Here is a 40,870-nt window from a genome sequence, read left to right as displayed (position 1 = left end):
CCGGCCGTTGTGGTTTTCGAACACGCTTTTCACGGACGAACCCTTCTGACGATGAGCCTTACCAGCAAAGTAAAGCCATACAAATTCGGTTTTGGTCCGTTTGCTTCCGAAGTTTACAGGCTCCCCTATCCATACTCTTACCGTCAAAACATTTCCGAACAGATACAAAATCTTGAGGAGTTCTTCAACAGTCATATTGCTGCGGAAAACGTTGCCTGCGTGGTACTGGAGCTTGTATTGGGAGAAGGTGGATTTGTTGTAGCGCCCAGAGAATATGTGGATGCGCTTGCCGGGATTTGTCGAAAAAACAATATTCTGCTCATCATTGATGAGATACAAACGGGGTTCTGCCGCACCGGCAAAATGTTTGCGTGCGAACATTACGGCGTTGAACCGGATTTGATCGTCCTGGCAAAATCAATGGCCGGTGGGCTGCCGCTGAGTTCGGTAACCGGCCGAAGCGAAATCATGGACAGCGCGCAGATTGGGGGTCTTGGTGGAACCTTCTCGGGAAATCCCGTGAGCTGCGCGGCTGCATTGGCTGCGATTCAGTTCATGGAAAAAGAAGTTCTACCGGAACGCGCAAACAAAATCGGAGAAGTTGTTCGCAAGAGATTTGAGCAATTATATGAGCGACACTCCGCCATTGGAGAGGTTCGAGGCCTCGGCGCGATGATGGCTCTCGAAATTGTCAAAGACCGGAAGACGAAAGAACCTGACAAAGAGAAGGTTCAAGAAGTAACGACTCGCTGTTATCAAAACGGTTTGATTCTTTTATCGGCAGGAACGCACGGAAATTGTCTGCGCACCCTCATGCCGCTCGTCATCACAGATGAACAACTAGATGAAGGATTGGATGTGATCGATCATGCTTTTTAGAAAAAGCTTACCTCCATTCTGGGCCGGTGATTTGTAAAGGGCCTTCCTTTTACAAAACACTCGGCGCAAAAATGCGCCACTAACCTGAATGGAGAAAGATCATGAACGAAAAAGAAGTCCTTTTAGAATCCCAGAAATGGTTAAACATCATTTCGAATGGAAACCTCTCCGATAAAGAGAAAGAACAGATCATCAGCGAAACCATCGAGAATTTTTCCTTCTACTACAATCGTGGCTATCTGGATTACCGGAAATCTGTCATTGAGATGCGCGAACAGCCGGCGCTGGAGTGGATGGGGCAAGGTTGCCACTTTGAAGACATCATGGGGCGCAAGTTCATCGATTGTCTTGGTGGTTATGGAATTTACAGCGCGGGCATACGGCATCCGAAAATCCTGAAAGCTGTGGCTGATCAGCTGCAACGGATGCCCCTGTCCAGTCAGGAATTGCTGGATCCTTTGCGCGGAGCGCTGGCTAAATTGCTTGGAGAAGTTGCTCCGGGCGATCTGCAGTACTGCTTTTTCATCAACAATGGAACAGATGCGGTAGAAGGGGCGTTAAAACTCGCTCGCGTGGCAACCCAGCGCACGAACTTCATCAGCTCTCTGCGCGGATTTCACGGCAAGAGCTGCGGAGCCCTGAGCTTGATGGGCAAATGGGAGTATCGCGAGCCGTTCCTACCTTTGCTGCCTGGAATTCATTTCGTGGAATTCGGCGATGCCGAGGCAGTAGAAGATGAATTGTATAAGGCAGATCAGACAGGCAAAGGAATTGCCGCTGTTATTATGGAACCGATCCAGGGGGAGGCAGGCGCGATCGTCCCTCCCGATGATTTTTGGCCGCGCATCCGAAAAGCGTGCGATGAATACGGTGCTCTTTTGATTGCGGATGAAGTGCAAACAGGAATGGGGCGCACGGGAAAAATGTTCGGCGTCGAGCACTGGGATACGGTTCCGGACATTCTGTGCATGGGGAAAGCTCTTGGTGGCGGTGTGATGCCGTTGAGCGCTTTCATTTCAAAACCAAAAATCTGGCAGGTGCTGGAGGATAATCCCTTCATTCATACCTCCACGTTTGGAGGAAATCCACTTGCATGCGCAGCAGGCATCGCGGCTGTGAATGTCACGCTCGAAGAAGACTTGCCCGGCCAGGCACACCGCAAAGGAAAGTACTTGCTTGGCGAGCTGATCGCTTTGCAGGTGCGATACGATCGACTCATCACACAGGCGAGTGGAAGGGGATTACTGCTCGGCATGGAATTCCCGAACACCGAAATCGGCTACAAGGTTGTTTCCGGCCTGTTTAAACGGAACGTCCTGGTGGCGGGGACGCTCACAAACTCAAGAGTCGTTCGCTTTGAACCCGCGTTGAACATTGGCGAACCACTGATGGACGAGATTCTGGACCGTTTGGAAGAAACGTTAAAGGAAATCGACCGCACTGTAGACAAGATTGAGCCTGAAGAAGATTGATGTAGCGCGAACGTCTCGTCTGCGACTGTGCATACGGGACATCCACGCTACATTGCTATGAGAGTTCTGATACTTGGCGCCGCGGGCGCGATGGCTTCCGTTGTAATCCGTGATCTCCTGGAGTTTGTTCCTGATGTTCGCATCACCGCAGCGGATCTGAAGGAACCGAATTTTCAGAACGGCCGCATCAGAACAACTACAATTGATGTGCGCGACATCACTTCTACTAACCAATTAGTAGCCGGTCATGATGTGGTGCTCAATTGCGTCAATTACTACTTCAACGTTCCCATCATGCAGGCTTCGCTTCAGGCGCACGTGCCCTATTCCGATCTGGGTGGCCTGTATCACGGCTCGCTGAAACAGTTTGGCCTGGACGATTCCTTTCGGAGAGAACGAGTGACGGCAGTTCTCGGCATGGGTTCCACTCCCGGTATCACCAATGTTATGGCTGGAGTCCTTGCAGGAAAATGGGACGAAATCCATGAATTGCACGTGCGTATCGGCTGTTTCGACGCCTCGGCCGCCGGCCCTTTACCGGTACCTTATGCCCTGGATACTGTGCTGGATGAGTTTGCACTCGAACCGATGGTGTTTACAGCCGGCAAGGCTGTTGCCGTTCCTCCTATGAGTGGGGAGGAGACCATCCATTTTCCCGCTCCAGTGGGAAAAATGCAGGCGATTTACACGCTCCATTCGGAAGTCGCCATGTTCCCGCGTTCGTTTCCTTCGCTTCGCGAAGCCAGCTTTAAAGTTGCTTTCCCCGAAGATTTCACCAACAAGATCCGTTTCCTGGTAGAACTTGGATTTGCATCGCGCGAGAAAATTCTGCGCGATGTGTCACCACGGGAATTGTTGATCGCGTTAACTGCAAAACAACCGGCGCCTGATGCTGAGCCAAAAGATTGTGATGTGATTCGTGTCCATGCTAAGGGCCTAAAAAATGGCAAGCCTGTGACAGGAATGGCGGAATCGATTATCCTGCCGCATCCCGAATGGAAAATCGCAGCCGGCTCACTGGATACAGGAGTTCCTTTGTCGATTGTCGGTCAGATGCTGGCAAAGCGTGAAATCAACGCACCCGGAGTATTGTGTCCGGAAATCGCTGTACCGGCGGATAGATTTCTAAGCGAGCTTGCCCGCCGCGGGATTAATGTTCGATTCGAAATGCGTTGACTCTTCAATTCCCTCGTGACATCATAAGCCACAAGCGGACTTCTACAGGAGGAAACATGCTGCATTCTCGGCTCATCACGGTCGGTCGTGCAATTCTGTTTTTGCTCATCTTTGTTGCTCTAGTGCTCAATGCGCCGCGAAACGAATCCGGGGAAGGAGAAAGGAAAAAAGTCTGGAGCGGCAAATCTTATAAAGCGCAGACAGTCGTTGCCGCTATGCCTTCAGCTGCCGCAGCGCCCGGCTTTGATTCAGAACGGGTTTGGAGTGGCGAAGACGATTGGGAGCCCGCTGTGGCTGCTGATCCAAGCTCCAATTTCGTTTATCAATTGACGACGCGATATTCCGGTCCGGCAGCTTGCAATGGCTGCCCATTTCCGGTGATTGTTTTCCGGAGCTCGAGCAATAATGGTGTGAGCTGGGGTGCGGACAAATTTCTTGCGATAACAAAGAAAGCGCAGAATGATCCTCAAATTGAAGTCGCCACTGATGGAGCTATTTTTGTCCTCTGGTTGGACGCCTTCAATCCCGGCGTTAAGTTTACGAAATCCACAAATCGTGGAGCAAACTGGTCCACTCCTTTCGCGTTCACAGGAAAAAACAAAAAGCCGAACTGGTCCGACCGGCCGATCCTGGCAATCTCCCGCGATGGCCGGGATGTATACGCGGCGTTCAATTCCAGCGACAGCTATGTCGCAAGCTCTCATAATTTTGGCCAGACATGGTCTGCGAATGTCAAGACAAGCAGTGACACGCGTTACTGGTTTCACAGCGCCGGCGCGGTGGCTCCGAACGGCACGGTATATTTTGCGACAGCCGATTACAGCCAGGATTATACAGGCGACACGCATATCGGCATTTTGCGATCCACGAATGGTGGCGCCTCTTGGACACATGTCCAGGTTGATACTTCGCGCGAAATGCCGGACTGCTCCTGGGCAGACGGCTGTTATTTTGGTTTTCTCGGACCATCGGCAGGCATTGCGGTGGATAGCACCGGACGAGTCGTGCTCGCCTACAACGCAGGAAACAGTGTGGGCGGCGCGCAGCGAATGTACACACGCTATTCTACGGATGACGGAAATACATGGGGCGCAAGACAGGAAGTCTCTGATCCCGGCGCATCCGTCAACAATGGATTCCCCGCGCTTTCAGCAGGCAACTCAGCGGGAGATTTTCGGTTGATCTGGCAAGATGACCGAAACGGCGCAACCACATCCTGGAATTCGTGGTATCGCAGAAGCACTAACGGCGGCGCTACATGGAGCTCGGCAATCCGCTTGTCGGACCTCGCCACCGGTGCTCCGTATAAGACCGCCAACGGATACAAATTTCCATACGGAGACTATCTGGAAATCGCTGTGGATGCTGCCGGCCGCAATCACTTCGTCTGGGGCGAGGGAGACAGCTACACAGGTCCCGGCGGTACCTGGTATACCAGAGGCCAGTAATCAAAGTAGCGCAGGCGTCTCGCCTGCAAGTTAAATGAGTTCTATTTGTGCACGATGTCCCGCCGCACCCGCGAGCTTTTTATCTCGCGTAATCAGTTGTGTCTCCAGCAACTCCGCAAGCACAACGTACGCTGCATCATAGGCAGTCATGTTGGATCGCAGTTCCCAAATGCGGTCCAAAAACAAATCATGAGGATAGCGTCGAATCGGAATGTCTAAAAAATCTGACAGCGCTTCACGAGCGCGATCGGAAGACATATCCCTGGAACCTACGTAACGGCGAAGTACCTGCACAACCTCCAGATCCAAAAGGTGAGGCGCATGCAAAGTCTCCCTTTGACTGAACAGACGCTTTTGAATTTCTATCGAAGAGGGTGTGGAGAGCAGCAATTCCAGAATCACAGAAGCATCAACGACCACCATCACCGGTCCCGTTCACGGCGAACGGCTTCGGCCGGAGAAACGCCGGGCTGGACCGGCCTTCTTTCATTCAAGCGTTCTTTCAACTCATCATAAGTCGGGTAATCCGTAAGTCGTCTGAGTTCCAGTAGTAAATAGTCCGAAAGTGACATGCCCGATAAAGCTGCGCGTGCTTTTAGCTTGCGATGCAGCGTTTCCGGTACATTTCGTAGCTGAACCATTCTTGACATGCATTTAGCATACGAAACATGTGCAAAACATGCAACCAAGCGAAAAAGTGATTTTCGGACGTAGGCGAGACGCCTGCGCTACTTTGTTAACGTGAACCATTTTGAACGGGACGTCAGTGTCTTTTGCTTTTCTTCCTTACCACCAAGAGCCTTCCACCGGCGGACGGTGCGAAACAAAATGGGTGGCCATCTGCCTTCCTTTAACGGCAACCACTCGATCGCTTGCCGAGGGCCTTGGAGCCTTGTATCCGTTCCTCGGGAGTCCAGCAACGGCGCTGGAACAAAAACGAGTTGATGATCCTTGATCAGCATATGCATCTGTCCCAATCGGTTGATCAAAAGCGTACTCAGTCGCGCCTGAATTGCGCTCGACGCAAAGTAGGGCACTATCTGCGGGAAAAGCGATGGAAGCAATCCCCGTGAAACCACCGGTGGAACCAGAAAATCGTTTCGAGACAACATTTCATGGAGAATCGATTCATTCGGTTTTTCCTTTATTTGACTGAGCTGAGCACCGAATTCAAATGCCCAGCGATCATATTTCGCAATCGGCCAGCAATCAAAAGCCGGAATATATAACTGCTTTTGTTCGGATGTTTGTTTGATCATCGGAACCAGAAGACTCATCACTTTCGACAGATCGTCATATTTTTTCTTTTCAAAGAGCGCATAGGGCTCGACTCGCCAGAAGGGCAACCATGCTTTCGGCCCCCGGTGATGTTTCGGCCACCAGGGTAAATTCTCCGGAGGCAACGTCGCATAAGGCACAACTCGAAGTCCCCCTTCATCCACTTCCAGAACTCGCGTGCAGTTGTCGCAGATTTGATAGATGCCTTTCTTGAGTTTTACGTCCCAGCCGCAGTTCGGGCATCGAAAAGGAATCACCTGAATATTGCACGTCCTTACGGAGTGCAGATCCAGCTTTTTCCATCCCCCACGGGTGAGGTTGCTCACCTCCAGCGAGGTCGGTGTCCCCGCGATGGTTCCAAATTGACCATCGATCAAAAACCACTCATTGCCTTGTGGAGTTTGAGCATTCAAAAAATAATAGGGACGGTAAACCCACCAGCGGTGCGATTCGATTGCCTTCCCCTGAAAACAGATCGGCTGAATTTCCGATTCAAATATTTTCCTCTGGCTCGTCCACTGCCGCGTGAGTTTCTCGATCTCTTTGGTGATGGCGCCGGTCGCGAGAAATGTACCCTTCCATTTCTCTGAAGAAAGTGGTTTCAACCGCTGTTTCGAGATTTGCAATCCTTTGTCCCGAAAATTCCATTCCTCAGTGTAGCCAGGCAAGATTTCTTCTGATAAGAAAAAGAGGGATTGAAAAACTTTATGCTCTCCTGTGATTCGTCCCAACACATGAAAACTCAAGAGACTGCAAATCAGCTGATACGGAACATAGACCGGGAAAGACTTTAACAGCCGGAACAGATGAATTCGTTCCCGCTTGATTTCATAGATATCCGTATCGGTAAACCCTGCCCCCAGGTCAAAATAGATCTCCGGATCGTAATCGCCCTTGCCCGGTCTCATGTTTCCTCTGCGGCGGCTCGCCTCGCGCATCGCATCGTACATCGCGACCACTTCAATCAGATCCGCTTCTTTGTGGATGGTCGTTTCTGCAACCAGATAATCGGGCTCTCCTTCCGGATTAGGCCAGGACAGAACAGAGCCGCAGTAGGTGCACTGATTCAATGTTTGCAGCAGATCCCATTGGGATACGCCACCACAATGCGGGCACGAAATCTCCACCTGCGGCTGGTCGCTTTCCTGTTTCGGCTTTGGTTTCATCTTCACAGCTGCAGACCGAAACCAAATAAAGCATGCAGGGCAATATTCGGAGCGCTGACTTTCATTTCGTTGATTGTAAAGTGCGCGCGCGCTGCGGTGAACTTTCCTTCTGCGCTGAGAAACAATCTTTCGGAAATAGGAAACTTTTTTTGCACGGATGCTTGAAACGCAGGTCCCGTCAAATTGTAACCGGGCTCAAAGAAGTTCTCACGGAATCGTATTTCCGGATGCGCCAGAACTGCGCCTGCACCCACGCGAATAATGAAATCGTCAATTCGCCGGGCGTAATTCAAAAGGATAAGATTGTAGCCATGCGAAATCGAAAAGGCCTGGACCTCGCCTTCCGGGTTCTTCAGATAGATCTTCTGATGAATCAACTCAACATCCCAAGTGGCTGAACCAACCCGGACCGAATAGTAAAGTGGCCGTTCAAAGGACCTCGTTTCATAATCGGCGTCGGTGGCGAGAGCATCTATTTTTAGCTCCGTTGAAAAATTATGAACGAAGCCGACACTTCCTTCGACGTGCCATCCGGCAATTGCAACACTGCAATTCATGAACAGAACAAAAAGTAACGTGCTCTGTCGAATCATCTAGCTATACTATACGATGATGTTCATTCGTGTCCGTACCATATTTTATCTGCTCTGTTGTGTGCTCCCCTCTGCAGGCATCGCGGCTTCGCAATCCGATGTCGTCTTGATTACGATCGACACTCTGCGGGCGGACCGCGTGGGTTGCTACGGATATACCAAAGCAGAAACGCCGGCAATGGACCGGCTGGCCAAAGAAGGAATCCTTTTCAAAAATGCGATCTCCCATGTGCCTTTGACGCGCCCCTCGCACACAAGCATGTTTACCGGCCTCTATCCGTTTGAGCACAACGTTCACGATAACGTTGCGCCCTCTCTCGATCCTAAAATTCCGGTACTGGCGGAACTCCTTCGGAACAACGGGTATGCCACGGGAGCATTTGTCGCTTCCTTTGTTGTGAATTCGCAATCCGGATTGCAGCGCGGGTTCGATCTCTTCGCCGATAAGTTTGATGCGCAAAAACAGCCAGGACAATTCGCGCTCAATCTTGAGAAAACGGGCAGTGAGATTTACGACGAATTTGCCGATTGGCAATCCGGCGTAAAATCAAAACCCTACTTCGCATGGATTCATCTCTACGATCCGCACTTCCCTTACGAGCCACCGGATCCTTATGCAAACCGTTTCTCCGGACGACCGTACGATGGCGAAGTGGCTTATTCCGATTCGATCGTCGGTAAGATACTCAAACTGCTTCGCCCGAATACGTTGCTGATTGTGACATCAGATCACGGAGAAAGCCTGGGAGACCACGGTGAAAATGCGCACTCCTTTTTTATTTACGATTCGACGCTGCACGTTCCACTCTTGATTCGATGGCCCGGTAAGTTGCCGGCAGCGAAACAGATAGAATTCCAGACCAGACTCGTTGATCTTTTTCCAACCATTCTCGATCTCCTCAACATTCCAGCGCCGAAAAAAATCTCGGGGACTTCTTTAAAACCGTGGCTCTCCACAAACGCTACACCAGAGCCGGATCTTTATTCTTATTGTGAAACATTCACGCCCTGGCTGCATTTTGGCTGGAGCCGCCTTCTTGGAATCCGGTCGTCGAAATGGAAATACATCGAAGCGCCCCGTCCGGAGTTATACGACCTTCAGCGGGATCCTTCCGAAGCGCGTAATCTTTACAGCAAAGATGCAACTCCAGTCCGCGACCTCCGAAAACGCCTTCACGATTCCGGAGCCCTCAAACCGGCACAGTCGACCGGATCGATGCAAGATCTCGATCCGGAAACGCTGGAAAAACTGGCAAGTCTCGGATATGCCGGCGTTCCAACCACGCAACAGGCTCCGGCGGGTAAAATTGAGGACCCGAAAGAAAAGATCGCCGATTTCCGACTGTTCAATCAGCTCATCCGCGAAGGAATCGAGGCCTTTCAAGCAGAACGTTACAGCATTGCTGCAGAAAAGTTCGAGACGCTTCGGAAACGAAACATTCCGAGCTTTGAAGTTCACTACTATCTGGGCCGGTCTTATCTACGATTAAAATCGTACGACAAAGCTCGTACGGAACTGGAACTGGCGCTGCGGAAGCTCCCCCACTTCCTGACAGCTTACAAGGACTTGTCTGAAGCATGGGAAGCGCAAGGGAAAGTACAGGAAGCAGAAAAGGCATTACTGGCAGGGCTGACAGTATCCCCGAATAGTCCTTTACTGGTTCAGCCCCTTGCTTGGTTTTATCAGAAACAAAAGAACTATCCCGCAGCGGAAAAAATCCTACTTCAGGAGCTGAAGGAACACCCGGACGATCTCGAATCGCGATTCCGGCTGGGTGCCATCTACAGGAACACTGGCCGCACGGATGCTGCCATGCAGCAGTTTCTTGAGATTGTTGCGAGGGATCCACAGGATTCAGAAGCGCATAATCAGCTCGGAATGCTCTATGGAGCCACAAACAGACTCAATGACTCGATCAAAGAATTTCAAAAGGCTGCAGGGCTCGCGCCTGGAAATGAGGCGTATCTCCGAAATCTGGAGCTGGCAAAATCAAAAATGAGCGCAACAGGCCTACTGCGTTTTCAAATGATTCAAACGAAAACAAAAGCAGTCGCGGATGTAATTTACAAAAAGCTTCAAAAAGGAGAAAAATGGGAAGTTCTGGCGCAAAACTATTCCATTCATCCTTCCGCGCGCTCCCAACAACCGGTTCTGGAATTGAGTCCCTCTGAAATTGACCCGGCAATCGCCAAAACTCTGTCTGTTTTGAAGGCGGGACAGTTTAGCGCCCCCATCCAAACTCCCGGAGGTTTTTTTCTTCTCTTGCGCGTTTCTTGAGCAAAGTAGCGCGGACGTCTCGTCTGTGTCGCGAGAACGTCTCGTCCACTTACTTTTGCAGGCGGGACGCCCGCACTACTTTGTTGATGACTTCGTTGCCGTCACGAAATGTGCTGGTATCGCAAAAGTGACGCGGCCCTCGGCTGTAACGTAAGTGCGGAGAACATGCTCAGCTTCTTGCAAAGTGCGACCAATTTCATCTTCGGTCAGGAACACTCCCATCACTGGTAGCCATCCCCTGAGGTCGGCTTCAACCATCACTCGAATGCCGGGAAACTGGGCTGTGCCCTGATGAGTTGTGATATTCAGTGAAGTAGCGCCAGCATCCTTAAACAGCGCTGCAAGATTTTGCCGATCTCCAAGAACGAATGGAGCACGTAAGGCATCAGCCGCCCGCGTGCCAGCGCACCGTTCAAGAAGCGTCACCACGGCGGCATACGCTGGTATATTGTCGAGCGCGTCCCAAACCACGACGACCAAACGGCCTCCCGGAACGAGCACGCGGAGCATTTCCTGGATTGCCTGGGGGCGGTCCATGAAAAACATCAACCCAAATTGGCTGACCACTACTTCGAAAGACTGATCCGGGAAGGGCATCGATTCGGCCGCACCTTGCCGCCAGTCGACCGCAGGCGCAAGATCTTTGGCCACCGCCAACATTCCAGGTGTGGGATCCAGCCCGGCGACGTATCCGGCTGGTCCTGTTCGCGATGCGACTTCCCGCGCTAACACTCCCGTGCCGCATGCTACGTCCAACACTCGTTGACCAGGTTGGATTTGCGCCATGTTTACGACCATCGGCGCCCATTGACCAAAGAGGGCTGGGACCATTAGGGTCTCATACGCTTTCGCGCCATCGATTTGAGCTTGCAACGTAGGTTCACTCATAACAACCTCACAAGAATCATATGCGCGATTTAATCGCGTCCATTGCCTCAGCCGATGTCTGTACGGGGATAATCTCAAAATCTACAAGATCTGTCCAGTTGCTTATCCATTGATCCAGAAGCTTCTCATCTTCCGTTTTCATGAGTTGAAAACATCGAGTGAAATGAAAATCTACCCAACTAGAAACATACTCCAGCCCCTGGGGCATCAGTCGGCCCTGATCCTTCGCCCGACGGTAAACGTCGATGGCGCCTGGTGTTTTAAATCGTTCGATAATCATGTAGAGCAAACGTTTCTTTCTCTCCTTGATAACTATCGATGAGTATATAATAAGTGCCCGCGCAGAGAGTATGAGCAAGGAACAAAAAAAGGACCTTTTAAAGTTTCTGAAACCATTTGACAAGGACATTCAAGAAATCTCCTTGTGGCTACGCGAATTTGTTTGGGATCTGTATCCCCATGCAAATGAACTTATCTATGACAATTACAACGCTCTTGCATTTGGATGGTCGCCGACGGACAGGGTTGGACACACATTTTGTTCCGTTGCTGTTGGTAGAAGCAGCAACAATGTTCATTTTGGTTTTTACTGGGGCTCAGAAATTGCTGATCCCGACAAACTACTGTTGGGACAGGGCAATCAGTACCGGTACATCCTGGTCAAAAACCAAAAGGATTTCCCAAAGACATACATCAAGAAACTCATAAAAGAGGCATACAGCAATTCACTAGCAAAAGTGAAAGACAAAAGTCAGTTGATGCAGGGCGCAACAATTACAAAGTCCATTTCACCCGTGAAGAGAAAGTCAAAAAAGAGCAGGTAGCGCTGCAGCGGTCAAAAATCGATCTTACGAACGCGGATACCCCGTTTTTTCATTTGTCGATCCACAGCATCACGGATGTCTTCCCGCAAATTTTTGGCGTGATGCATTTTGATGAGATCACCCGCGGAGAGTGTAGGAATCTTATCCATAATGTATTGCGGTGGAGTTTTGGGATTTGTCAGTATCCCCTGACGAATCGCATCCGTACCCATCCACTCTTTGTGTTGAATAATCGTCAAAATCGTGGGAATTGCGGACATTGGATTCTTCGCAAGGAATGCAAGCTCCGGTTCGGTTAATCGAGGATTGCGCAAAAGGAATTCCTGGATCTTTGGATTCGTATCTTGCATCAGCACGCGCCGCTCTGCAAGATTCGCCCTCATCGCAAGCATCGATTTTTCGGTAACTGTCATGGCGCGGATCTGTTCCGCAACGGTTTTTGCAAGCTCCCGTTTTTCCTCTGAAGATTCGGCCGGCTCCTGCGACGGCGGCGGTGCTTCTGCCTTTTCCGTCTTTTCCATTATGATCGCGCGGGACTCATCCCCTTCATTGACAATTTTCAGTGGTTTGATTCGCCGCGACCGGAGGCTGCCGGTTGCCGTCGCCCGAAAGACCGCGTCTTTTGGAATTCTCGACTCTGGAATCAGAAACTCTCCTTCCTGATCTGTTTGCTGCAGAAAATTCTCAAATTCCTCCTCGCTGGAAAACTCGAGAATATACTCCTGCTGTTTTTCCCCTCGCAAAACCTTCATATTTTCACCGCAGAGACTGTGATCATAACCTGCGCCGCTCTTAATCGGAAGTCCTAAAACATAGAAAAGTGCGCCAATCTACAAGCTTTTACACGGTAACCTGTTTTGGGTCTTTAATGAGGCTAATCTAGGGGACTTTATACGCTTACTTTCTGAGGCTTGAACTTTTTCCGCTGTCCCCATGTGACACACCAGCAATATTGTTGCAAGGAGGTTGTCATGAAGAAGAAACGGTTTCAGGCATTGGCGTTAGTTCTCATGTTTGCGTTTTCGTTTCAGGTTTTTGCAGCCCTAGCCCCGGAATTGTCACGGAAGCTATTGACGAGTGCAAATCCGGTAGATCAATTTGCGCTGGTGATTGCCGCGTTTGGCCAGCAGATAACGGATTTTACAAGAATTTCGGGTATCCGTCTAACTCCGCAGCAAATCACAGCATTACAAACGACGGCTACGGATGTAAAGAGGCGCCTTCCTGATGCGAAACGTGCAGTGGAACAAGCGCTAGCAGCGATCGCGGGAGAAAGTGTCGATTCAGCCGCATTCGACTCTGCAATCGATCCAGGACCTTTTTTCAACCCTTCGATTGCGCGACTCGGCGGAGAAAACGCTGTGTTGAAGAATTTTCTCGCGCAAATCTCTCAACTGGAAAAGGAGATTGATAACACAGTCGCTAATTTGTCCGGAACGCCGGGTGCCACTCCCAGAAGCACGGTTCAGCAGTGCAATGCGATTCTTGTCAATGCAACACTTGGCTCAGCGTCCGGTTGCACGATTTGCGTCGCTAATGCCCAAAAGGCTTTCGCTGCTCTTAACTGCGGATCGGCCCGGTAAACAGCATCTCACACACAGGGGGGAAGTATTCGGGATCATGAGCCAAGTGAGTAACATTACCTGGAACACTTGAAGATTCGGCCGGGCCTTCTGGAATGTTAAAGAAAACTAACTGATGATGCTGCCAATTTGCAACAATTCGGTTCGTCCCGTTTGCCGAATCGTAGCATTATCAATATTCACGGCGCACAGAGTACCGCACATCGTGCAAACTGAGGATTCATAATCCTCACTGTCTTTACGCATCTGCCTGGCTTTGTCTCCATACAGAGCCAACCTGTACATCCCTTCCCAATCCAAAAGTTTTCTAGCACGTGACATTTCAAAATTGCGTTCCCGAGCGCCATTCACTCCTTTCGAAATGTCTCCACAGGATGCCGCAATCTTAAAGGCTATGATTCCGTCCCGAACATCCTCTATTGTTGGCAAACGCAGGTGTTCCGCCGGAGTCACATAGCAGAGCATGTCCGCACCGGAAGCCGACGCAACCGCGCCTCCAATAGCTCCGACGATGTGGTCATAGCCTGCGCCAATATCGATGGGAAGCGGACCCAAAACATAGAAAGGCGCACCGCTACAAAGCTTCTTTTCAATCCTCATGTTTTCCGCAATTTGATCGAGTGGAACATGTCCAGGACCCTCAATCATAGCCTGCACACCCGCTTGATGCGCTCGCCTCTGCAACTGTCCGATGATGATGAGTTCTTGTAGTTGAGGCCGATCGGTTGCATCTTCGATCGCTCCCGGACGAAGACCGTCCCCCAGACTCAGCGTCATGTCGTACTTCAGGCATATTTCCAGCAACCGGTCAAACTGTTCATAAAGCGGATTCTCCTGTTGATTAAATCGAATCCAATGCGCATGAATCGATCCACCGCGGCTCACAATTCCTTCGACACGCGGGCAATCTTCCAGACGCGAAACGGATTCGCGCGTGACGCCACAATGCACGGTGATGTAATCTACGCCCTGCTGACCCTGCTTTTCGATTTCTGCGAACAGCTCATCGGGGGTCCACTTGATGATGCTGGCACCGCGTGCCACTGCATAAATAGGAACCGTACCCAACATCAGTGGAGAGTTTTGAATCATTTGAATTCGCATCTCATCCAGATGATCACCGGTGCTTAAGTCCATCACCGCGTCAGCCAGAGTATCCACCACAACTTGCAGCTTCTTGAGCTCCTCCGCATCATCCTGATGATCGGATGAGTGACCGATGTTCGCATTCACTTTCGTCTTCAAGCCTTTGCCAATACCGCGCGGACGGAAATGATGGTTGATGTTTTTAGGGATTACGATCGTTCCGGCCGACACACCATCACGAACGAATTCCGGCTGCAGGCCTTCATCCTCGGCCACCATTCTCATTTCATCGGTAATGATTCCTTCTTTTGCTTTTGTCAGTTGCGTTGGCATACTAACCTCCAATTGCGTACATGGCGCGCGCCGGCTGTTCAAAATCCGGATCGTTGATTTTGTGCCCCGCCCATTTATGATAAACCGCATTTCGAATGAGATCTTTGATTTCGTTATCCGGAACTCCACGACGTAATGGCCCTAAAAGATCCGTTTCCTGTAGAGCAAAAAGACAATTCCGGAACTTTCCATCAGCAGTGAGTCTGATGCGGGAGCAATCAGCGCAAAAAGGTTTCGTCACAGAGGGAATCACACCGAATTCTCCGGAACGATCGGAATACTCGAAAAGCATTGCCGGCGCTGGTTTGGAATGAGATTGGTGTACAACAGATTTCTCCTGCTTAACACGCTCCAGAATTTCAGCTTCGGTCAAAACATTTTCGCGTTTCCAGTTATGATCTCCATCCAGCGGCATGAATTCGATAAAACGGATCTGCAGTTTTTGTTCCGCGCCCCATTCTAGAAAGTCCAGGATTTCATCATCATTGAAACCACGAATCGGAACGCAATTCACTTTTATCGGATCGAAGCCGGCAGCTTTTGCTTCTGCTATCCCCTCCATAACGCGATGGAAAGAGTTGCTTCTCGTAATTTTTTCGAAGCGATCCGGCCTGAGTGAGTCTAGACTGACGTTCAACCGTTGAATCCCTGCGGCTTTTAATGCTCGCGCGTATTCCTTGAGATAGAAACCGTTGGTGGTGATTGAAATTTCCTGGATCCCTTCAATTTTATTGAGTCTCTCGGCCAGCAGAGGCAGATCCCGTCTGACAAGGGGCTCGCCACCGGTCAAACGCAGTTTCGTGACGCCTTCTCGTGCAAAAAGAGTGACCAGATGCTCCAGCTCTTCAAAAGTGAGAATTTGCGGTTTGGGAAGCCACTGAACTTCAGCAGGCATGCAATAGACGCACCGGTAATTACATCGATCCGTCACACTGATTCGTAAATCAGTCGCCTGTCTACCGAACTTGTCTATCAACATGATTCAATCAAATTTTTTGAACAGAAGCTTGCAAAGATCGCGAAGACTTAATATTCTTTATCCTTTGCGTCCTTCGCGTCCTTCTGTTCAAAATTCCTAAGTTCGTTCGTCCAACCAGGCCATTTGGATTGCTTCCAGAATCCCTTCATTGGATGCTTTTGGATCACCTTCGAAATCCTGAAGTTCCACTACCATTCGGTGCAAGTCGGTGAACCGTAACGTGAGTGGATCCAGATCCGGATATTTCTCCGCTAGTTGGATCGCTATTTCTTCAGAATCCTGCCAACCTATCTTCATTATTCATAACCGCCAAGACGCCAGGGCGCCAAGATCTTAAGTATATGTTATTTATGAGATGTCTTTTCCGCTTCCTCTTCTAATTCGTCCAGAGTCTTATCGCGCAGGGCATTAGCGATGGTTGTATCCATGATGCCCTGAGCCAGACGCAGCGTGGCTTGATCCAGCTGTTCAATTCTCTGGCGAATCAACGAATGATCGGACGACTTGTACGCCTCTTCCAACTCCGTTTTGGCTTTCAATGCATCCTCTTTTTCCTGCAAACTCAAGAATTCATCCGCCCGCCTCATCGCCTTGTTTGTGGCGCGGAGGACGAAATCCGCGTCATTTCGGGCATCGATGACCATTCGCGCCGCAAAATCGGACTCGGCTGATTCCAGCGAATCCAGCAGCATTTTCTCCACTTCCTCATCTGTAAGGCCATAGGTTGGCTTTACCTCGATCGATTGCAGTTTGCCCGTTCGCATGTCACGAGCGGAGACATTGAGAATGCCGTTTGCATCGATCATGAACATCACTTCAATCCGGGGCAAACCGGCAGGCATCGGGTCGATCCCTTTTAGCTCAAATCGCGCCAGGCTGCGATTATCCTTTGCAAGTTCCCGGTCTCCTTGCAACACATGGACATCGATGGCCGTTTGTCCATCCACAAATGTTGTGAAATATTCTGTTGCGGAAGTCGGAATGGTTGAATTTCGCTCGATCAGTTTTGCCATTCCTCCGCCGTAGGTTTCTATGCCCAGAGAGAGTGGAGTTACATCAAGCAACAACATTTCCTGGCTCGAAGTTCCGGCAAGGATATCCGCTTGAACTGCGGCACCAAGAGCCACCACCTCATCCGGATTAAGCTCGCAACGCGGAACGCGTTCGAATAATTTCTGAACGCTTCTCCGTACGACTGGCATCCGAGTGCTACCACCGACAAGAACGACTTCGTTGATTTCAGAAGGCTCAAGCCCCGCGTCCGCCATTGCCTTTTTGCAGGGACGCAGCGTGCGCTCAATGATATCGCTAATAAGCATTTCGAAATCTATGCGGGTCAGGGCAAATTCGAATGTTTGTTCACCTTTTTCACCCACAGGAATCCGGATAACGGTTTCTTCTTTATCTGAAAGTTCCACTTTTGCGCGTTCGGCCGCATCGCGAATCGTTTGGATCAAGTTGGTGTCCATTTCCTCCCGCCATCCGAATTTCCGGATCATATCGATCAGGAATTCTGAGAGCCGGTAATCAATGTCGTCTCCGCCCAGATGAGTGTCTCCGTTGGTCGCGAGAACCTGGAAAACGCCATCCTTCACTTTGAGAATGGAAATATCAAACGTGCCTCCCCCAAAATCGTAGATGGCAATCATACCTTCCGTGATCTTGTCCAGACCGTACGCGAGTGCGGCTGCAGTGGGCTCATTCAAGATCCGAAGAATCTCTAAACCGGCAAGTTTTCCAGCATCCTTTGTGGCCTGTCGTTGAGCATCATTAAAATAGGCGGGCACTGTGACAACTGCCTGCACTACGCTTCGTTTTAACTCTTTCTCGGCCAGAAACTTCAGCTCCTTCAGTATCATCGCGGAAATTTCGGGTGGCGTGTACTCCCGATTGTTGACCCGGATTTTGACGATTTCCTTGCCATGACCGCTGACTTCATATGGCAAAAGATGAAGCTCCTGTTGCAAATCATCAATCCCTTTTCCCATCAACCGTTTGACGGAATAAACGGTCCGCCGGGATTCAGTGAGCAGAAAACGTTTGGCTGCAGCGCCCACAAAAAGATTTTCCGGCTGAAATGACACAACAGACGGAACAAGTCCATTGCCATTCGGGCCCGGTATGATCACCGGCGCCCCTTCCTTTATATAAGCGACTAAGCTATTAGTAGTGCCCAGATCAATTCCTATTGCCAGCGGCCGGTCCGCTGCCGCCGAGCCAATTCCAATTTCAATCCCCATAAGAACTCCTTTAACAAAGTAGCGCGGGCCTCTGGCCGGCGACTCGCAGGCAGGACGCCCGCGCTACTTGAATCATTCAATCTCTCCCTAAAGTGTTATCAATTTGCCGTAAGAAGGACTGGATATAAGAACGATGGGACAGGATCTCCTTCATTTGTTCAATCAATTCCCTACCCGGTTTCTCATCATAGCGATCGAACTTTTCCTTCAGTTGCGCTTCCAGTTCGAGAACTTTGTCGCGCAATTCAGCCTCCGCATTTTGCACGGCTTTCAATGCGTCAGCAGGTGGATTTCCATCCGCTTCCCGGATGATATCCAGGTGGTCGTGCATTTCGAAGAACAGATCCGCCATTTCTGCCGGCACACTTGCCGACTTCTCTTCGATCGAACCCAATTCACGTTCCACAGCATACTTCGCGCGAGAAACAGGATTCTTCAAAATGCGGTAAGCATTATTAATTGCCGATGAATGATCGTGCGAAAACTGAATCTCTTCTGCACTCTTCCCTGCAAAACGATCCGGATGAAATCTCTTGCTCAATTCAAACAAGCGCTTTTCCAGATCCTGCAAATCGACGTTCAGGTGCTCTCTGCCATATCCAAGAACCTGGTATGGAGAACGATCTGGAACCGCAGGCAGGATCCTGCTGCAAAAAGGGCAAAACTCCGGCGTACCTTCAATCGCATGCAAACAATGTGGACAATTCATTTTTCACCGCACAGGACGCAGAGAACGCAGAGTAAGAATTAAGAATCTCTATTTTCTCTCTGCGTACTCTGCGATCTCTGCGGTTAAACAGAAAAGGAGGTGCCGCAGCCGCAAGTTTTTTTGGCGTTAGGATTCCGAAAAGCAAATCCTCCGTTGAGCGGATCGGTGGAGAATTCCAGAATGGTTCCTCGCAAATAAAGATAGCTCTTAAAATCAATGAATACCTTCACTCCATTGATTTCCGCAATCTTATCCCCTGCGCGAGTTTCGTTCTCGAAGTTGATGTCATAAGTCAGACCTGAACAACCTCCGCCTTTGACACCCATCCTCAAACCGTAATTCTGCAGATTCTTAGTCGCCAGAACGTGTTTGATTTGCGTGGCTGCAGTATCTGAAATCTGGATATCTATTTGAGCCATTCTACTTAAACCTTCTTCTTCTTATAATCGGCAATTGCCGCTCGAATTGCATCCTCTGCAAGCACCGAACAATGGATCTTAATCGGCGGAAGGGAGAGTTCCTGAACGATTTCCGTGTTCTTAATCTTCAGCGCCTCATCCACCGTCTTTCCTTTTACCCATTCCGTCACAAGACTCGAGCTTGCAATTGCGCTTCCACAACCAAACGTCTTGAACTTCGCATCCTCGATCACGCCGGTCCGGTCGTTGATTCGAATTTGAAGCTTCATGACGTCGCCGCATTCTGGAGCGCCGACAACACCTGTGCCCACAGCAGGATCACTTTTATCCATACTGCCGACGTTCCGGGGATTCTTATAATGGTCGATTACTTTATCTGTGTATGCCATTCTGCTTTCCTCCTATTCTCTCTGCCAGGAGACTTTCTTCAAGTCAATCCCTTCTTTAGCCATTTCGTATAAAGGCGACATTTCTCTTAACCGGTTCACGTTCGAAATCACTTTTCCCGAAACGTAATCAACTTCTTCCTCTGTGTTGAAGCGCCCTAGTCCAAAGCGAATCGACGTGTGCGCCAGATCCTCTCCGACACCAAGTGCTTTCAATACATAAGAAGGCTCCAGAGTTGCCGATGTGCAGGCAGAACCTGACGATACGGCAACATCATCGAGTCCCATCAAAAGCGATTCTCCTTCGACGTAGGCGAAACTGATGTTTAAATTATTCGGTAACCGCTCCGTTGGATGTCCGTTCAAATAAACTTCATCCAACTGCTTTTCAATATTGCTTCGCAGTTTATCCCTCAAGTATGCGAGCCGTGGATACTCTTCCGGCATCAAATTCTGAGCCAGCTCGCAAGCTTTTCCAAATCCAACAATGCCGGGAACATTTAAGGTTCCAGAACGCATTCCACGTTCATGGCCACCCCCATCCATTTGCGCAACCAGCCGAACGCGCGGATTTTTCTTGCGGACATACAAGGCTCCCACTCCCTTCGGCCCATACATTTTATGAGCGGAAAGGGACATCAAATCCACATTCAGATCAATGACGTCGACAGGAATTTTCCCCACTGCCTGGGTCGCATCGGAATGAAATAGAATGCCTTTTTCTTTTGCGATCTTTCCGATTTCTTTGATCTTCTGAAGTGTCCCAACTTCATTATTCGCATACATGATCGAAATCAGAATTGTTTTGTCTGTGATGGAATCCCTTAGCTGATCCAGATCTACCTGACCGTACTGATCTACCGCCATGTACGTTACGCGCTTGCCGGCCTTTTCCAGCCGCTTGCACGTATCCAGCACCGCCTTGTGTTCGGTGACACAGGTGATGATGTGATCCCCTTTTTCTGCGTACATTTCTGCAACGCCTTTGAGCGCCAGGTTGTTGGATTCGGTTGCGCCGCTTGTGAATACGATCTCTTTCGGATCCGCATGAATGAGCGAAGCAATCCGGTTGCGTCCCCGCTCCACAGCTTCTTCAGCTTTCCAACCGAAAGCATGATTGCGGCTGGCAGCATTCCCGAAATCTTCGCTAAAGCACGGAATCATTTCTTCCAGAACTCGCGGATCTACGGGAGTCGTAGAATGATAGTCCATGAAGATAGGAAATTTCATGATGTCTCTCCTCAAACCAAAACCTTATCTTTTGGCGGCTTTTCAAACTTCTGTTTTTTCATCTTTTTTACAATCATTTCACGATCAGCCTTCTTCATTCTTTGAATGAAGAGCACTCCATCCAGATGATCGATTTCATGATGGAGAGCTCTTGCCAGCAATCCCTCCCCTTCAATCTCCAGCTCCTTTCCATCAAGATTCAGCCCTTTCACTTTGACGATATTGGGGCGACTAACTTCCGCAAACAGACCCGGGAAGCTCAAACAGCCCTCCGGCCCTTTTTGTTCGCCGCTGGAACTTATGACCACCGGATTAATCAACACAATCTGCTGATCCCTGTCCGCTCCGCCGCTGCAATCGATAACGAGAATCCTCTGGTTCACTCCCACCTGCGGTGCAGAGAGTCCAACGCCACTCGTAAAGTACATGGTTTCGAACATATCTTTCACGAAACGACGTGTTTCCGGCATTACTTCATTCACGGGTTCCGAAAGTTTTTCCAACCGCGGATCGCCGTAATAAACGATATCTAAGATCGCCATCACTGAACTCCAATATTGAATTGATTGAATCCTTTCTGTTGCCGCTCTTTAAATTCCATTTCAGTGGCCAACTGCTCGATTGTCAGTTTTTCCAGCATTTCGTTCACCGTACGCTGAATATCACGCACATGATACAAGACAGCGCACTTCTTGAAACGATCGCAATTGTAGTCATCCAGGAGGCATTCCTGCATTAAGGATTCTCCCTGCATCACGTTCATAACTTCGCGCATCGTTGTTTTCTCTACGTGTTTCGCAAGCCGGTATCCTCCCTTCGAGCCCATATGAGACGCAAGATATCCGGCTTTGTGAAGTTGCTGCAAAACCTTTGAAAGATAACTCTCGGGCGCCTCCAAAAGTTGAGACAATGAGTGCAAATCGGCTACGTCACCATAGGGGCGACGATGAAAATAGATCAGTGTGTAAACGGCGTAAAGAGTTCCCTTTGTTACTTCCATTTGGATTCGACCCGCCGGTGGTTCTCGACGGTAAACTTAAAGTCGGACATCTAGAGTCCGAGATTGTTAATTTATCATTTCCGCCCAAAATGTCAATAGGATTCCAGGCCAGGGCGCCAATACGCCAAGAAAGGAAAAATTCCTGTTTATTGAGCTTGGCGACTTGGCGTCTTGGCGGTTAACCTGAAGAAGGTACGGATGGCGCGGTAAAGTTTTGGAGCAAAGTAGATGATGGCCACCAGAAAAGCCAGAACGATGCCGAGAGCTATGTAGGGGTGCTTGTAAACGAAGTACAGTCCACCGATAGCAATCGCGTCCTCTGCGAGGCTCAAACCGATGTTGCTGAAGGGCTCGGCCGGCGAGATCAGATTCGTGGAGATTCGCGTCCCGGCTTTTGCGGCATGCGACGTCAGGGCAATCGTGCCGCAGACGAGAGCCGCGATCACTTTCACTTCCACGTTTTGATCACCCAGAACGTGAAGCGCCAGAAAAACAGCGGCAAGGGGACGAATCACCGTGTGAATCGCATCCCAGATGTTGTCAATCCACGGAATTTTGTCTGCAAAAAATTCCACAAAATAGAGCAAGCCTGAGACGATCAGAACAGCGGGATGAGCCAGCGTTTCCAGAGACGCAAGCTCCGGAGTCAGAGTGATCCAGTGGAAGCGAATTGCAAGACCGGAAACAAAAACGACCGCATACACATTCAAGCCGGAAAAAAATCCTAGAGAGAAAAGTGTGGCTAGAGTTGGAAAGGAAGCGAGTGCGTTCATAAAAAGTAGCGCGGGCGTCCCGCCTGCAAGCTGCGCGGACGAAACGTCCGCGCTACTTTGCTTAGCAAATCAAAACTCATGGATTGATGCCAATTTCAGTGGCAACAGGTTTCAGCGCCTGCGCGACAAAAATGATGAGTTCATCCAGCTCCACACCAAGCTGTTCGGCGCCTTTGTAAATGTCTTCGCGGTGAACAGACCTGGCGAACGCTTTGTCCTTCAGTTTTTTGCGGACCGATTTCGGTTCAATCTCAGAAAGACTTTTTGACGGTTTCACCAGCGTGCAGGCCACAATAAAACCGGTCAGCTCATCGAGCGCAAAAATGGCCTTATCCATCAACGATCGTCTTTCATTGCCGACATAATCGGCGTGGCACTGGATCGCATAAACAATTTCCTCAGGAAAATTCCGCGCGCGCAAAATTTCAGAACCTTTTAACGGATGATCCGGCGCGTTTGGATACATTTCGTAATCAAAATCATGCAACAGTCCAACCAGGGAGAATTTTCGCGCATCATCGCCGTGCTTTTCCGCAAAAGCTTTCATCACAGCTTCCACACCATAAGCATGCTTTCGCAAGCTATCTGATTTTGTGTGTTCGTGAAGAATTTCAAGCGCCTGTTCGCGCGTCGGCAATGCTTCCATGGACTACAGTTCCTCCGGAATCAGTACCCATAGAATAACGTAAAACAAAATGCCGGGAAAAGCGGCCGAGAAAATCGAAATCAAAACGTAGGCAATCCTGACGAGAGTCGGATCCCAGCCGTACCTTTTCGCGATGCCGCCGCAAACGCCGCCCAGCATGCGGTCCGTTTTCGAACGTTGTAAAGTAGCTGTCATTCTATAAACCACCTCCTATAATAGTAACGAAAATTATGATGACAGTGTTCTGTGGGAGAAGTAGCACAGCCGTCCCGGCTGTGCACAGGCGAGACGCCCGCACTACTTTGATTACGAACTATAGCCGACTTGCAGCTCTGTCACCTTCTGGAAATGGTAGCCCATGATCGCGAGAGTGACGGCTTCGGAAAAGGCGGCGCGATTGGTGCGGTAAGCCTGGTACAGGAATTTCCAGTACTCTGTTCGATCCTGACTCTGAATGCCAAGCTTAACGATAGAATTCACGAAGGCAATCAGATCTGCCGCACTTATCTTTTGACGAATGCGCGGTTTGTAGTGAGATAGGAAATCCAGAACACGCTGGTAGTAAAGCTTGGATTCGTAGATCGTTGTAACAATTCTCTTGTAACCGTCCACCAGCTTCGAAGCATCCATTGTCGGAATAAAATTCAAATCCAGCAATGTATTGTTCCCGTTGCTCTCGGTTAGAAGACGTCCCTCTTTTAAAAGACGCCGCGTCAACTGCGTGCCGGGCAAAGCCGACAGGATACCCACCATCGATACGGGAATGGCCGCGTGTCTGATGAATTCAATGACTCGATTGAATACATCCGGCGGATCGGAATCGAACCCTACAATGAACCCGCTGAGAACTTCTAGACCGGCCTTCTGTATCTTTCTCACCGATTCCACCAGATCCATGGTTGTATTCTGTACTTTTTGAGTGAGCTTCAGGCTTTCTTGAACAGGAGTTTCGATGCCGAGAAATACTTTTCGGAAGCCAGCTTCCACCATTCCATCGATCATGTCGGTTTCGCGGGAAAGGTTTACGGAAGCTTCCGTGAAAAGGCTAAACGGATATTTGTGTTTCTTCTGCCAGTCAATCAAATGCGGCAAAAGTTTTCGAATAGCGGTCTTGTTACCGATAAAATTATCATCCACGATGAAGACGGAACCACGCCAGCCTTTCGAATAAAGCGTGTCAATTTCCGCTAAAAACTGATCGTTGGATTTTGTGCGCGCTTTGCGCCCGTAGATTTCGATAATGTCGCAAAACTCACAATTGAAGGGGCAACCTCGCGAGAATTGTAAAAGCATCGAGCTGTAATTCTTCAAACGCACGCAGTCAAAATTAGGAAGGGGCGTGGAATTTAACTCGGGTAAATGAGAGGAACGATAAATTTCTTTGGCGACGCCACTCTCAAAATCAGAAATGAACTGGGGCAAAAGCTGCTCGGCTTCCCCCACGATAATATGATCTACGGGATCCGTGTGGTTGGATTCGATTGCCCAGAGCGGCCCTCCTGCGACAATCTTTTTTCCCAGCGCTCTTGCGCGCCTGATTGTTTCCTGCGCAGAATCTTTCTGCACAATCATCGCGCTGATCATTACAAGATCTGCCCACTGCAAATCCTCATCTTGCAATTTGGATGTGTTTAGATCCGCAACCCGCTTGTTCCATTCTTTCGGCAACATCGGGTAAATCGTCATCACACCGAGCGGTGGATAAGATGCTTTTCTTCTTTGAAACGGCACAGCAAACCGGAAACTCCAGTAAGTCGGAGGATATTCCGGGTACACGAGTAATACATTCATCGATTAATGCCTCTCTGGGGGCTTTGATTATAACAGGTTTCTGGCCAAGTGGAACCCAAGTAATAATGAGGCTCGCGGCACTCATTTTCAAGGGGCCCGCTTTTATCGCAGAAATTTCGAAACCAGCGCGCGTTGGAGATCAGCCTGATTCCTGTGAAGGTTGCCGACCAAATCGAATGTGTTATGCACCTGTTTGAAGACTTGCTGCAAGGGATTCTTCTTTCCACCGAGCTTCATCACTTCATTCAGCAAAAGGCCCCCCACTGGGCCACCGATCAAGCCGCCTGTTAAAGCACGACCGAGCTCGAAAATATTCCCTTTCGGCAATGCTTTTAGAAAAGAAGTTAAGCTCTGACTTACTGTTTTGAAAGCACTTTTGAATGTTTTCTTCGCAAACTTTGTTGCGGACTTGAACTTCTTGCTGAGAGATTTCTTCATCTTGCTCAGGCCACCTTTCTTCTTTCTCTTTTTCCCCGCTGCAGGCGCTGCGGCTTCAGCATCCATTTTCCTTTCAATTTTTCCTTCCAGCTGGGCAAGAATTTGTTCGAAAGTTTTCCCCAACGCCTCCGGCAAACTCTGATTGGGGGACAACGGCGCTCCATTATTCAGCTGGCTTACTGCCGAAGCAAGATTCTGCGGCGCCATCCGATTCAAGAATGAATTCACAATCTGCTGCATCTGCGCGGGTGTCGGAAATGCAGCGAGGTTTGCGCCCGCATATCCCGGAGCCAGTGCGGGATTTGATGGAAAATATGTGCCCGGGCGCGGCATAAACGCGGCTGCGGACATGCTTTTGGTCAATTGATCGAACTGCGCCGTGGAAAGCGGTGAATAAGCGTCCAACAGATTTCGCGCAACACCGCTGTTGTTTCCGACTGCAGCATCCAACGCGGCGCCATAAAGATCGCCTACCCGATCTGGAAATCCCAGATTATCCATCATGCGGTTTAGTTCTGTTCCAGCAGATTTGAAATTTGACCCGTCAATCATTGATTTGGCTCCTGTCTTTAATGACGGTAGGCTTATCGGCTTATTCTACACGAATGTTGCTTGCGGAGTTACTCGTAGCGAAGGACGGTTATGGGATCAAGCCCGGCGGCTCGTCGAGCGGGCAGGTAGCTTGCGACGAAAACCGAAGCAGCCAAAATGAGGCCGGCCACGGTAAAGGTCACTGCATCCAGAGGTCTGATTTCAAATAACAGCGATTCGGTAAACTGAGTCAGAGCAAGCGCTCCAAAGACTCCGGCCACAAGCGCGATGGTGGTCAATTGCATACTCCTGGACAGAATGAACAATAAAACATTCTTCCTGGTGGCGCCCAGAGCCATCCTGATTCCGATTTCCGGCACCATCCGGGCGGTGTTGTAGGACATCAGTCCATAAACTCCAATGATGGAAAGAATGAGGGCTGTTCCTGCGAAAAGGGTCATCAAGAACATCACAAATCGCGGTCGAGCAATGGAGTCATTTAGAATTTCGCGTATGGAAGAAATATCATAAACGGGTTGATCCTTATCCATCGCTGACACTTGATCGCGAATTTTTGCGGTCAATAGTGAGGCGTCTTCCTGAGACCGGACAACAACACTCATCCACCTGAAGTTAATGGACCTTTGCGCGTGCGGTTGATACACGGCAAAGCCCTCTTCCTGATCGAGTCCCAGTTGTTTGATGTTTTCAACAACCCCGATTATGGAGCACCATCTTCCACTCTCATCTTGCAACTGAATTCTTTTCCCTAGCGCTTTCCCCTTCCCCCAGAACCGTTCTGCAAAAGATCGATTCACAATCAAGACAGGCAGGGCGTGTTGGTTGTCAGTGTTCGCGAAACCCCTGCCGTAAATCAAGTGAATTTTCATCGTTCGAAAGTATTCCGGCGTAATGACGCGCCAGGCAACTTCTCTTTGTTGTTCCGGTGGCAACGGCTGTTCTTCGATATTCACCCGTAGAGACATTTTATTTTGCTTCAACGGCAGGTCCTGAATTGCGCCGATCGAGTCGACGCCGGGAATGTTTTTGATTCTTGCTGATAGCTCTTCGAAAAAGCGAACCTGTTGCTCCAGATCTCCGTAGCGGTGCGCTGGCAACCAGACGCGCAAGGTCAGAATATTCTCCGTTTCAAAGCCCGGATTCACTTTCATGAGACGGACAAAACTTTGAATCAAAAGACCTGCTCCAATCAACAAGATGAATGCGATGGATATCTCCGCAATCACCAAAACGTTTCGGAGATTACTCATGGAAGTTGAACCGCGTTCTTTCTCTTTCAAGAGCTTCTCTGTTTCCATTTTCGATGCCCGGTAAGCGGGCAGAGTTGCAAAAAGAAAAGAGGTAAGAAGAGAAAGAGAAAGCGTAAAAACCAGAGTGGCCTTGTTGAGGTGCATGTCTCGAAGAGCGGGGATTTCTTTTGGACCATATGCGGAAAACAGTTCTGTAAACCATAATGAAAACAGGATCGCCAATCCCGCTCCTATGATTGCAATCACAATCCCTTCAGCTAAAACCTGCCCGAATAGCTCCGGTCTGGAAGCTCCGAGAGCGGCACGTATTGCGTACTCTTTTTGCCTTGAAAAACCTCGTGCCAAAAACAGATTCGCCAGATTCGTGCACGCAATCAGAAGGACGAAGCCAACTGCAGCAAGCAGCACCCAGAGAGCAGTCCGAATGCTTTTTGTCTGCTCTTCCTGCAGAGTGAAAACCTGAACGCCCCACCCTTCATTTGAAGAGGGATACTGCACGGCCAATCTCGCAGCAATGTCATTGAGATTTCGTTCAGCCCCTTCCCTGGAACTCGTGGGCCTGAGCCTTCCGATTACATGAAGGTACTTTCCTTCACGCGATAAGATTTCTTCAGGATCCGGAGCCAGAGGCAGCCATAAATCCGTTTCGCGGGACGGAAAGCGAAATGTGGCCGGAGCAATTCCGATTACTCGCCTCGGTGTGCCATCCAGCTCTATAAACTTGCCGATGATGTCCGGATTGCTCGCAAACATTCGTTGCCATAAACCATGACTGATGACAGCGACCTCGTCATTTCCGGGACGAGCATCGGTGTCTTGAATCAACCTGCCCAACAGTGGATTCACTTTCAACAATGAAAAGAAACGCGCAGTTGCCCGCACGGCTTCCAGCCGTTGTGGAACGGAAGTACCGGTCAGGTTGTAGTTCCATTTATGGTACGCAGCTACTTCAGTAAAGTCAGGAGATTCCCTTTGCCAATCAACAAAATTGGCCAGACTCGTTACCATGCCGGTGATTTCCTGCTTTGCGTTTGTTTCGTAAATCTTTACGAGCTCTTGCGAGCCTTCAAACGGAACAGCACGCAAGACGACAGCATCCATGGCGCTGAAGATGGATGTATTCACTCCAATTCCCAATGCAAGAGTGAAGATCGCGACAAGAGTAAAAGAAGGATTTCGCGTAAGAGTTCGGAGTGCAAAATAAATGTCTTTCCAGCGCCGCCTCATGGTCTCCATCGGTTGCCGCAACAGCATAACATGTGCCAACGGGTGGTCGGCGTGGAGCGAGTTCTGAGTCACCAGAAGTTGTGCGATTGTGGGAATGGAATGTCGCAGAAATGAACGATGTACAGTTGACAGAACTCTTAGTTATGTCAGATTTGTTGTTATGAATCCGAACATCATCTCTCATTACCAGATCACCGGAACATTGGGGCGTGGCGGAATGGGAGTGGTCTACAAAGCAGTTGATCAGAAACTGCAAAGGACAGTCGCGATTAAAACACTTCCGGCCGAACGTCTCGGCGATGAGAAACTACGATTACGATTGATGGCCGAAGCCCGGACGGCTTCCACCCTGAATCATCCCAATATCTGCACGATCTATGAAATCGATGAAGCGGACGGGATTCTGTTCATCGCGATGGAATATGTGAAAGGGCATTCCTTAGATGAGGAGATTAAGAAAGGGCCGATCGAAATCCAAAAAGCGCTTGGTATTGCCAATCAAATCGCCTCAGGGTTGGACAAGGCGCATCGCGAAAACATAGTTCACAGAGATATCAAGCCATCCAACATAGTGTTAACAGAGGATGGAACCGCCAAGATCCTCGATTTTGGTCTGGCACGAATCGTCAAACAGGTCGATAGCGAAACAATCACAGATGCGGTCACGCGAGATGTCAGCCTGACGGAAGCAGGAACTATTATCGGTACCGTTGCTTATATGTCCCCCGAACAACTCAACGCGGAGGAGGTTGACTTAAGATCGGATGTCTTTTCTTTCGGCGTTCTCTTATATGAGATGTTGCGCGGCCAGCTTCCTTTTCGTGGCGGAAGTCTCATCCAAGTGATCCAGTCCATTTTAAAGGACCAGCCTGAACCTCTCCGGAGAATCAACACCAATCTTCCCGCGGAACTGGACCGGATCATTGAAAAAGCTCTGGCAAAAAATCGTGACCTGCGCTACTCAAAAATGAAGGACTTGCAGCAAGATTTAATCAAGCTAACCGAGACTTTGAAAAAACCTGAGCAAAGAACGGATCAGAAATCGGTTGCAGTCCTGTATTTTGAGAATTTGAGCGGCGCCGCCGGCGAAGAAGAATATTTGCGCGATGGCATGACCGAAGACGTCATTACCGAGCTCTCGAAAGTGGAAAAGCTTCGGGTCTTCCCGCGTTCCGCGGTGATCGAATTCCGGGATAAGCCTGCGACAGCGCCCGAAATTGGGAGGCACCTGAATGCTGCCTATGTGCTTGCGGGTAGCATTCGAAAATCCGGTAACAGAGTTCGGATCACAGCGCAGCTGATGGAAAGCGATCACGGCCATACCATTTGGGCGGAGCGCTATGATCGCGAAATGAAAGATATCTTTGATCTACAGGATGATTTGGCGCGCTCGATTGCCGGAGCATTGAGTATCAAGCTTTCACCAACGGAGGAAAAAGCTCTTGCCGAAAAACCGGTTCAAAATCCCGAAGCATATGATTTATATTTGCAAGGCCGGCGATTATTTCGCCGCGGAACAAAGAAGGATATGTTATCCGCAGCGGAGATTTTCGAGCAGGCGATTGCCCTGGACCCGAATCTTGCCCTCGCCTACGCCGGTCTCGGTCTTGTTTGCGGTCGAATCCATCGATATTACGATCAAGACCCCCGCTGGATGGACAAAGGAATTGCGGCATGTGATCAGGCGATGAAAATTGAGCCGAATCTACCGGAAGCATTGTCAGCGCGCGCTTTTTTGTTTTACGGTCATGAACAGTATGCAGAATGCATTCGCTACGCGAAAATGGCTGTGGAACGCAAACAGGATTGTGAAGGCGCGTACTTCATATTGGGATTGGCACTCAATATAACGGATCGATTGGAAGAAGCGGCTCAGCTAGCGGATCGCGCAATCGAATTCAATGGTGATGACTATAACGTTTACGTCGCTTTTACAAATACCTTTGCAAGGTTAGGCGAAACCGAGAAAAAAAAGCGATTAAATCAACAGCACGAACACGTCTTGCGTTTGCACCTGGACTGGACTCCTGAAAATGCGCGGGCCCGGATGTTGCTTGCTGCGCGTCTTGCCGATTCGGGCAAAGAGGAAGAGTCAATTGCAGAACTTCAGAAGACGCTAAGTTACAGCCCGAACGACGCGAGTATTTTATACAATGCGGCCTGCGCATACGGGCTTCTCGGTCGCAAGAAAGAAGCCTTGGAGATGTTAAACAGGGCAATTGAAAACGGATACTGGCATCTCGATACAATTGCTCGGGACGCGGATTTGAATTGTCTTCATGGAGAGCCGGAGTTTGAGCAAATTCTCCGCAGAAGAGATTAACGTGCCTGCAACAACGCAACTTGCTCTTCTGCGTGATAGGAACTGCGGACGAGCGGACCGGATTCTACGTGACCGATCCCCATCGCTTCCCCTTTAATCTTCCACGCGCGAAATTCATCCGGGTGATAATACTTTTTCACCGAAGCATGTTTCTTGGTAGGACGCAAATATTGACCGAGCGTCAGGATGTCAACCTGAATGGAAACCAGATCGCGAATCACGGTTTCCAATTCGTGATCCTCTTCCCCTAACCCGAGCATGATTCCGGTTTTCGTAATGGATCCCGGATACCACGTTTTTGCCCTGAGCAATAGCTCGAGCGTAACAGCATAATTTCCACCCAGCCGGATCGTTGGATAGAGTCTGGGAACAGTTTCGGTATTGTGGTTGAGAATGTCAGGATGCGCTTCCATAACATTACGAAGCGCTTGCGGATCTCCTTTGAAATCAGGAATCAGAACTTCAATAGAACATTCCGGAGTGCGTTTCCGGATTTGCCGGATCGTTTCTGCAAAGATGGAACTTCCGCCGTCCGCAACATCATCGCGGTCTACTGATGTGATCACCGCATGGCGCAAATGCATTTCTGCAACAGCATCCGCAACGCGAGTGGGTTCTTGCAAATCCAGTGTCGCGGGTCTTCCCTTTTGCACCGCGCAGTAGCGGCATCCACGCGTGCAGATGTCGCCTAGAATCATGAATGTTGCGGTGCCGCGATTCCAGCACTCACCGATGTTCGGACAGTGCGCGTCCTCACAAACGGTGTTAAGTTTATGTTCGCGCATGATTCCCTTGAGGCGGTTATAACCATCACCGCCCGGAAACTTCGCGCGAATCCACTCAGGTAGACGAGGCTGTGGTACTTCAGACATTCTTTTTAACCGCAGAGAACGCGGAGGCCGCAGAGAAAAACTGTTTTTCTCTTAGCGCTCTCTGCGCCCTCTGCGGTGAAAAATTACCGGAGCAGATCTTTCATGTGGTAGATCATGCCTTCGCGGCTGTAAGCCGAAAATTCCAGGATCCCCGTATCCATCCGGATTGCATCTTCCGGACAGGCCTCAACACAAAGACCACAAAAAACGCATACGCCAAGATCAATATCAAATTGCAATGGGTGCTTTTCGATGTTGGGATCAGGATGATCAGCGCCGATGATATAAATACATTTTGCAGGGCAAATGGTCTCGCACATCATGCACGCAACGCAGCGCGGAGATCCATCTTCGCGTTTTACCAAACGATGCAAAGTCCTCACGCGAGGCGATAAAGGGCGGCGTTCTTCCGGATACTGGTAAGTAACCGAGCCACGCTCCTTCGTCCTGATGCCAAAAAGACGTTTGATGTGAATGAACAGATTGCCCCAGAAATGGGCAGCCGTGATGCGAAGTCCTCTTGCGATTTCGGGAATGTAAGCTTTTTCCCGGAGTGTGCGCTCGCGCGGCGCCGCCGCCTTCATGACTTTAACTTTTACTTCATTCGGCATGGATCAACCCCAGATCATCAGAATAAGGCCAGTGATAAAAATGTTCAACAGAGAGAGTGGCAACAGGACGTTCCACCCGAGTCGCATTAACTGATCATAACGGAAGCGAGGAAGCGTCCAGCGGATCTGCATAAACAGCCACAGAAATACAGTTAGCTTCAGAAAGAAAATGGAGATTTGCAGAACGGTAACCCAGACAGGAGACAACAAGAACGCTGTGGACCCAAAATGAAAACCATCCGCTTCCAGGAAAGGTACTTGCCAGCCTCCAAAAAAGAAAATTGTCACGAGAGCCGAAATCAAAATGGTTTCAAGAAAATCGGTCAACATAAAAAGTCCAAATTTCATTCCGCTGTATTCAACGAAGTATCCAACGATTTCCGATTCACCTTCCGGCAAATCGAACGGATTCCGTTTTGTCTCGGCGAGTCCCGCTGCGCAGAAAAGAAAAAAGCCAAGCGGCTGCAGAAAAATTCCCCATCGTGGATACCAGCCGCCGATCGAACCTTTTTGCGCGCGAATCAATTCCTGCAAATCAAGCGTTCCGTAGATCATGAGCAAACCGATAATGGTGGCGCCAAAAGTGATTTCGTAAGAGAACATTTGCGCGCTCGCGCGCAATCCGCCCAGCATGGCATAGTTGTTGTTCGATGAATAACCCGCAAAAACCACTCCATAGATCTCCAGAGACAACATCGCAAAGACAAACAGGATCGCAACATCCGTGGTGATGATGGAAAGCGGGATTTCCTGGCCGCTGATTGTCAAAGTATTTCCGATCGGAATTACGGCAAAAGCGAGCAGAGCGAAGAACACCGAAATTATTGGGGCAATCGTATGAAGAAATCGATTTCCGCCGGCAGGGATCCAATCTTCTTTCAGAATCATCTTCAGTGAATCGGCTGCAATCTGAAAAAGACCAATGATTCGAAACGGGCCGATGTTTGCGCGATTCGCGCCTATACGATCCTGCATCACCGCGCTTTGTTTGCGCTCAACCCAGGTCAGAATGGCGCCCAGGTTCATGACCCAGAAGAGCGTGACCCCGATTTTTGCAAGCGTGACCCAGACAAATGCCATATGCTAATCAGCCGCCGCCGCGGATTCAGGCTGGTTCACGAGTTTACCGGTAAGGCCGATGCTGGCGTAATTCAAACCATGAAAAGCTGGAATTTCTGCCGCCAGTTGATCGAAAACTTCTGAAGGTTCCAGAGAAGGAAGCTCGATATTGATTGTTTTCGCAAACGCGCTCAAGATATCCAATGACGTCCGCGCTTGTTTAAGCGGAACTACGGCCGGGAAAATGCGTTGCACACGCCCCTGAAAATTCGTAAAAGTGCCCGCCTTTTCTGCGTACGCCGCGGCAGGCAAAACCACATCAGCATGATCGAGAATCGGGCTGACATTGGTTCCTTGAAAAACCACTGTTTCTACGGGATCGAGCGCCGCGCGTACAATTTCCGCGCTAAACAACTGCTGCAAATTGGTGTGAAAAATATACAGGAATCGAATCTTGCCTGCGCGGGCAACTTCCAGAAGAGTTTTAATCGTCTGGCCTTTGTTTTCCGCGAAAATGAGCTCAGCTCCCTTCGTGTTGGGATTCTTATCTTTTTTCAGCAAGAAGTTATCAGAAGTTGCATCGGGTCGCGGCGGAATGGAAAAGGGCATCAGTGAAATTTTCAGATTTTCGTGGAAGATCTTGCGAACCCAGTAAAGCTCTTCATTCGTCATCTGCGGCGAAGGAATCACTCCGATTGATTCGACACCGTTGGACTCGATGGCGGCTTTCAACGCTGCGGCGGCTTTTGCAATCGCCAAATCCCAATCGGCAGGCTTCAATCCTTCGTTGTCCCTGATCTGCGGCTGCTCAAGGCGATCCGTATCGAGCCACCGATAGTTATAGCGGCCCTCATCGCACATCCAGTATTTGTTCACGTGCTCGTTGTAGCGGGGTTTCAATCGCTGGAACCGTCTTCCCTGCGTTTTATAGCGGCGGTCCAGATTGTAGTGAACGCGGATGTTGCATCCAGTGGAGCAGCCGGGACAAACGGACATCGCTTCCTTGAGATACCAGACACTCATCTGGTACCGGAAATCACGGTCCAGCAAAGCGCCGACCGGGCAAATATCTACAACGTTTCCGGAGTAATTGTTGTTGAGCTCCTTGCCCGGATAAATATTCACTTCGGAATAAGTCGCCCGGCTGAAAATTCCAAGCTCACCCGTTTGTGTGACGTCACTCGTAAAACGGACGCACCGCGAACAAAGAACGCAACGTTCCTGATCCAGAATCACATGAGGACCGATCGGAAATGCTTTCTTCTTCTTAACTTTATTTTCCAGAAGGCGGCTGTCATGCTGCGCATATTTCATGTAATAGTTCTGAAGCTCGCATTCACCGGCGCGATCGCACACAGGACAATCAAGTGGATGATTGAGCAACAGGAATTCCAGAACGGAACGGCGGGCTTCTTTAACTTTGTCGTTTTCTGTCCAGACCACCATGTCATCCGTTGCCGGAGTGTTGCATGCGATCTGAAGCTTCGGCATCTTTTCAACTTCGACCAGACACATCCGGCAGGATCCCACAACGCGCAATCCGGGGTGATAGCAGTAACGGGGCACTTCAAGGCTGAGCTGTTCACACGCCTGAATGATCGTGCGCCCCTTCTCTACTGTGACTTCCTTTCCGTCAATTTTCAGTGTCGGCATAACTCTTTTTTTGAACAGAAGATCGCGAAGATCGCAAAGAAATTTAGAAGATCATATTTTTTATCTTTGCGTCCTTTGCGTGCTTCTGTTCAAAAATTTCCAATCTTCGTTTTCTTCGTTATCTTTTGTTAATGATCGAGTTCTCCGGCAATCATGTTGATCGAACCAAACGTCGGAACGATATCAGCAATCATCAACCCTTCAATCATCTTATGGAACGCAGCCACGAATGGAAAACACGGAGCGCGAACTCGTACTCGATAAGGAATATCAGAACCATCGCTAACGATGTAGAATCCGAGCTCACCATTTCCTCCTTCCACACATGTGTATGCTTCCCCTTTCGGAGGGCGAATGCCATGTCCATACATGATCAACTTGAAATGATTCATCAAACCTTCGATGCTTGTATAAGACTTCTGTTTTGGCGGAATGACAACCGATTTCAAGTCCGGGTTGACCTGATAGTAGTTGCCTGGTTCCTGACCTTCTAGATTCGGCGACACATCCACCTGATGTTCGGCAATCTCTTTAATCCGGCCCATTTTTGCTTCATCCACAGTTTTTGCCGGATCGATTTCCGGGAGCTCGACACTGACCGGTCCGCCAGGCATTTTATCAAGCGCCTGTTCCACGATGCGCATGCTCTGTTCCATTTCCTCCATCCGCACCAGATATCGATCGAAATTGTCGCCATTTTCGCCAACAGGAATTTCAAAATCGATATCGTCGTAAGCATGATAGGGATAGGCGCGCCGCACATCGTATGGGACTCCGCTGGCCCTCAACATTGGTCCACTGAAAGCGAAATTGATGGCGTCTTCCTTTGAAAAAATGCCAATCCCCTGCATCCGATCCATAAAAATGCGGTTATGCGTCAGCAAACCATCACATTCTTTTAAGATCTCCCGGATCTTTTTAAATTGAGAGCGGCACCGCTCTGAAAAATTCGGTGGCAGATCCGCTTTGACTCCGCCGATTCTTGCGTAAGTCACCGTCACACGCGCTCCGGTAACATCTTCCACAAGCTCATACAGAAATTCGCGCGCCTTGATCATGTAAAGAAATACTGTGAACGCTCCGAGTTCCATGGCGGATGCGCCAATGCAGGTGAGATGATCCGTAATTCGCGAAATCTCACTCATCGCGGTGCGCACATATTCGCATCGCGGAGTAACTTTGATTCCCAGCAATTTCTCCACACACATGGCATAGCCAAAATTGTTAATCAGCGGAGAAACGTAATTCAGGCGGTCTGTCCACGGAAAGACCTGAGTGTAAGTCACACTCTCGGAATGTTTTTCAAAAGCGCGGTGAAGATAACCGATTTCCAGCTCAGCTTTCTTGACCAACTCCCCTTCCAGATTGAGCACAATTCGGACGACGCCGTGCATTGCCGGATGGGACGGCCCCATGTTGAGCATCATATTGCCCGGAGCGTCGGTCAAGATTTGTTCAGAACTATCGGTACTCACGTTTCGGTTTCACTATCGGTTGTCTTTTGTTAATTGGATAATCTTTTTTCAAAGGATGGCCTACAAATTCGTCATACATCAGCAAACGGCGCAAATCCGGATGATTGATGAACTTCACGCCGAACATGTCCCAGGCTTCGCGTTCCAGCCAGTTGGCAATTTGCCAGAGTGGCGCAACTGAGTCCACTTGTTCCCCTTCCTGAAGAGGAACTTTCACGCGCAAACGCGCGTTATGAGTAAGCGAATTCAAATGATAGACAACTTCAAAACGAGGTTGCTGCCCCAGAAAGTCAACCACCGTAACATCCATCAGCATCTCAAATTTGAATTCGTCTTTAAGGGTCCTCATGACTTCTAAAAGCCCGTCCCTGCGCACAAGAATTGTCTCATCACCGGCATAGGAGTGATAACCTGCGATGTGCTTTGCGATTTTTGATCGAACAGATTGAACGAGCTCGCCTTGTTCCATGAGATTTAAAATCGGAACTCAGTGTCCTCTCCCATGAATAGCTTCACATTTGCTGCTGGCTCGCAGGCTCGATGGCGAGGCGCGAGCGAGGAGCATCTGCTGCTCGGCGCTCGCACCAAATTGTAAAGTTATTCATGGGACAGGACACTAAACCGCCTGCTTCTGGCTTGCGATTTTCTTTTGCAGTTTCATCAAACCATCCAGAACGGTTTCGGGACGAGGTGGACATCCGGGAATGTAAATATCCACCGGGACGATGGTGTCTATCCCCTGCACCGTCGCATAGTCATCGTAGAAACCGCCGGTACACGTGCACACACCAAAAGCCACCACCCATTTGGGGTTGCACATCTGTTCATAAATACGGACGAGAACGGGGGCTATCTTCTGGCTGATGGTGCCGACGACCATCAAAAGGTCGGCCTGTCGCGGAGAAAACCGTGGGAGTCCCGCGCCGAACCTGTCAATGTCGTAATGAGAACAACTCACCGCCATGTATTCCATCCCGCAACACGCGGTAACAAACGGGTATTGAAAAATTGAAAATTTCCGCGACCACCCGATTACGTCATTCAGTCGAGTTGTGAAGAATGTATCACCGGCGAGAACTTTATCTACTTCCATGATAAAACTCCTTTCTTCCAGGCGTAAACCAGAGTCAGAAACAGCAGTGACAGAAACAGAGTCATGCTCAAAAAGGCCGGCCAGCCCAGCTCCCGGAAAACAATGCCCCACGGAAAGAGGAAGGTCAATTCTACATCGAATACTACAAATAAAAGAGCGACGAGATAAAATTTAACCGGAATGTGACTCTTTACTATGCGGAACGGTTTTACGCCGGTCTCGAAGGGTTCTTCTTTGATGGGACTCGTGCTTTTGGGACCGAGCACTGAGCTCAGCCAGATGATAACTCCAACCAATCCCCCGACGATGATAGCCATCAAGGTAAGCGCTACGTAATCGTGCATCGAAGAATTCTCCGCAGGTCACGGTCATTATAGGGAGTCAGAAACGAAAAGTCTAGGCACGGAACTTTCAACTACATCGCCGATAATTGCCGCATCACGAACCCCTTTTTGACGAAGCAACGACACCAGATCATCTGCCTTTTCTGCTGCCACAGAAATGGCCAGAGGCCCTGAAGTTTGTGGATCGTACAGAATCATTTCTCTTTCCCGTGGCAGTTCTTTTTCCAGCGAAACACACGCGGCGGAAGATTGCTTATTGAATAAGGTAACTCCGGTTCTTAACCCCTTGCCGAAAAGCTCAATGCTTACCGGGTAAACGGGCACGGCGCTAAGATTCAACTGAATGCCGACTTTGCTGCCCAGGGCCATTTCACAAACATGACCCGCTAGTCCGAATCCGGACACATCCGTGCAAGCGTGAACGCCGATTTCGAGCATTGTTTCACACGCCACTTTATTCAAAGTAGCCATGCTCGCCATCGCTTCCTCCGCCTGCTCCCACGGGATCAGATCATTTTTTACGCCTGTTATGATCACGCCGGTCCCGATTTTCTTCGTCAAAACAATCTTGTCTCCGGGTCTGGCGGTGCTGTTTCGCAGAATTTTTTCGGGATGAATCAGTCCTGTAACCGACAAACCATATTTCAGTTCCAAATCTTTTACGGTATGGCCGCCGACAAGCGTGGCTCCCGCCTCCAGAATCTTGAAGTGCCCACCCTTCAAAATTTCCGCGAGAATGGCGTCATCGACCCCCTCTTGCGGAAAACAACAAATGTTCAGAGCATTGATCGGACGACCACCCATCGCGTACACATCGCTTAATGAATTGGCGGCTGCAATTTGCCCAAACAGGAAAGGATCATCACAGGTCGGTGTAACGAAATCGACCGTTTGAACCAGCGCGAGATCATCGTTCAATTTATAGACACCTGCGTCGTCCGAAGTCTCAAATCCGACGAGCAAATCAGGATTTTGACTTCGCTGTGCGCCCAGATGCTTTAATATTTCGGCCAGGTCCAACGGACTGAGTTTGCCCGCTCAACCGCCCGATTTCGCAAGCCTCGTCAGCCTGAACTTTTCCTGTTCCATCAAACATTAATCTCGATCAATTCGATTTCCCTGTCAAATCACCGCAGAGGACGCAGATCGCAGAGAAGAATAAGAGATACTTTTCTCCATCTCAGCGCGCTCTGCGTTCTCTGCGGTAAAAAAGACTTGGCGTCTTTGCGCCTTTGCGTTAGAATCTTCAAAAGGGTGATGAGTTCCGAACCGAAGCCGAAAAACACAAACGAGAAAGAGGAAAAAGTCCCCTGTGACCGCTGCGGAAAAACGATGTTTCGAATGAGAGCCATCTACTGGTGCGAACACTGCGGTTACAAAACCGATTGTTGCGGATCCTGAACTTCTTCTCCCCTTCTGCTGTCATTATTTATATATTTCATTGGTGTATTTGCAGCCGTGAAGACAGCCATCCATTTTCAGAACACCGTGAAGACACTTCACGGTTCCCCTGCCGTCCGTATCGATGATCTTTGCATCTACGATAAAGAATGCGTCGCATTTTATGGATTAAGTGAAGAGATCGCTGAGATCATCATGCATCAGATCACAGGAGCTTATGCGCCCGAAGAAGGAAATATTTTTATTTACGGCGCCAACAGCCGCGACCTATCTGAAACAACCTGGTTTGAATACGTAGGCAATTTCGGGATTTACAGCGCCGCAATTCCTTTCCGGGACCGATCTTCCATTGGAGAAAACATAGCTATTCTTTTTCGAAGTCAGAATCCCTCTATCGAGGAACCCCATCTCAGCGCCGCAGTGCTGCACCTTGCAAGTCTTGTGCAGTTGACGATCACCGATCTGTCTTACAGTATGGGACAGGCAAGTTCGCTTCTCCGCATGAAGGCGCGATTAGCAAGAAGTCTGGCATATAAACCAAAACTTGTGGTTTTCTATGAGCCCACTGAAGATTTATCGCAGGACGTCACCCGAAAACTCCTGGAGCTAATCCGGCGGACGAAACGAAAATTGAAATACATATCGATTTTGTTTACTTCAGATGTGCGATTCATACAACAACTCGCGAATCGAGTGCTTTTCTTGAATCCACAGAGCGGCGTTCTCATTGAAAATCAACTTCGCGGATGGTACCATAACATGCTTCCTTTCCTGCAGCCGTCTCCGGCAAAATTGCTTCAACTTGCAAGGGACATACTGCAACATAGTGGAACAAGGATCACGAAGGTTTAAAGGCTAAAGAGGTTAAAACTTATGCCAGAGTTTAAGAAAGTGGCTGACACGGCCGAAATCCCCGCGGGAACCGGAAAAATCATTGACGTGGATGGAAACCAGATTGCAATCTGGAATTTGAGCGGAAACTATTATGCTTTCCAGAATGTTTGTCCTCACCGTGGCGGACCGGTAGGCGAAGGAGAGCTTGAGGGAAACGTCATTACCTGTCCCTGGCATGGCTGGCAATTCGACGTTACCTCCTGCCAGAGCACCTTTAATCCCGCTGCAAAACTTACAAAATACGACGTTCAAGTGGAAGGAAACGAGATCAAGGTCGGAGTTTAGCGCTTTGTAACGCTGGCGAGACTGTCCGAAAAGTCAGCTGGAGCGCAGACTTCCAGTCCGCAAAAACTATCGAGTTCGACGAGTGCTTTGCGGGCAGGGATGCCCGCGCTCCCGCTTGTGGAACCCAATAAGTTCAGCGGACGTAATTTGAGCCTTTTTTGGACCGAAAAACCGTCCACGGCAGCCTGAATTCAGACTGATTGAGAAACTTTACCT

General features: G+C 49.5%; 42 protein-coding genes. 10 read left to right on the top strand and 32 right to left on the bottom strand.

Annotated features, from left to right (window positions below; genetic code table 11):
- The 4 genes from L0156_05705 to L0156_05690 all read left to right on the top strand — a co-directional run.
- Window positions 1–879 (top strand): aminotransferase class III-fold pyridoxal phosphate-dependent enzyme (locus L0156_05705; GenBank protein ID MCI0602491.1); only part of this gene is annotated, 879 nt, incomplete at its 5' end.
- A gap of 101 nt (window positions 880–980) precedes the next feature.
- A complete protein-coding gene (locus tag L0156_05700) occupies window positions 981–2,351 on the top strand; it encodes a putrescine aminotransferase (GenBank protein MCI0602490.1) in 1,371 nt (456 codons plus the stop codon).
- A 57-nt stretch (window positions 2,352–2,408) separates the two neighbouring features.
- Entirely contained in the window at window positions 2,409–3,527 is a 1,119-nt protein-coding gene (locus L0156_05695) for a saccharopine dehydrogenase NADP-binding domain-containing protein (protein ID MCI0602489.1), read from the top strand.
- Window positions 3,528–3,583: 56 nt separating this feature from the next.
- The gene (locus tag L0156_05690) at window positions 3,584–4,975 is read left to right on the top strand and encodes a glycoside hydrolase (protein MCI0602488.1); all 1,392 of its coding nucleotides are present in this window, start codon (window positions 3,584–3,586) and stop codon (window positions 4,973–4,975) included.
- Between the two features lie 30 nt (window positions 4,976–5,005).
- Here the strand turns inward: L0156_05690 and L0156_05685 are convergent, their stop codons facing one another.
- The 4 genes from L0156_05685 to L0156_05670 all read right to left on the bottom strand — a co-directional run bounded on the left by L0156_05685 (window position 5,006) and on the right by L0156_05670 (window position 8,012).
- The gene (locus tag L0156_05685) at window positions 5,006–5,398 is read right to left on the bottom strand and encodes a type II toxin-antitoxin system VapC family toxin (GenBank protein MCI0602487.1); all 393 of its coding nucleotides are present in this window, start codon (window positions 5,396–5,398) and stop codon (window positions 5,006–5,008) included.
- Complete coding sequence (locus L0156_05680) at window positions 5,398–5,625, bottom strand: hypothetical protein (GenBank protein MCI0602486.1); 228 nt, start codon at window positions 5,623–5,625, stop codon at window positions 5,398–5,400. The genes L0156_05685 and L0156_05680 overlap by 1 nt, the downstream gene beginning before the upstream one ends.
- Window positions 5,626–5,703: 78 nt before the next feature.
- Window positions 5,704–7,419 carry a hypothetical protein gene (locus L0156_05675; GenBank protein MCI0602485.1) on the bottom strand — a complete coding sequence of 572 codons (1,716 nt, stop codon included), beginning with the start codon at window positions 7,417–7,419 and terminating at the stop codon, window positions 5,704–5,706.
- Between the two features lie 2 nt (window positions 7,420–7,421).
- A complete protein-coding gene (locus tag L0156_05670) occupies window positions 7,422–8,012 on the bottom strand; it encodes a hypothetical protein (protein MCI0602484.1) in 591 nt (196 codons plus the stop codon).
- A 16-nt stretch (window positions 8,013–8,028) separates the two neighbouring features.
- On the opposite strand from L0156_05670, the gene L0156_05665 reads away from it, so the two are divergent.
- A complete protein-coding gene (locus tag L0156_05665) occupies window positions 8,029–10,290 on the top strand; it encodes a tetratricopeptide repeat protein (protein ID MCI0602483.1) in 2,262 nt (753 codons plus the stop codon).
- 75 nt (window positions 10,291–10,365) lie between these two features.
- Here the strand turns inward: L0156_05665 and L0156_05660 are convergent, their stop codons facing one another.
- Together L0156_05660 and L0156_05655 are read right to left on the bottom strand one after the other, a co-directional pair.
- Window positions 10,366–11,178, bottom strand: a complete 813-nt coding sequence (locus L0156_05660) for a methyltransferase domain-containing protein (GenBank protein MCI0602482.1) — start codon at window positions 11,176–11,178, stop codon at window positions 10,366–10,368.
- A gap of 16 nt (window positions 11,179–11,194) precedes the next feature.
- On the bottom strand, window positions 11,195–11,467 hold the full coding sequence (locus L0156_05655; GenBank protein ID MCI0602481.1) for a DUF3303 domain-containing protein: 273 nt from the start codon (window positions 11,465–11,467) through the stop codon (window positions 11,195–11,197).
- 61 nt (window positions 11,468–11,528) lie between these two features.
- Here L0156_05655 and L0156_05650 point away from each other — a divergent pair, with 61 nt between their 5' ends.
- Window positions 11,529–12,002: a DUF1801 domain-containing protein gene (locus L0156_05650; protein ID MCI0602480.1), complete on the top strand. Its 474-nt coding sequence runs from the start codon at window positions 11,529–11,531 to the stop codon at window positions 12,000–12,002.
- A gap of 11 nt (window positions 12,003–12,013) precedes the next feature.
- On the opposite strand, the gene L0156_05645 is transcribed toward L0156_05650, so the two are convergent.
- A complete protein-coding gene (locus L0156_05645) occupies window positions 12,014–12,754 on the bottom strand; it encodes a hypothetical protein (GenBank protein ID MCI0602479.1) in 741 nt (246 codons plus the stop codon).
- A 219-nt stretch (window positions 12,755–12,973) separates the two neighbouring features.
- Between L0156_05645 and L0156_05640 the strand changes: the two genes are divergently transcribed.
- Window positions 12,974–13,585 (top strand): hypothetical protein, encoded by a 612-nt coding sequence (locus L0156_05640; GenBank protein ID MCI0602478.1) that lies wholly within the window; start codon window positions 12,974–12,976, stop codon window positions 13,583–13,585.
- 108 nt (window positions 13,586–13,693) lie between these two features.
- On the opposite strand, the gene thiC is transcribed toward L0156_05640, so the two are convergent.
- From thiC to L0156_05560, 16 genes are all read right to left on the bottom strand, one after another.
- A complete protein-coding gene (gene thiC, locus L0156_05635) occupies window positions 13,694–15,004 on the bottom strand; it encodes a phosphomethylpyrimidine synthase ThiC (protein ID MCI0602477.1) in 1,311 nt (436 codons plus the stop codon).
- 1 nt (window position 15,005) lies between these two features.
- Window positions 15,006–15,983 (bottom strand): GTP 3',8-cyclase MoaA, encoded by a 978-nt coding sequence (gene moaA, locus L0156_05630; GenBank protein ID MCI0602476.1) that lies wholly within the window; start codon window positions 15,981–15,983, stop codon window positions 15,006–15,008.
- A gap of 96 nt (window positions 15,984–16,079) precedes the next feature.
- Window positions 16,080–16,280, bottom strand: a complete 201-nt coding sequence (iscX, locus tag L0156_05625) for a Fe-S cluster assembly protein IscX (GenBank protein ID MCI0602475.1) — start codon at window positions 16,278–16,280, stop codon at window positions 16,080–16,082.
- Window positions 16,281–16,327: 47 nt separating this feature from the next.
- On the bottom strand, window positions 16,328–18,223 hold the full coding sequence (hscA, locus tag L0156_05620) for a Fe-S protein assembly chaperone HscA (GenBank protein ID MCI0602474.1): 1,896 nt from the start codon (window positions 18,221–18,223) through the stop codon (window positions 16,328–16,330).
- Window positions 18,224–18,299: 76 nt separating this feature from the next.
- Window positions 18,300–18,932 (bottom strand): DnaJ domain-containing protein, encoded by a 633-nt coding sequence (locus L0156_05615; GenBank protein MCI0602473.1) that lies wholly within the window; start codon window positions 18,930–18,932, stop codon window positions 18,300–18,302.
- 83 nt (window positions 18,933–19,015) lie between these two features.
- The gene (locus L0156_05610; protein MCI0602472.1) at window positions 19,016–19,351 is read right to left on the bottom strand and encodes an iron-sulfur cluster assembly accessory protein; all 336 of its coding nucleotides are present in this window, start codon (window positions 19,349–19,351) and stop codon (window positions 19,016–19,018) included.
- 5 nt (window positions 19,352–19,356) lie between these two features.
- Complete coding sequence (iscU, locus tag L0156_05605) at window positions 19,357–19,740, bottom strand: Fe-S cluster assembly scaffold IscU (protein MCI0602471.1); 384 nt, start codon at window positions 19,738–19,740, stop codon at window positions 19,357–19,359.
- Between the two features lie 12 nt (window positions 19,741–19,752).
- Window positions 19,753–20,967 carry an IscS subfamily cysteine desulfurase gene (locus tag L0156_05600; GenBank protein ID MCI0602470.1) on the bottom strand — a complete coding sequence of 405 codons (1,215 nt, stop codon included), beginning with the start codon at window positions 20,965–20,967 and terminating at the stop codon, window positions 19,753–19,755.
- 11 nt (window positions 20,968–20,978) lie between these two features.
- Window positions 20,979–21,509, bottom strand: coding sequence for a peptide deformylase (gene def, locus L0156_05595; protein MCI0602469.1), 531 nt, complete (start codon window positions 21,507–21,509; stop codon window positions 20,979–20,981).
- Window positions 21,509–21,967 carry an Rrf2 family transcriptional regulator gene (locus L0156_05590; GenBank protein MCI0602468.1) on the bottom strand — a complete coding sequence of 153 codons (459 nt, stop codon included), beginning with the start codon at window positions 21,965–21,967 and terminating at the stop codon, window positions 21,509–21,511. The genes def and L0156_05590 overlap by 1 nt, the downstream gene beginning before the upstream one ends.
- Window positions 21,968–22,113: 146 nt before the next feature.
- Entirely contained in the window at window positions 22,114–22,740 is a 627-nt protein-coding gene (locus L0156_05585; protein ID MCI0602467.1) for a DUF4126 domain-containing protein, read from the bottom strand.
- Between the two features lie 76 nt (window positions 22,741–22,816).
- Window positions 22,817–23,386, bottom strand: coding sequence for an HDIG domain-containing protein (locus L0156_05580; GenBank protein MCI0602466.1), 570 nt, complete (start codon window positions 23,384–23,386; stop codon window positions 22,817–22,819).
- A gap of 3 nt (window positions 23,387–23,389) precedes the next feature.
- Window positions 23,390–23,581, bottom strand: coding sequence for a PspC domain-containing protein (locus L0156_05575; GenBank protein ID MCI0602465.1), 192 nt, complete (start codon window positions 23,579–23,581; stop codon window positions 23,390–23,392).
- Between the two features lie 111 nt (window positions 23,582–23,692).
- Window positions 23,693–25,177 (bottom strand): B12-binding domain-containing radical SAM protein, encoded by a 1,485-nt coding sequence (locus L0156_05570; GenBank protein ID MCI0602464.1) that lies wholly within the window; start codon window positions 25,175–25,177, stop codon window positions 23,693–23,695.
- A 102-nt stretch (window positions 25,178–25,279) separates the two neighbouring features.
- Window positions 25,280–26,167 (bottom strand): hypothetical protein, encoded by an 888-nt coding sequence (locus L0156_05565; GenBank protein MCI0602463.1) that lies wholly within the window; start codon window positions 26,165–26,167, stop codon window positions 25,280–25,282.
- A 68-nt stretch (window positions 26,168–26,235) separates the two neighbouring features.
- Window positions 26,236–28,644, bottom strand: coding sequence for an ABC transporter permease (locus tag L0156_05560; protein MCI0602462.1), 2,409 nt, complete (start codon window positions 28,642–28,644; stop codon window positions 26,236–26,238).
- Between the two features lie 160 nt (window positions 28,645–28,804).
- Between L0156_05560 and L0156_05555 the strand changes: the two genes are divergently transcribed.
- Window positions 28,805–30,967, top strand: coding sequence for a protein kinase (locus L0156_05555; protein ID MCI0602461.1), 2,163 nt, complete (start codon window positions 28,805–28,807; stop codon window positions 30,965–30,967).
- Here the strand turns inward: L0156_05555 and lipA are convergent.
- The 9 genes from lipA to selD form a co-directional block, all read right to left on the bottom strand.
- Entirely contained in the window at window positions 30,964–31,839 is an 876-nt protein-coding gene (gene lipA, locus L0156_05550) for a lipoyl synthase (protein MCI0602460.1), read from the bottom strand. The two genes, L0156_05555 and lipA, sit on opposite strands and share 4 nt — an antisense overlap.
- 83 nt (window positions 31,840–31,922) lie before the next feature.
- Window positions 31,923–32,450 carry an NADH-quinone oxidoreductase subunit I gene (locus tag L0156_05545; GenBank protein ID MCI0602459.1) on the bottom strand — a complete coding sequence of 176 codons (528 nt, stop codon included), beginning with the start codon at window positions 32,448–32,450 and terminating at the stop codon, window positions 31,923–31,925.
- Between the two features lie 3 nt (window positions 32,451–32,453).
- A complete protein-coding gene (locus L0156_05540; GenBank protein MCI0602458.1) occupies window positions 32,454–33,530 on the bottom strand; it encodes an NADH-quinone oxidoreductase subunit H in 1,077 nt (358 codons plus the stop codon).
- 3 nt (window positions 33,531–33,533) lie between these two features.
- Complete coding sequence (locus tag L0156_05535) at window positions 33,534–35,162, bottom strand: molybdopterin-dependent oxidoreductase (GenBank protein ID MCI0602457.1); 1,629 nt, start codon at window positions 35,160–35,162, stop codon at window positions 33,534–33,536.
- A gap of 128 nt (window positions 35,163–35,290) precedes the next feature.
- Window positions 35,291–36,637, bottom strand: a complete 1,347-nt coding sequence (locus L0156_05530; GenBank protein MCI0602456.1) for an NADH-quinone oxidoreductase subunit D — start codon at window positions 36,635–36,637, stop codon at window positions 35,291–35,293.
- On the bottom strand, window positions 36,624–37,106 hold the full coding sequence (locus tag L0156_05525) for an NADH-quinone oxidoreductase subunit C (protein MCI0602455.1): 483 nt from the start codon (window positions 37,104–37,106) through the stop codon (window positions 36,624–36,626). The genes L0156_05530 and L0156_05525 overlap by 14 nt, the downstream gene beginning before the upstream one ends.
- Before the next feature lie 147 nt (window positions 37,107–37,253).
- On the bottom strand, window positions 37,254–37,730 hold the full coding sequence (nuoB, locus tag L0156_05520) for an NADH-quinone oxidoreductase subunit NuoB (GenBank protein ID MCI0602454.1): 477 nt from the start codon (window positions 37,728–37,730) through the stop codon (window positions 37,254–37,256).
- Window positions 37,721–38,074 (bottom strand): NADH-quinone oxidoreductase subunit A, encoded by a 354-nt coding sequence (gene ndhC / locus L0156_05515; GenBank protein MCI0602453.1) that lies wholly within the window; start codon window positions 38,072–38,074, stop codon window positions 37,721–37,723. The genes nuoB and ndhC overlap by 10 nt, the downstream gene beginning before the upstream one ends.
- A gap of 27 nt (window positions 38,075–38,101) precedes the next feature.
- A complete protein-coding gene (gene selD, locus L0156_05510) occupies window positions 38,102–39,163 on the bottom strand; it encodes a selenide, water dikinase SelD (GenBank protein MCI0602452.1) in 1,062 nt (353 codons plus the stop codon).
- A gap of 369 nt (window positions 39,164–39,532) precedes the next feature.
- On the opposite strand from selD, the gene L0156_05505 reads away from it, so the two are divergent.
- Both L0156_05505 and L0156_05500 read left to right on the top strand, forming a co-directional pair.
- On the top strand, window positions 39,533–40,327 hold the full coding sequence (locus tag L0156_05505; GenBank protein ID MCI0602451.1) for a hypothetical protein: 795 nt from the start codon (window positions 39,533–39,535) through the stop codon (window positions 40,325–40,327).
- A 21-nt stretch (window positions 40,328–40,348) separates the two neighbouring features.
- On the top strand, window positions 40,349–40,654 hold the full coding sequence (locus L0156_05500; GenBank protein MCI0602450.1) for a Rieske (2Fe-2S) protein: 306 nt from the start codon (window positions 40,349–40,351) through the stop codon (window positions 40,652–40,654).
- Window positions 40,655–40,870 lie beyond the last annotated feature (216 nt).

The organism is bacterium, assembly GCA_022616075.1.
Taxonomy (GTDB): domain Bacteria; phylum Acidobacteriota; class HRBIN11; order JAKEFK01; family JAKEFK01; genus JAKEFK01.
The sequence above is the reverse complement of the archived record's forward strand: the minus strand, read 5'-3'. Positions and strand labels throughout refer to the sequence as shown.

Coding starts and splice junctions, on each gene's coding strand:
- L0156_05700 (MCI0602490.1), top strand. CDS start 981: ATGAACGAAAAAGAAGTCCTTTTAGAATCCCAGAAATGGTTAAACATC.
- L0156_05695 (MCI0602489.1), top strand. CDS start 2,409: ATGAGAGTTCTGATACTTGGCGCCGCGGGCGCGATGGCTTCCGTTGTA.
- L0156_05690 (MCI0602488.1), top strand. CDS start 3,584: ATGCTGCATTCTCGGCTCATCACGGTCGGTCGTGCAATTCTGTTTTTG.
- L0156_05685 (MCI0602487.1), bottom strand. CDS start 5,398: ATGGTGGTCGTTGATGCTTCTGTGATTCTGGAATTGCTGCTCTCCACA.
- L0156_05680 (MCI0602486.1), bottom strand. CDS start 5,625: ATGTCAAGAATGGTTCAGCTACGAAATGTACCGGAAACGCTGCATCGC.
- L0156_05675 (MCI0602485.1), bottom strand. CDS start 7,419: ATGAAACCAAAGCCGAAACAGGAAAGCGACCAGCCGCAGGTGGAGATT.
- L0156_05670 (MCI0602484.1), bottom strand. CDS start 8,012: ATGATTCGACAGAGCACGTTACTTTTTGTTCTGTTCATGAATTGCAGT.
- L0156_05665 (MCI0602483.1), top strand. CDS start 8,029: ATGATGTTCATTCGTGTCCGTACCATATTTTATCTGCTCTGTTGTGTG.
- L0156_05660 (MCI0602482.1), bottom strand. CDS start 11,178: ATGAGTGAACCTACGTTGCAAGCTCAAATCGATGGCGCGAAAGCGTAT.
- L0156_05650 (MCI0602480.1), top strand. CDS start 11,529: ATGAGCAAGGAACAAAAAAAGGACCTTTTAAAGTTTCTGAAACCATTT.
- L0156_05645 (MCI0602479.1), bottom strand. CDS start 12,754: ATGAAGGTTTTGCGAGGGGAAAAACAGCAGGAGTATATTCTCGAGTTT.
- L0156_05640 (MCI0602478.1), top strand. CDS start 12,974: ATGAAGAAGAAACGGTTTCAGGCATTGGCGTTAGTTCTCATGTTTGCG.
- thiC (MCI0602477.1), bottom strand. CDS start 15,004: ATGCCAACGCAACTGACAAAAGCAAAAGAAGGAATCATTACCGATGAA.
- moaA (MCI0602476.1), bottom strand. CDS start 15,983: ATGTTGATAGACAAGTTCGGTAGACAGGCGACTGATTTACGAATCAGT.
- iscX (MCI0602475.1), bottom strand. CDS start 16,280: ATGAAGATAGGTTGGCAGGATTCTGAAGAAATAGCGATCCAACTAGCG.
- hscA (MCI0602474.1), bottom strand. CDS start 18,223: ATGGGGATTGAAATTGGAATTGGCTCGGCGGCAGCGGACCGGCCGCTG.
- L0156_05615 (MCI0602473.1), bottom strand. CDS start 18,932: ATGAATTGTCCACATTGTTTGCATGCGATTGAAGGTACGCCGGAGTTT.
- L0156_05610 (MCI0602472.1), bottom strand. CDS start 19,351: ATGGCTCAAATAGATATCCAGATTTCAGATACTGCAGCCACGCAAATC.
- iscU (MCI0602471.1), bottom strand. CDS start 19,740: ATGGCATACACAGATAAAGTAATCGACCATTATAAGAATCCCCGGAAC.
- L0156_05600 (MCI0602470.1), bottom strand. CDS start 20,967: ATGAAATTTCCTATCTTCATGGACTATCATTCTACGACTCCCGTAGAT.
- def (MCI0602469.1), bottom strand. CDS start 21,509: ATGGCGATCTTAGATATCGTTTATTACGGCGATCCGCGGTTGGAAAAA.
- L0156_05590 (MCI0602468.1), bottom strand. CDS start 21,967: ATGGAAGTAACAAAGGGAACTCTTTACGCCGTTTACACACTGATCTAT.
- L0156_05585 (MCI0602467.1), bottom strand. CDS start 22,740: ATGAACGCACTCGCTTCCTTTCCAACTCTAGCCACACTTTTCTCTCTA.
- L0156_05580 (MCI0602466.1), bottom strand. CDS start 23,386: ATGGAAGCATTGCCGACGCGCGAACAGGCGCTTGAAATTCTTCACGAA.
- L0156_05575 (MCI0602465.1), bottom strand. CDS start 23,581: ATGACAGCTACTTTACAACGTTCGAAAACGGACCGCATGCTGGGCGGC.
- L0156_05570 (MCI0602464.1), bottom strand. CDS start 25,177: ATGAATGTATTACTCGTGTACCCGGAATATCCTCCGACTTACTGGAGT.
- L0156_05565 (MCI0602463.1), bottom strand. CDS start 26,167: ATGATTGACGGGTCAAATTTCAAATCTGCTGGAACAGAACTAAACCGC.
- L0156_05560 (MCI0602462.1), bottom strand. CDS start 28,644: ATGAGGCGGCGCTGGAAAGACATTTATTTTGCACTCCGAACTCTTACG.
- L0156_05555 (MCI0602461.1), top strand. CDS start 28,805: ATGAATCCGAACATCATCTCTCATTACCAGATCACCGGAACATTGGGG.
- lipA (MCI0602460.1), bottom strand. CDS start 31,839: ATGTCTGAAGTACCACAGCCTCGTCTACCTGAGTGGATTCGCGCGAAG.
- L0156_05545 (MCI0602459.1), bottom strand. CDS start 32,450: ATGCCGAATGAAGTAAAAGTTAAAGTCATGAAGGCGGCGGCGCCGCGC.
- L0156_05540 (MCI0602458.1), bottom strand. CDS start 33,530: ATGGCATTTGTCTGGGTCACGCTTGCAAAAATCGGGGTCACGCTCTTC.
- L0156_05535 (MCI0602457.1), bottom strand. CDS start 35,162: ATGCCGACACTGAAAATTGACGGAAAGGAAGTCACAGTAGAGAAGGGG.
- L0156_05525 (MCI0602455.1), bottom strand. CDS start 37,106: ATGGAACAAGGCGAGCTCGTTCAATCTGTTCGATCAAAAATCGCAAAG.
- nuoB (MCI0602454.1), bottom strand. CDS start 37,730: ATGGAAGTAGATAAAGTTCTCGCCGGTGATACATTCTTCACAACTCGA.
- ndhC (MCI0602453.1), bottom strand. CDS start 38,074: ATGCACGATTACGTAGCGCTTACCTTGATGGCTATCATCGTCGGGGGA.
- L0156_05500 (MCI0602450.1), top strand. CDS start 40,349: ATGCCAGAGTTTAAGAAAGTGGCTGACACGGCCGAAATCCCCGCGGGA.